Source organism: Enterobacter sp. CC120223-11, assembly GCF_900215375.1.
Taxonomy (GTDB): Bacteria; Pseudomonadota; Gammaproteobacteria; order Enterobacterales; family Enterobacteriaceae; genus Scandinavium.
On the sequence record NZ_OBEF01000003.1, the window covers coordinates 288,357 to 346,027 of the forward strand.

The 57,671-nt window shown below is 52.3% G+C and carries 46 protein-coding genes (2 of these 46 cut by a window edge); 37 read left to right on the forward strand and 9 right to left on the reverse strand.

The features are described 5' to 3' along the window. The 5 genes in view from baeS to CRO87_RS05465 are tightly spaced (at most 2 nt apart) and all read right to left on the reverse strand, a layout consistent with a single transcriptional unit that may run on beyond the window. On the reverse strand, nt 1–634 hold the 5' end (the start) of the coding sequence (gene baeS, locus CRO87_RS05445) for a two-component system sensor histidine kinase BaeS (RefSeq protein WP_097161908.1). Its footprint begins 806 nt before the window's first position; 634 of the gene's 1,440 nt are visible here — the first part of the coding sequence; the start codon lies at nt 632–634; its stop codon lies beyond the left edge, outside the window. Next, nucleotides 631–2,046, reverse strand: a complete 1,416-nt coding sequence (locus tag CRO87_RS05450; RefSeq protein WP_097161909.1) for an MFS transporter — start codon at nt 2,044–2,046, stop codon at nt 631–633. Before CRO87_RS05450 ends, baeS begins: the two co-directional genes overlap by 4 nt. 2 nt (nt 2,047–2,048) lie before the next feature. After that, nucleotides 2,049–5,126 carry a multidrug efflux RND transporter permease subunit MdtC gene (mdtC, locus tag CRO87_RS05455; RefSeq protein ID WP_097161910.1) on the reverse strand — a complete coding sequence of 1,026 codons (3,078 nt, stop codon included), beginning with the start codon at nt 5,124–5,126 and terminating at the stop codon, nt 2,049–2,051. Further along, entirely contained in the window at nt 5,127–8,249 is a 3,123-nt protein-coding gene (locus tag CRO87_RS05460; RefSeq protein ID WP_097161911.1) for an MdtB/MuxB family multidrug efflux RND transporter permease subunit, read from the reverse strand. Beyond that, entirely contained in the window at nt 8,249–9,490 is a 1,242-nt protein-coding gene (locus CRO87_RS05465; protein WP_141398671.1) for an MdtA/MuxA family multidrug efflux RND transporter periplasmic adaptor subunit, read from the reverse strand. Before CRO87_RS05465 ends, CRO87_RS05460 begins: the two co-directional genes overlap by 1 nt. Before the next feature lie 107 nt (nt 9,491–9,597). Between CRO87_RS05465 and CRO87_RS22495 the strand changes: the two genes are divergently transcribed. Together CRO87_RS22495 and CRO87_RS22935 are read left to right on the forward strand one after the other, a co-directional pair. After that, nucleotides 9,598–9,780, forward strand: a complete 183-nt coding sequence (locus CRO87_RS22495; protein ID WP_097161913.1) for a hypothetical protein — start codon at nt 9,598–9,600, stop codon at nt 9,778–9,780. A 46-nt stretch (nt 9,781–9,826) separates the two neighbouring features. Continuing rightward, nucleotides 9,827–9,886, forward strand: a complete 60-nt coding sequence (locus CRO87_RS22935; RefSeq protein WP_112919032.1) for a type I toxin-antitoxin system Ibs family toxin — start codon at nt 9,827–9,829, stop codon at nt 9,884–9,886. 99 nt (nt 9,887–9,985) lie between these two features. Here CRO87_RS22935 and yegD read toward each other — a convergent pair whose 3' ends face one another. Continuing rightward, nucleotides 9,986–11,338, reverse strand: a complete 1,353-nt coding sequence (yegD, locus tag CRO87_RS05475) for a molecular chaperone (RefSeq protein ID WP_097161914.1) — start codon at nt 11,336–11,338, stop codon at nt 9,986–9,988. Between the two features lie 136 nt (nt 11,339–11,474). Here yegD and alkA point away from each other — a divergent pair, with 136 nt between their 5' ends. Next, nucleotides 11,475–12,317, forward strand: a complete 843-nt coding sequence (gene alkA / locus CRO87_RS05480; protein ID WP_097161915.1) for a DNA-3-methyladenine glycosylase 2 — start codon at nt 11,475–11,477, stop codon at nt 12,315–12,317. Here alkA and CRO87_RS05485 read toward each other — a convergent pair. Both CRO87_RS05485 and CRO87_RS05490 read right to left on the reverse strand, forming a co-directional pair. Continuing rightward, nucleotides 12,314–13,561 carry an MFS transporter gene (locus CRO87_RS05485; protein ID WP_097161916.1) on the reverse strand — a complete coding sequence of 416 codons (1,248 nt, stop codon included), beginning with the start codon at nt 13,559–13,561 and terminating at the stop codon, nt 12,314–12,316. The genes alkA and CRO87_RS05485 overlap by 4 nt on opposite strands. 221 nt (nt 13,562–13,782) lie before the next feature. After that, nucleotides 13,783–17,106: a diguanylate cyclase gene (locus CRO87_RS05490; protein WP_097161917.1), complete on the reverse strand. Its 3,324-nt coding sequence runs from the start codon at nt 17,104–17,106 to the stop codon at nt 13,783–13,785. 343 nt (nt 17,107–17,449) lie between these two features. Between CRO87_RS05490 and udk the strand changes: the two genes are divergently transcribed. The 3 genes from udk to asmA all read left to right on the forward strand — a co-directional run bounded on the left by udk (nt 17,450) and on the right by asmA (nt 20,611). Then, a complete protein-coding gene (gene udk, locus CRO87_RS05495; protein ID WP_097161918.1) occupies nt 17,450–18,091 on the forward strand; it encodes a uridine kinase in 642 nt (213 codons plus the stop codon). A gap of 71 nt (nt 18,092–18,162) precedes the next feature. Continuing rightward, a complete protein-coding gene (gene dcd / locus CRO87_RS05500; RefSeq protein ID WP_097161919.1) occupies nt 18,163–18,744 on the forward strand; it encodes a dCTP deaminase in 582 nt (193 codons plus the stop codon). 25 nt (nt 18,745–18,769) lie between these two features. Further along, nucleotides 18,770–20,611 (forward strand): outer membrane assembly protein AsmA, encoded by a 1,842-nt coding sequence (gene asmA, locus CRO87_RS05505; RefSeq protein WP_097161920.1) that lies wholly within the window; start codon nt 18,770–18,772, stop codon nt 20,609–20,611. 49 nt (nt 20,612–20,660) lie between these two features. Here the strand turns inward: asmA and CRO87_RS05510 are convergent, their stop codons facing one another. After that, entirely contained in the window at nt 20,661–22,247 is a 1,587-nt protein-coding gene (locus CRO87_RS05510; protein WP_097161921.1) for a TerC family protein, read from the reverse strand. 665 nt (nt 22,248–22,912) lie between these two features. Here CRO87_RS05510 and CRO87_RS05515 point away from each other — a divergent pair. The 31 genes from CRO87_RS05515 to wecB all read left to right on the forward strand — a co-directional run. Continuing rightward, the gene (locus CRO87_RS05515; protein ID WP_097161922.1) at nt 22,913–24,046 is read left to right on the forward strand and encodes a polysaccharide export protein; all 1,134 of its coding nucleotides are present in this window, start codon (nt 22,913–22,915) and stop codon (nt 24,044–24,046) included. 5 nt (nt 24,047–24,051) lie between these two features. Further along, nucleotides 24,052–24,495, forward strand: a complete 444-nt coding sequence (gene wzb / locus CRO87_RS05520; RefSeq protein WP_097161923.1) for a low molecular weight protein-tyrosine-phosphatase Wzb — start codon at nt 24,052–24,054, stop codon at nt 24,493–24,495. A gap of 2 nt (nt 24,496–24,497) precedes the next feature. After that, nucleotides 24,498–26,660 (forward strand): tyrosine-protein kinase Wzc, encoded by a 2,163-nt coding sequence (wzc, locus tag CRO87_RS05525; RefSeq protein WP_097161924.1) that lies wholly within the window; start codon nt 24,498–24,500, stop codon nt 26,658–26,660. Nucleotides 26,661–26,789: 129 nt separating this feature from the next. Continuing rightward, a complete protein-coding gene (wcaA, locus tag CRO87_RS05530) occupies nt 26,790–27,632 on the forward strand; it encodes a colanic acid biosynthesis glycosyltransferase WcaA (protein WP_097161925.1) in 843 nt (280 codons plus the stop codon). 2 nt (nt 27,633–27,634) lie between these two features. After that, a complete protein-coding gene (wcaB, locus tag CRO87_RS05535) occupies nt 27,635–28,123 on the forward strand; it encodes a colanic acid biosynthesis acetyltransferase WcaB (RefSeq protein ID WP_097161987.1) in 489 nt (162 codons plus the stop codon). Then, complete coding sequence (gene wcaC, locus CRO87_RS05540; RefSeq protein ID WP_097161926.1) at nt 28,120–29,337, forward strand: colanic acid biosynthesis glycosyltransferase WcaC; 1,218 nt, start codon at nt 28,120–28,122, stop codon at nt 29,335–29,337. The genes wcaB and wcaC overlap by 4 nt, the downstream gene beginning before the upstream one ends. After that, nucleotides 29,312–30,532: a colanic acid polymerase WcaD gene (gene wcaD, locus CRO87_RS05545; RefSeq protein ID WP_097161927.1), complete on the forward strand. Its 1,221-nt coding sequence runs from the start codon at nt 29,312–29,314 to the stop codon at nt 30,530–30,532. The genes wcaC and wcaD overlap by 26 nt, the downstream gene beginning before the upstream one ends. A 14-nt stretch (nt 30,533–30,546) precedes the next feature. Then, nucleotides 30,547–31,293 carry a colanic acid biosynthesis glycosyltransferase WcaE gene (gene wcaE, locus CRO87_RS05550; protein WP_097161928.1) on the forward strand — a complete coding sequence of 249 codons (747 nt, stop codon included), beginning with the start codon at nt 30,547–30,549 and terminating at the stop codon, nt 31,291–31,293. A gap of 9 nt (nt 31,294–31,302) precedes the next feature. Further along, nucleotides 31,303–31,860, forward strand: a complete 558-nt coding sequence (gene wcaF / locus CRO87_RS05555) for a colanic acid biosynthesis acetyltransferase WcaF (RefSeq protein ID WP_097161929.1) — start codon at nt 31,303–31,305, stop codon at nt 31,858–31,860. 15 nt (nt 31,861–31,875) lie between these two features. Then, entirely contained in the window at nt 31,876–32,997 is a 1,122-nt protein-coding gene (gmd, locus tag CRO87_RS05560) for a GDP-mannose 4,6-dehydratase (protein ID WP_097161930.1), read from the forward strand. A 3-nt stretch (nt 32,998–33,000) separates the two neighbouring features. Continuing rightward, nucleotides 33,001–33,966: a GDP-L-fucose synthase gene (locus tag CRO87_RS05565; protein WP_097161931.1), complete on the forward strand. Its 966-nt coding sequence runs from the start codon at nt 33,001–33,003 to the stop codon at nt 33,964–33,966. A 2-nt stretch (nt 33,967–33,968) separates the two neighbouring features. Beyond that, nucleotides 33,969–34,448, forward strand: a complete 480-nt coding sequence (locus tag CRO87_RS05570; protein ID WP_097161932.1) for a GDP-mannose mannosyl hydrolase — start codon at nt 33,969–33,971, stop codon at nt 34,446–34,448. Then, the gene (wcaI, locus tag CRO87_RS05575; RefSeq protein WP_097161933.1) at nt 34,445–35,689 is read left to right on the forward strand and encodes a colanic acid biosynthesis fucosyltransferase WcaI; all 1,245 of its coding nucleotides are present in this window, start codon (nt 34,445–34,447) and stop codon (nt 35,687–35,689) included. The genes CRO87_RS05570 and wcaI overlap by 4 nt, the downstream gene beginning before the upstream one ends. Further along, entirely contained in the window at nt 35,686–37,122 is a 1,437-nt protein-coding gene (cpsB, locus tag CRO87_RS05580) for a mannose-1-phosphate guanyltransferase (RefSeq protein ID WP_097161934.1), read from the forward strand. The genes wcaI and cpsB overlap by 4 nt, the downstream gene beginning before the upstream one ends. A 96-nt stretch (nt 37,123–37,218) precedes the next feature. Continuing rightward, nucleotides 37,219–38,589 (forward strand): colanic acid biosynthesis phosphomannomutase CpsG, encoded by a 1,371-nt coding sequence (gene cpsG / locus CRO87_RS05585; RefSeq protein WP_097161935.1) that lies wholly within the window; start codon nt 37,219–37,221, stop codon nt 38,587–38,589. 189 nt (nt 38,590–38,778) lie between these two features. Further along, nucleotides 38,779–40,173, forward strand: coding sequence for an undecaprenyl-phosphate glucose phosphotransferase (gene wcaJ, locus CRO87_RS05590; RefSeq protein ID WP_097161936.1), 1,395 nt, complete (start codon nt 38,779–38,781; stop codon nt 40,171–40,173). 9 nt (nt 40,174–40,182) lie between these two features. Beyond that, nucleotides 40,183–41,661: a colanic acid undecaprenyl disphosphate flippase WzxC gene (gene wzxC / locus CRO87_RS05595; protein ID WP_097161937.1), complete on the forward strand. Its 1,479-nt coding sequence runs from the start codon at nt 40,183–40,185 to the stop codon at nt 41,659–41,661. A 146-nt stretch (nt 41,662–41,807) separates the two neighbouring features. Then, nucleotides 41,808–43,088 (forward strand): colanic acid biosynthesis pyruvyl transferase WcaK, encoded by a 1,281-nt coding sequence (wcaK, locus tag CRO87_RS05600; RefSeq protein ID WP_097161938.1) that lies wholly within the window; start codon nt 41,808–41,810, stop codon nt 43,086–43,088. Beyond that, nucleotides 43,085–44,305: a colanic acid biosynthesis glycosyltransferase WcaL gene (wcaL, locus tag CRO87_RS05605; RefSeq protein ID WP_097161939.1), complete on the forward strand. Its 1,221-nt coding sequence runs from the start codon at nt 43,085–43,087 to the stop codon at nt 44,303–44,305. The genes wcaK and wcaL overlap by 4 nt, the downstream gene beginning before the upstream one ends. 10 nt (nt 44,306–44,315) lie before the next feature. Beyond that, the gene (gene wcaM / locus CRO87_RS05610) at nt 44,316–45,719 is read left to right on the forward strand and encodes a colanic acid biosynthesis protein WcaM (RefSeq protein ID WP_097161940.1); all 1,404 of its coding nucleotides are present in this window, start codon (nt 44,316–44,318) and stop codon (nt 45,717–45,719) included. Between the two features lie 145 nt (nt 45,720–45,864). Beyond that, a complete protein-coding gene (gene galF / locus CRO87_RS05615) occupies nt 45,865–46,758 on the forward strand; it encodes a GalU regulator GalF (RefSeq protein ID WP_097161941.1) in 894 nt (297 codons plus the stop codon). A gap of 310 nt (nt 46,759–47,068) precedes the next feature. After that, entirely contained in the window at nt 47,069–47,464 is a 396-nt protein-coding gene (locus CRO87_RS05620) for an adenylyltransferase/cytidyltransferase family protein (protein ID WP_097161942.1), read from the forward strand. Then, nucleotides 47,461–48,618, forward strand: coding sequence for a CDP-glycerol glycerophosphotransferase family protein (locus tag CRO87_RS05625; protein ID WP_097161943.1), 1,158 nt, complete (start codon nt 47,461–47,463; stop codon nt 48,616–48,618). The genes CRO87_RS05620 and CRO87_RS05625 overlap by 4 nt, the downstream gene beginning before the upstream one ends. 2 nt (nt 48,619–48,620) lie before the next feature. Further along, nucleotides 48,621–49,742 carry a glycosyltransferase family 4 protein gene (locus CRO87_RS05630; RefSeq protein ID WP_097161944.1) on the forward strand — a complete coding sequence of 374 codons (1,122 nt, stop codon included), beginning with the start codon at nt 48,621–48,623 and terminating at the stop codon, nt 49,740–49,742. Continuing rightward, on the forward strand, nt 49,714–50,775 hold the full coding sequence (locus CRO87_RS05635; protein WP_141398672.1) for a glycosyltransferase family 4 protein: 1,062 nt from the start codon (nt 49,714–49,716) through the stop codon (nt 50,773–50,775). Before CRO87_RS05630 ends, CRO87_RS05635 begins: the two co-directional genes overlap by 29 nt. Next, nucleotides 50,762–52,162, forward strand: coding sequence for an oligosaccharide flippase family protein (locus CRO87_RS05640; protein WP_097161946.1), 1,401 nt, complete (start codon nt 50,762–50,764; stop codon nt 52,160–52,162). Before CRO87_RS05635 ends, CRO87_RS05640 begins: the two co-directional genes overlap by 14 nt. Continuing rightward, the gene (locus CRO87_RS05645; RefSeq protein WP_097161947.1) at nt 52,159–53,316 is read left to right on the forward strand and encodes an EpsG family protein; all 1,158 of its coding nucleotides are present in this window, start codon (nt 52,159–52,161) and stop codon (nt 53,314–53,316) included. The genes CRO87_RS05640 and CRO87_RS05645 overlap by 4 nt, the downstream gene beginning before the upstream one ends. Beyond that, nucleotides 53,313–54,416 carry a glycosyltransferase gene (locus tag CRO87_RS05650; RefSeq protein ID WP_097161948.1) on the forward strand — a complete coding sequence of 368 codons (1,104 nt, stop codon included), beginning with the start codon at nt 53,313–53,315 and terminating at the stop codon, nt 54,414–54,416. Before CRO87_RS05645 ends, CRO87_RS05650 begins: the two co-directional genes overlap by 4 nt. Before the next feature lie 26 nt (nt 54,417–54,442). Continuing rightward, entirely contained in the window at nt 54,443–55,477 is a 1,035-nt protein-coding gene (gene fnlA / locus CRO87_RS05655) for a UDP-N-acetylglucosamine 4,6-dehydratase/5-epimerase (protein ID WP_097161988.1), read from the forward strand. A 1-nt stretch (nt 55,478) separates the two neighbouring features. Next, nucleotides 55,479–56,582: an NAD-dependent epimerase/dehydratase family protein gene (locus tag CRO87_RS05660; RefSeq protein WP_097161989.1), complete on the forward strand. Its 1,104-nt coding sequence runs from the start codon at nt 55,479–55,481 to the stop codon at nt 56,580–56,582. After that, nucleotides 56,579–57,671, forward strand: the 5' portion of a protein-coding gene (gene wecB, locus CRO87_RS05665; protein ID WP_097161949.1) for a non-hydrolyzing UDP-N-acetylglucosamine 2-epimerase. It continues 38 nt past the right edge of the window; 1,093 of the gene's 1,131 nt are visible here — the first part of the coding sequence; it begins with the start codon at nt 56,579–56,581; its stop codon lies beyond the right edge, outside the window. Before CRO87_RS05660 ends, wecB begins: the two co-directional genes overlap by 4 nt.

The window sequence follows — 57,671 nt, forward strand, 5'->3', positions numbered from 1 at the left end:
TGCCTTCCACCAAGCGTTTGACTGGCGCCAGAAGGCCGCGGGCGAGCGGGAAGGTGGCGAGTGCGGTCAGTAACGTTGCCAGGGCAACAATCAGCCAGCTGGTGCGCCGCTGCTGGCGGTCGAAATTGATGTCGGTGTTGCGGGTCAGCCTTTCCACAGGGGAGGCGATAACCGCACCCACTTCAATGCCGTTTACAAGGATGCCCCGACGCGTGCCGTCCTTCGGCACCGGCGAGCGTGGGCCTACCAGCACTTTGGCATTCTGATCGACAACCCAGAACTGCGTGCGCCAGCCGTGGGGGGGCATTTCAGGCGGACCGCGACGATCGTCCGGGCCAGGTCCCGGGCCGCGTCTATCATCGGGGCCGTCATGCTCAAACGAGCGCAGGATCTGAAACACAAAGCGGTCGTTGCCGCGCAGGAAGCGCCAGTTGTTATTGTGTGTGGCGTACTGTTCCGCCAGCGCATCGCTTAACAGCTGCAAACGCTGCTCGTTGCCGCGCTTGATGTAGTCGATAAAACCGTGCTCAAAGCTCAGGCGCACCGCCCAGTGCATGCTGATCAGCAGCACGATACAGGTGGTGAGAATGGCGAGAAATAACTTCGCGGTAATGCCGGGGCGCCAGATTTTCACGGCTCGCTCCTTTTGCGTCGGGCAATAATGACGTTTTTGCTGATGTCGTCAGGCACGCGGGCGAAAATTAACGCCGGAAGCGCGATAATCGCCGCCATGCTGAGGTAGGTGTATAAAAAGACCTGATGGGAAACCGCGCTGTCGACGCTGATATGGTGCTGGCCGTACATGCCAAGTAGCAGGCCTGCCACCGTCACGCCGATACTCATCGACAGCTGCATCACCATCGACAGCATGCTGTTGCCGCTGCTGGCGAGGTCGTCCGGAAGATCCTTCAGCGTCAGGGTATTCATTGAGGAGAAGCGGCTGGAGTTGATCATTCCTTGCAGGAACAGCACCAGCGGCAGCAGCCAGTACCAGCCCATCAGCGCCACTGCCATAAACAATAGGCTGACGGCTGCAAGCCCGAGCGTGGCGCAAATCAGCACCCGGCGATAGCCAAAGTGATTCACCACCTGCACTACGATACGCTTCATCCCCATGCTGCCGAGCACCATCGGGACCATCATCAGCCCGGCGTGGAAGGGCGAAAAGCCGAGGCCAATTTGCAGGAAAACCGGCGTCATAAACGGCAACATGCCGCTGCCGATGCGCCCGGCGAAGCTGCCCGCCAGGCCCAGCGAGAAGGTGTGGGTTTTGAACAGATTCAGGCTGAACAGCGCATTCTCATTGCTGCGGGCGTGCCACAGATACCACAGCAGCGCCAGCACGCCCGTTGTGACCAGCCCGGCAAGCATCAGCGGCGAGATCCCAAGCCCTTTCTGGCCATCAAGCGCCAGGGTTAGCGTCGCCATACCCAGCGCCAGTAGCACGAAACCGGAGATATCAAAGCGTCGGGTTTGCAGGGTGTAGTTCGGCATCAGCCACAGGGTGGCGATGGCCCCGACGATACCGACCGGAATGTTAATCAGGAAGATCCAGTGCCAGGAAGCGTACTCCACCAAAATACCGCCGAGTGCAGGGCCAACCAGCGGCCCCACCTGGCCCGGGATCGTGACGAACGTCATCGCTGCCATATATTGCTCGCGCGGCACGATTTTCATCACTGTTAATCTGCCCACGGGCACCATCATTGCGCCGCCCACGCCCTGAACCACGCGGGCCATAATCAGTTCGTTAAGCGTGTTTGCCCCGGCGCAGAACACCGAACCGACGGTGAACAGCACGATGGCGGTGAAAAAGATGTTGCGCACGCCGACCCTGTCCGCCAGCCAGCCGCTGGCGGGCAGCATTACGGCCACCGTCAGCACGTAGGCGACCACCACCATATGCATGTGCAGCGGGCTCTCCCCGAGGCTTTTCGCCATTGAGGGCAGGGCAGTGTTGACGATGGTGGTGTCGAGCGCCTGCATAAAGAAGCCAAACGCCACAATCCACAGTTGCCAGCGCACGCTGGCGGGCAGATCTTCCATAGTTACTCAGCTACCGGTTGATGAGATTTACGCGTAAAGCGCAGCCGCAGACGGTCGAAGAACAGATAAACCACCGGCGTGGTGTACAGCGTCAGCAGCTGGCTCATCACCAGACCGCCGACGATGGTAATTCCCAGCGGCTGGCGCAACTCGGAGCCGTCTCCGCCGGAAAGCACCAGCGGCAAAGCACCAAACAGTGCGGCCAGAGTGGTCATCATGATCGGCCTGAAGCGCAGCAGGCAGGCCTGGAAAATCGCCTCTTCCGGCGCCAGGTTACCGTTGCGCTGCGCATCGAGTGCAAAGTCGACCATCATGATGGCGTTCTTCTTCACGATGCCAATCAGCAGCATGATACCAATCAGTGCGATCAGGCTGAACGGCGCGCCGAACAGCTCCAGTGCCAGCAGCGCGCCGACGCCCGCAGAGGGCAGGGTAGAGAGGATCGTCAGCGGATGAACGTAGCTCTCATACAGCATCCCCAGCACGATATAGACCGTCAGGATCGCCGCAATAATCAGGATAACCTGAGAGTTCATGGTCTGCTGGAACACCTGCGCTGTACCGGCGAAGCTGCCGCGAACGGTCTGCGGCACGCCAAGCTGCGTCATCGTTCTTTCGATGGCATCGCTCGCCTCCGACAGGGATTTGCCCGTCGGTAGGTTGAAGGAGATGGTCGAGGCCGCCGACAAGCCCTGATGGTTAACGGAGAGCGGCGCGTTAGCCGGCTGCCATTTCGCAAAGTAAGAGAGCGGAATGGTTTTTCCTTCGCTGTTAATCACAAACATCTGATTAAGGGCGCTGATGTCCTGGGTATAAACCGGGTCGACTTCCATCACCACCTTGTACTGATTCAGCGGCTGGTAAATGGTGGAGATTTGTCGCTGACCGAAGGCGTTGTTCAGCAGGCTGTTGGCATCTTCGACGCTGATACCGAGACGGGACATGGTCTCCCGGTCATATACCAGATCCATTTCCGCACCGTTGTTCTGCTGATCGGAGTTCACATCGGCAAGCTCTGGCAGCTTCGAGAGCGCGGTCGTGATTTTGGGTGCCCATTCACGCAAATCGGCCAGGTTGTCCGACAGCAGCGTGTACTGATAGCCCGCATTGGCCTGCCGTCCGCCAACGCGGATATCCTGCACAGCCATTAAAAACAGGTTCGCTCCGGGCTCTTTGGCGAGTTTTTTACGTAGCCTGTCGATGACCTGCTGCGCCGTTTCATTGCGCTCGTCGCGCGGCTTCAGGGTGATAAACATCATCCCGCTGTTGACGCGTGAACCGCCGGTAAAGCCTGTGACGTTATCCACCGCCTTGTCTTCACGAATGATTTTCATGAAGTCCTGAAGCTTGCCGCGCATTGCCTGGAAAGAGATGCTCTGATCCGCCTGAATATTGCCCATCACCACCCCGGTGTCCTGCTCCGGGAAGAAGGTTTTCGGAATGGAAATATAGAGCCAGACGTTCAGGGCGATGGTGCCGAGCAATACCACGCCTACCAGGCGTGAATGGTTCAGCACCCATTTGAGGGATTTGCCGTAGCCGCGCTGCATTGCAACCAGGACGCGCCCGAAGCCACGGTCCCGCGTTGGCTGATGCTTGCGGGAGGATTTGAGCATCCAGCCGCACATCATCGGCGTGAGCGTGAGCGACACGGCGAGCGAAATGCCGATGGCGACGGAAAGCGTCACCGCAAATTCACGCAGCAGCCTTCCCGGCAGGCCGCCCATCAGCAGCAGTGGCAGGAACACGGCGACCAGCGAAACGCTCATCGACAGCACGGTAAAGCCCACTTCGCGGCTCCCCTGCAGCGCGGCCTGCATCGGTTTCATTCCGGCTTCCACGTGGCGGGAGATGTTTTCCAGCACCACGATGGCATCATCCACCACAAAACCCGTGGCAATGGTTAACGCCATGAGCGACAGGTTATTCAGGCTGAATCCGCAGAGATACATCGCAGCAAAGGTGCCAACCAGCGATACCGGCACGGCCACGGCGGGGATCAACGTTGCGCGACCCGATCGCAGGAACAGGAACACCACCAGAATCACCAGCGCGACTGAAATCACCAGCGTCTGTTCCACTTCTTCAAGCGAGGCGCGGATGGTTGGCGAACGGTCCTGAGCAATTTGCAGGTCGATGGCCGCCGGAATGGTCTCTTTCAGCTCCGGCAGTCGGGCGCGAATGGCGTCCACCGTCTGAATGATGTTGGCTTCCGGTAGCTTGCGGATCATCAGCAAAATGGCCGGTTTGGCGTTGGTCATCCCGGCGTTGCGCACGTCCTGTACGGAATCGGTGACGTTGGCGACGTCGCTCAGGCGCACCGAAGCACCGTTGTTGTAATGGATAATCAACGGCTTGTATTCGGCGGCGGTTTTCAGCTCATCGTTGGTAGCGAGCTGCCAGCGCTGGCTGCTGTCCTCAATCGAGCCCTGCGGGTTGCGGACGTTGGCGTTGCTGATAGCGGTGCGCACCGCGTCCAGCGATACCCCCTGGTTAAACAGCGCCTGGGGATTCAGGTCTACGCGCACTGCGGGCAGGGAACTGCCGCCTACGTCCACATCGCCTACGCCGTCAATCTGCGAAATTGTCTGCGCCAGCTGCGTTGAGGCGTAATCGTACAGCTGGCCCTGGGAGTAGGTGTCCGAGGTCAGCGTCAGGATCATGATTGGCGCATCCGACGGGTTCGCCTTGCGGTAGGTCGGACGGCTGGGCATGCCTGTCGGCAGTAAACTTTGCGCTGCGTTGATGGCCGCCTGTACGTCGCGGGCGGCGCCGTTGATGTCGCGGTCAAAATCAAACTGCAAAATGATGCGCGTGCTGCCGAGCGAACTCATCGAGGTCATTTCATTGACCCCGGCGATGCGGCCGAGCGAGCGCTCAAGCGGCGTGGCAACCGACGAAGCCATGGTTTCCGGCGAAGCACCCGGCAGCGAGGCGCTGATCATAATCACCGGGTAATCCACCTGCGGTAGCGGGGCCACCGGCAGCAGCCGGAAGCCGAGCACGCCGCACAGCGTGATGGCGATCGAAATCAAAATCGTCGCCACAGGGCGGTAAATGAAGAGGGCGTAAAACCTCACTTACGCCTCCTCTTCACGCTGCGGCAGGCGGCTTTTCAGGTAGAGCGAAAGGCGGTCGAACAGCAGGTAGATAACCGGGGTGGTGAACAGCGTCAGCACCTGGCTCACCAACAGACCGCCGACCATGCCAATCCCCAGCGGACGACGCAGCTCCGCGCCGACGCCGGTACTCAGCATCAGGGGCAGTGCGCCGAGCAGGGCGGCAAGCGTGGTCATCAGAATCGGACGGAAGCGCAGCAGGCAGGCCTGATAAATCGCCTCTCGCGGTGGCATGCCCTGTTCACGTTCAGCGGCCAGCGCAAAGTCGATCATCATGATGGCGTTTTTCTTCACGATGCCGATCAGCAGAATGATGCCGATGATGGCGATCACGTCGAGTTCACTGCCCGAAACCCACAGCGCCAGCAACGCGCCCAGGCCTGCGGTCGGCAGGGTGGAGAGAATCGTGATCGGGTGGATAAAGCTCTCATACAGAATGCCAAGCACGATATACATCGCCACCACGGCAGCCAGTACCAGCCAGACGGTGCTGCCCAGTGCGGCCTGGAAGGCCAGTGAGCTGCCCTGAAACTCGGTGCGGATATCCGTCGGGAAATTCAGCGCTTTTTCCGCATCGGTGATGGCCTGAACCGCATCGCCCAGCGATGAATCCTGCGCGACGTTAAAGGAGATGGTCGTCACCGGGAACTGATCGAGATGGTTGATCGACAGCGGCGCAAAGCGCTCTTCCACTTTGGCGATAGCGTTTAGCGGCACAACGCCGCCGCCGCTGCTGGTGATGCGGATGTTGTCCAGTGCCGCAAGCCCCGGCGTTTCGCGGGTGTCATGCTCCAGCACCACACGATACTGGTTTGATTGCGTGTAAATGGTGGAAATCAGGCGCTGGCCGAAGGCGTTATAGAGCGCATTATCGACGTCCGCCATGCTGATGCCAAGGCGGCTGGCGCTGTCGCGATCGACATTCACGTAGGCTGAAAGCCCCTTGTCCTGCCAGTCGCTGCTGACGTCCTCAAGCTGCGGTAGCTTTTGCAATTCCGTCATCAGCTGCGGCACCCAAGCGCTAAGCGCATCCAGCGAGTTGGCCTGCAGGCTGAACTGGTACTGGGTGCGGCTGACGGTGGTGTCGATGGTCAGATCCTGGGTCGGCTGCAGGTAAAGGGCAACGCCCGGAACCCGGTCCACGGCGTGCTGCAGACGACGGATCACTTTTTGCACTCGGTCGTCACGATCGGCGAGTGGCTTAAGGTTGATTTGCAGGCGGGCGCTGTTGAGCGCCGGGTTGGTACCGTCGACGCCGACGTAGGACGTCAGGCTTTCCACTGCCGGATCTTTCAGGATGATGTCCGATACCTGTTCCTGGCGCTGGGCCATGCTGGCAAACGATGCCGACTGCGGTGCCTGTAAGGTGCCCTGAATGATGCCGTTATCCTGAATCGGGAAGAAGCCTTTCGGAATAAAGATCCATAGCATGATCGACAGCGCCAGAGTGCTCAGGGCCACGCCGAGCGTCAGCCACGGGTGATTCAGCACTTTGGTGAGCATACGTCCGTAGGCCGCAATCACGCGTTCGAAAAAGCGCTCGCTGGCGCGGGAAAAACGGTTCTGTTTGCGTAGCGATTCGTGGCTCAGCATGCGCGCGCACATCATTGGCGTCAGCGTTAGCGACACCACGGCGGAGATCAAAATGGCCACCGCGAGGGTGATGGCAAATTCGCGGAATAAGCGTCCGACGATATCGCCCATAAACAGCAGTGGGATAAGCACCGCGATAAGCGAGAAGGTCAGAGAGATAATGGTAAAGCCGATTTCGCCTGCGCCCTTAAGCGCCGCCGCCATCGGCTTTTCACCTTTTTCGATGTAGCGCGAAATGTTCTCGATGACCACGATGGCGTCATCGACCACGAAACCGGTGGCGATGGTCAGCGCCATTAACGTCAGGTTGTTGATAGAGAAATCAAGAAACACCATGACCGCAAAGGTGCCGACGAGCGACAGCGGCACGGCAACGCCGGGGATAATGGTGGCCGGAACGTTGCGCAGGAAGACGTAGATAATCATGACGACAAGCGCAATTGCCAGCATCAGTTCGAACTGGGTATCGCTGACCGAGGCGCGGATATTGTTGGTGCGATCGGAGAGGACTTTCACCTGTACGGATTTTGGCAGGCTGCTGGTCAGCTGCGGCAGCATCTGGCGAATGCTGTCGGCAGTGGCGATGATGTTGGCGCCCGGCTGGCGCTGGACGTTCATGACTATCGCCTGCTGTTTATTGGCCCATGCGCCAAGCCAGCTGTTCTCAGCACCTTGTTCAATGGTGGCCACATCACCGAGGCGCACGGGCGAACCGTTCTGATAAGCGATAATCAGCTTGCGGTATTCGGCGGCGGACTGCATCTGATCGTTGGCGGAGAGCGTGACCGCGCGGGTTGGGCCGTCGAGGCTGCCTTTTGCCGAGTTAACGTTAGCATTGGTGATAGCAGTGCGCACGGTTTCGCTGGTCAGCCCCAGGGCGGCGATTGCCTGAGCATTCAATTTTACACGCACCGCAGGACGCTGACCGCCTGCAAGCGTCACCAGGCCGACGCCGGAAACCTGAGAAATTTTCTGCGCCACGCGCGTTTCCACCATGTCTTCCACCTGTGTCATTGGCAGGGCGGAAGAGGTGACGGCGAGCGTCATGATTGGCGGATCGGCAGGGTTGACCTTGCTGTACACCGGCGGGTTTGGCAGATCGTTCGGCAGCAGGTTGGTTGCGGCGTTGATGGCGGCCTGCACTTCCTGTTCGGCAACGTCCAGCGACAGCTCAAGCTGGAACTGCAGCGTGACGACGGATGCGCCGCCTGCGCTCTGGGACGACATCTGCTTCAGGCCGGACATCTGCCCGAACTGACGCTCGAGCGGGGCGGTAATGGAGGAGGTCACGACATCCGGGCTTGCTCCCGGGTAGAGCGTAATCACCTGAATTGTTGGGTAATCGACCTCAGGCAGCGCGGAAACCGGCAATAAGCGATAGCCGATGATCCCCGCGAGCATAATGGCCACCATCATCAGCGTGGTGGCGACCGGGCGCAGAATAAACAGGCGGGAAGGGCCGCCCGTATTGCCGGGAGGTAAAACTTGCATCAGGAGCGGGCTCCTTTTTTGCCGCTTTGTTCAGCCGTCGGCGTTTCTCCGGCGGTGGCGGAATGGGCTTCAACAACTTCCACTTTGGCCCCTTCGGTCAGACGGTCGATACCGTCGGTCACGACCTTATCGCCTGCCGACAAACCATCGCTGATGACCACTTTCTGACTGTCCTGAATGCCCGGCACCACGATGTGTTTGCTGACTTTATTTTCAGCGTTCAGTACCCAGACGAAGTTGCCTTCGTTACCCATTTGCAGCGCGGCGGTTGGGATCACCACCGCATTTTGTTCGGTATCCACCAGCAGGCGGGCATTGACGAACTGGTTCGGGAATAGCGCATCGTCCATGTTGTTGAAGCGTGCCTTCAGCTTGATGGTGCCGGTAGTGGCGTCGATCTGGTTATCGAGGCTTAACAATGCCCCGTTGCTGAGCTTCTGTTTGTTGGTACGGTCCCAGGCTTCCACCGTCAGGCTCTGGCCTGCTTTCTGGGCTTTAACCACTGTTGCGATGTCGTTTTCGGGCAGGGTGAAAACCAGATCAATGGGATGGGTTTGGGTAAGCACCACAATGCCGGTGGTGTCGCTGGTGGAGATCTGGTTGCCGATATCTACCTGTTTCAGGCCCACACGCCCGTCGATAGGGGCGGTGATGCGCGTCCAGTCGAGCTGCAGCTGTGCACTGGCAACGGCGGCTTCATCGGCTTTCACCGTGCCGAGGCTTTCGGTGACTAACGACTGTTGGGTGTCGAGTTCCTGACGGGAAACGAGGTTGGTTTTCACCAGTTGCTGATAACGCGCGAGATCCCGTCGGGCGTTGGAGAGCGTGGCGTTATCTTTTGCCAGCTGGCCCTGGGCCTGGGCCAGCGCCACTTTGAACTGACTCGGATCGATTTCCGCCAGCAAATCGCCGGCTTTCACCTGCTGACCTTCCTGGAAGTGTAGCGCCAGCAGCTGGCCGTTGACGCGGCTGTGTACCGTGACGGTGTTCGCCGCTGTGATAGTCCCCAGACCGGTTAAATAACGTGGTACGGCTTCGTTGGTTGCTGTAGCCGCCTGAACGGGCGCTAACGCCCCGCTGAAGCGCCCGCCGTGACGACCGCCACTGGCATGCTGCCCTTGAGTTGCGCCAGAGGTGCCTGTGTCAGACGTACTGCTGCTGTGCCAGTAATACACGGCGACGCCAGCGATTACCGCTACGCCCAGTGCGCTCAACCAACGCGATTTTTTGCTGCCTTTCATCGTTATACGTATCTCGTCCTGAAACCTTTCACGGAATGATACTAGTTTAGTAACGGAACACCCCGGAATAATGGAGGAAATATGAAAGACTGTCTGGAAACGTCTGAATGGCTGCTGTTCTGCTTATCGTCGCAGAAGAGAACATCAAAAAATTATCTATAACCAAATCATTCGAGTTGCAGGAAGGCGGCAAGGGAGCTCATCCCCAGGAGCTTACTTCAGTAAGTGACTGGGGTGAGGGAGTGCAGCCAACGCATCTGCAGCTTGAAGGATGCAGGTTAGAGGGCTGAAACGGGAAAGGCCCTTCCGTGAAGGGCCTTGAAAAGGAAAAGGGTTATGATGAGGTTAGTCATCATACTGGTCATTCTCTTAGTCATTAGCTTACCGGCTTACTAAGAGACCAGAGGGGGGAGAAATCCCTCCTCGCCCTTTGTCCTTACGGTAGGTTGAAAAAGCAGCAAAGTCAATCCGCCCAATACGAGGCCGATCGCAAACTCAGGAGAATACCACCTGTGCCCAGCGGGCTAACCCAGCGGTTACCGAGCCAAAATCATCGCCACCAGCAATCTCAATCCCCGGCAGCTGCTGCGCCAGCGCTTTTTTAATCAACGGCGAACGGGCGCTGCCGCCGGTCAAATAAATCACGTCTGGCTTTTCACGACCGTTATCCAGCGCCAGCTGAACCTGCTCAAGAATGCGCGTCAAAGGTTGGTTCAGTGCGTTTTCCAGCCCCAGCTGATTGATATCAGCAGCGAGTTCAGGACTCAGGAACGGCAGCGTGGTGGTGATATCCGTTTTGTCGGAAAGCGCAATTTTGCTCTCTTCGGCGCTGCGCACCAGGCGATAGCTCAGACGCTGCTGCCAGGTTTTCAGCAGCAGACTCACTTTATCCGCCTCACGAGCATCACGAACCAGATCCCGCAGCATACGACCATTCGCCGTGCTGTAAAAATCAGTCTGCGCCGGAACGTCGTTAATGGCGACAGCATTCCACCACGGTAGCACCGGCAGGGCGATACCTTTCTCCGTTTCTCCCCCCATCCCGAGCAGCGGCATCAGGCACTTGAACGCCAGCGCAATGTCCAGGTCGTTCCCGCCCACGCGACAGCCGCTGTGGCCCAGAAGGCTGCTCTGACGCTCGCGTTTGGCGCGCCATTCAGGGCCCATCAACAGCAAAGAACAGTCGGTTGTCCCCCCACCGATATCCACGACCAGTACACGCTTTTCAGACGTTAGCGTCGCTTCGAAATCCAGCCCTGCAGCCACTGGCTCATACTGGAATACCACGTCGGCGAATCCTGCACGCTGTGCGGCGCGCTCAAGAATGCCCTGGGCCTGGTCGTTGGCGTCATCGCCGCCCAGCCCCTGGAAGTTGATCGGGCGACCGATGACCGCCTGAGTAATGCTTTCGCTGAGCTGAGTTTCTGCCTGCTGCTTGATGTGCAGCATCATGGCGCACACCAGATCTTCAAACAGTGCGACCTGCTGAGGCTTCAGCCCGCTGGCGCCGAGGAACGATTTGGGCGACTTAACAAAGTACACCTCTTCCGGGTCGTCGATATACTGCTTCAGCGAGGCAAGACCGAACTGGATGCTGCCGGGCAGAACGTCAATATCCTCTTCGCGATTGAAGCGAATCGCCCGACGCAGCAGGGCTTCCGTCTCATCGCCGGTTGCCGGGACATCGTGCTGACGATAGAGCCACTCGCTCACCGCCTCGCGCGTCGGGGCGCAAAGCATTGAGGGCAGCAGCGTGCTGCCGTTTTCGAGGGTCAAAAGCTGCGGTGTATCACCGCGCATGACGGCAACCGAGCAGTTTGCCGTTCCGTAGTCAAAACCAATAAACACCTTGCGGATTCCCCATGCCAGTGAAGAAAAGGCGACGACTTTAGCGGAATGCGGGGCAGGCGACAAGCCAAAATATGAAAGCAAGGCGAGAAGCGCACAAAGCCGTTATGCTGTAGTAACTTACCGAGGAGAGAAGATGCTGAGTTTAGCGTGGCAGGCCCCCTACGACTGGGAATGGATGTTTGGCTTTCTGGCGGCGCGTACCGTGGAAGGCGTTGAGCGTTTTGAGGGAAATACCTATATCCGCAGCTTCGCGATCGACGGACATCAGGGGCTGATACACGCCACTCCCGATCCAATGACACAGACGCTGCAGATTACCCTCTCGGAAGGGCTTTTGCCCGTAAAGGCACAATGTCTGCAGCGGCTGGAGCAGCTGTTTGATTTACGCTGCGAGCCGCACAAGGTTTCAGCGGCGCTGGGTGAGCTGGCGGCGGCACGTCCGGGTCTTCGGCTGCCGGGGTGCGTTGATCCCTTTGAGCAGGGCGTGCGGGCGATTCTCGGGCAACTGGTGAGCGTAGCGATGGCCGCGAAGCTCACCAGCCGGGTAGCAATGGCTTACGGTACGCCGCTTGATGACGAATCGGGGCTTACCTGCTTCCCTACGCCGCAGCAGTTAGTGCTTGCCGATCCGCTGGCGCTGAAAGCGCTGGGAATGCCGGTCAAGCGCGCCGAAGCACTGATTCATCTGGCTCAGGCGGCGCTCAGTGGCGAACTGCCGTTGTCACCTCCGGAAAACGTTGAGGCGGCAATGAAGGCGCTACAAACTTTCCCCGGCATTGGCCGCTGGACCGCCAACTATTTCGCCCTGCGAGGCTGGCAGGCGAAAGACGTCTTTTTACCAGACGACTATCTGATCAAGCAGCGCTTCCCCGGCATGACGCCCGCACAAATTCGTCGCTATGCGGAGCGCTGGCAGCCCTGGCGCTCCTACGCGCTCCTGCACATCTGGTACAGCGATGGGTTCCGGCCCGCCTAATGCGTATGCTGTTCGCGCGGGTTGCCCTGCGGCTGGTGGCCAGAAATCACTACCCCGCGTGTTTCACGCCCGAAGGCGACAAACACGCAAATCAGGATCGCGACCGTGCCTGCTACTATGGCCATCGCCATGCCGTAGTTGCCGCCGTTGGCTTCGGCAATACGGGCCTGAAGCGTGGCGTTGACCGAGGCCAGTAAATTACCCAGCTGATACACAAAACCTGGCAGAACGGCGCGGGCATTGGCAGGCACCAGCTCATTGAGGTAAGTCGGCACCACGCCCCAGGCTCCCTGCACCATAAACTGCATCAGGAAGGCGCCAAGCCCAATGTTGAATGACCCGGTGGAGAATGCCCAGAGAGGCAGGACAGGCAGTGCCAGAAAGGCGGCAACGATCATCGCCTTTTTACGGCCAATCTTTTCAGATACCGTGCCAAAGAAAATGCCGCCGAGCATCGCCGCAATGTTGTAGCTGATGGCGATCAGGCTAACGGTGTGCGGGTCAAAACCGTGCTGCACTTTCAGGAAGGTCGGATACAGATCCTGTGTGCCGTGGCTAAAGAAGTTAAAGCAGGCCATCAGCAGCACCAGATAAATACACAGCTTCCAGTGGCTGCGCAGAATCGGCAGCAGAGCGGTGCTCTCTTTACGCTCGCGCGCCGCCAGCCACACCGGCGACTCCGGCACTTTGAACCAGATGTACGGCAGCAGGAAAATCGGCAGTGCGCCAATCAGGAACATCCCTCGCCAGCCCACGCTGCTGTAAAAGAGGCCAAAAATGATGGAAGCCAGAAGATAGCCGCAGGGATAGCCCGCCTGAAAGATGCCGGACATCAGCCCGCGTGAGCGGTCAGGGATGGTTTCCATCGCCAGCGATGAGGCTACGCCCCAGATCCCACCCATCGCAATACCATACAGCACGCGGAACAGCAGAAAGGCGGTAAAGGTCGGCGACCATGCCGACAGCAGTTCAAAGATGCTGAAAAACAGAATGTTGAGCATCAGGATTGGGCGGCGGCCAAATTTCTCTGCCATTCGCCCGAACACCAGGGCGCCTATCGGCCGCACGGCCAGGGTCAGCATGATAGCCAGAGAGACTTCGGAAACTGAAGCGTGGAACCAGCTGGCGAGATCGCTTAAAACAAAAACGAGGATGAAAAAGTCGAAGGCGTCGAGCATCCAGCTGGAAAAACTGGCAACGGCGACGTGCTTCTGAGTCGGGCTCCAGTTGAAAAGCGTAGTCATAGTCGGTGTCCTGATAAAGCTGTGCGAAGACAGCGTGGGGCAGGCAGGCGAGGCGCGGTTCACTGCGACGGGTCTGTCACCGGAAGGGTATTTTGTTGTTCTTTTGTATATTACATGTAAAGAAAAAATAGTTAGCAGGTTAATGGTTATATTTTGTAAGCGTTAGCGTCGTAATGAAACGAAGCGCCCGCGATGGATGACGCGGGCGGAAAGGTGGGGTCTTAGTTGATGGCAAAGTAACTGCTGTTGAGCATCAGCTCCAGCGGTTGGCTGGCGGCGATGGTGTCCCCGTAAATAAGATCCACGCCAATACCTGAGAGGGTGTCCATCATCAGCGCCTGGTTGGTCGGCCCGGCAATCGTTTTCATGCCCAGCCGCTGGGCATGACCCTGCACGATAGTCACCATCATTTCATCCATCAGGCTGGCGTGAACGTTGCCGATAATTTCCGGATCCAGCATCACGTAGTCGGCACTGCCGGCGCTGAGATGTTCAAAAAGTCCAGAATCCTGGCCAACCTGGCTGATGATGATTTTGCATCCCGCTTTGCGGAGCTGATTCAACCCGTCCTGCACGCCCGTTTGTAACAGGCAATCGGCGCTAAACACCAGATGCAGCAGGCGGGCGGGCATGCCGCTGTTGCTCAGGCCATCGAGGATTTCATTAAGTAGCACCGGGCCGGTAAGGCCTGCCGCTGACAGGGGAAGGGTGATGCTTATCCCGCGCGCGGCAACAATATGCGCCCAGTTACGGAAGAACTCCTGGTAGATGCGGCGATCGAGGGCGTGGATCAACTCCTGATCCGCCAGCCCTTTGCGGAAGGCCTGCTCTTCAACCATTTCGCCTTCACTGGTCCAAAGACGCAGGGAGAGCAGCCAGAAGCTGCTGCTTTCCGGCACGCGCGGTGAAGCCACGCTGCGGGCCATCAGCACCAGATGGTTGTCACGCACCATATGCCACTGTTCGTCGAGCGACATCATGCTGCGCTGCTGGTGAAGCCTCTCCTGCTGTGGCTCATACACGCTGACAATACCGCGGCCGTTATTTTTTGAGGTATAGCAGGCAATATCCGCCTGGGACATGACTTCTGTGGCCAGGTGGTTACTCTCATCAATCAGGGTGATCCCGGCGCTGGCGCCGATGCGATGTAAACGCCCCTCCCACATAAAGTGGTAATCGTTGATCGCCTGAATGAGGCGCCCGGAAATGTAGCGTGCACTCTCGATATTGCAGTCCGGCAGCAGCAGACCAAATTCATCACCGCCCAGGCGGGCCAGAACATCGCTGGTGCGCAACATGCCGAGCATCATCGAAGACAGCTCACGCAGCAGGGCATCCCCGGCAGCGTGACCGGCCGTGTCATTCACTGCTTTGAAGCGGTCAAGATCGATATACACCAGCGCATGACGCTGATGGGTTTCCTGCACGGTCTGCAACAGGCGTTTCAAGTGATGTTCAAAGCTTACACGGTTTGCCAGATGGGTGAGGGCATCGTGAGATGCGCTGTAGCTCAGCTGGCGCAGCATTTTACGTGACTCCGTGACATCCTGAATAACCAGCACGGATCCGATATTTTGCCCGTCCAGCGTACTGAGTGGGGTAATGCTGTAGTGGATATCGTAGCTGCCACCGTTGCGGCAGTGCAGGACGACATCCTGATCGATGTCGGTGCGCGACGTATCGCCACTGTGAATATTTTCCATCAGCGGGCCGTTGTCGCCAAAAGTGATGCGCAGGACGTGAAGCAGCGGCTGCTTTATCGCTTCTTCCTGGCTCCAGCCGCTCATCTTTTCGGCAACCGGGTTCATAAAGATGACATTCATGTCGACGTCGGTACACAGCACGGCTTCACCGATAGAGTCGAGGGTGATGTGCAGACGCTCTTTTTCCTGGAACAGGGCTTCGTTGAGCTGTTTCACCTCGGTCATGTCGATATTGATACCGAGTAACCGTTCCACTTCACCCTGTTTGTTCAGCACCCGGTTAGCCAGCGAGCGGATATGGCGAATGCCTTCCTTCACCTGAATGCGGAATTCCAGCTTGAACGGCGAGCGGGCGAGGAGGGCATGACGGATCACGCGTTCAGCCTCTTCCCGATCCTCTTCTATCACACAGTGATGCCAAAGTTGCCAGGTTGGCTTGAGGTGAGAGGGGATCTCATAGAGCTCGAACATGCGCTTATCCCATGAGATGAGGTCGGGCTCCAGCTCCCACTCCCAGATACCAATTCCACCCGCTTCGTTAGCGAGAGTAATTCGCTCCATCAGGCGCTTATTCACCCATTCGGTGTGCTTCAGGTCGTTGATATCTTCAATCTGGGCGATGAAATAGAGCGGCGTGCCATCGGCGTGTCTCACCAGCGAAACCGCCAGCAGCGCCCATACGACGTCACCTTTACGCGTGTAGTAGCGCTTTTCCATGGTGTAGGTGTTGATCTCACCGCTCACCAGCTGCTCAAGCTGTGCCAGGTCGTTGCCGAGATCTTCCGGCAAAGTCAGCTGCTGGAAGGTCATGGTGCGCAGCTCATTCTGGGAGTAGCCAAGGAACTTACAGAGCGCCTTGTTGGCCTGTAACCACTGGCCTTCCGTGCCCACCAGTGCCATGCCGATGGCGGAATATTCCATCGCGTTTCTGAAGCGCTCTTCGCTTTCGGTGATGTGCTTGCGTTCGGCGCGGAAGGCGTACATGACCATCGTCATGACGTTGGCGGGCAGCAGCATCATCAGGAACGGAAGCCAGGGCGCGTTGGACATCGCATAAGCCTGCGGCGTCGGCAGCGCGACGGGATGAGTCGCCATCATCAGCGACACCATCATGATGGTAATAAGGAAGATGCTGAAAGCCTCCATGCGCGGCAGGCGCACGGCGCTCCACATCAGCAGCACAATCACGCAGGTAAACGGCCAGGGCAGCCATATCATCGACACGGCGCTCAGGGCAAGGGTCACCGCCAGCGTCAGCAGCGTTTCCAGCAGCAGACGCGGATTACGATGGCGCAGAAGGTAATGATTTTTATAGAGCAGTCCCAAAGGCACCAGGGCTAACGCGCCGATAGATTCTGACAGCACCCAGACGAGGAACGTGTGGATCCCGTTGGCAGCAGGCGCAAACAAGAGTACCAGCACCCCACCCACCAAGGGGGGAATGACCGCGCTGGATACGGCCAGTCGCACCCAGTCAAGCAGGTTTTGCAGCGGGTTATAGGACGGTAAGAATTTGCGCAACAGCAGCGCGCCAAGCGCGGCTTCAACCACATTAATAAAGGTAAAAACAAGGTTAATGGCGCTGAACGGGAACAGCAAGACAGAGGCAAGCACGCTTGATACGGAACAGACGGCAGCGATGGTGGGCCACATTTTTCCGGCATGGCGGTAGAATGCGACCATCATGATCGCCGTAGGGAACCATAACGGCGCAAGGATGGTTCCGAAACGTGTCAATTCGAGCGAGAAAAGCGTAAAGATAAACGTCAGCAGCCCAAGGCTCACCATACGTAACAGAGTATGAGACGGGGTCACCGACGCTCTTTTTTCGGATATCTTCATTTACCGCTTTCCGCCAGGGCTTTCCGGCCGCGACTTTTCACGAGGAATCGGCCTGAATTCATTAGGATTATAAATGGGATCATGCTAGTACAAACAATTTACATTTCCTATGGCATCTGCTCATTATTTAGCAGCATTGAGAGATAAATTCGCAGTTTGCGCAAAAAGTGTCTGAAGCGTTGGAAAAGTGAGCATATTAATTTGCGAATAGTCACTTTTTATCCCGATGCGGGTGGATGTCGTTTTCGACTGGTATCGGAAGACTGAAATACCTATAATTGCCGCGTTTGGCGCTCCGGCGTCACCCTTCTTCTCATCCAGGTTAATCAGGTCGCAAAAACTTATGACTGATAAGTCTCATCAGTGCGTCATTATAGGCATCGCCGGCGCATCGGCTTCGGGTAAAAGTCTCATCTCCAGCACCCTTTATCGCGAATTGCGTGAGCAGGTGGGTGACGAACATATTGGTGTTATCCCCGAAGACAGCTATTACAAAGACCAGAGTCATCTGTCGATGGAAGATCGCGTTAAAACGAATTACGACCACCCAAGCGCGATGGACCACAGCCTGCTGTATCAGCATCTGCAAATGTTAAAACGTGGCGAAGCCATTGAACTGCCGGTCTACAGCTATGTGGAACACACCCGCATGCCGCAGACGGTTCACGTCAAGCCGAAGAAAGTGATTATCCTTGAAGGGATTTTACTGCTGACGGACGCCCGCCTGCGCGAAGAGCTGAACTTTTCGATTTTTGTCGATACGCCGCTGGATATCTGCCTGATGCGCCGCATCAAGCGTGATGTGAATGAACGCGGGCGCTCAATGGATTCCGTGATGGCGCAGTACCAGAAAACGGTGCGGCCGATGTTCCTGCAGTTCATCGAGCCATCCAAACAATATGCCGACATTATCGTGCCGCGTGGCGGGAAAAACCGCATCGCTATTGATATCCTGAAGGCCAAAATCAGTCAGTTTTTTGAATAATTCCCCTGAATTAGGTACTGTGCATCTTGACCCGGCAGACGCCGGGCTTGCTGCATTAAAGGAGATAGCGCATGCGTCTGTGTGATCGAGATATTGAAGCCTGGCTGGATCAAGGCCGACTGGCCATTTCCCCACGCCCTCCGGTGGAGCGCATAAACGGCGCAACGGTGGACGTACGTCTTGGCAATAAATTCCGTACCTTCAGCGGACACACGGCGGCCTTTATCGATCTCAGTGGCCCAAAAGCGGAAGTGAGCGCTGCGCTCGACAAAGTGATGAGCGAAGAGATCGTCCTCAAGGAAGATGAAGCGTTCTATCTCCATCCGGGTGAGCTGGCCCTGGCGGTTACCCTGGAATCCGTGACCATTCCTGCTGATTTAGTGGGCTGGCTTGACGGGCGTTCTTCTCTGGCGCGACTGGGGCTGATGGTCCACGTCACCGCGCATCGCATCGATCCTGGCTGGTCTGGTTGCATCGTGCTTGAGTTCTACAACTCGGGCAAGCTGCCGCTGGCGCTGCGTCCAGGGATGCTGATTGGCGCGCTGAGTTTTGAACCGCTCTCTGGCCCGGCTGCCCGCCCTTATAATCGCCGTGAAGACGCCAAGTACCGTGACCAGCAGGGCGCGGTAGCCAGTCGTATCGATAAAGACTGAGCGTGACGGACGCGCCGGAGACCTCATGAGACGAATTCTGACAACGCTGATGATTTTGCTGGTCGTTATTGTGACCGGCCTGTCAGCGCTGGTGCTGCTGGTGAATCCCAACGATTTTCGTGACTATCTGGTGCGCCAGGTCGCGGATCGTAGCGGCTATCAGCTGCAGTTAGACGGTCCGCTGCGCTGGCACGTCTGGCCGCAGCTCAGCATTTTGTCCGGCAGAATGACTCTGACGGAGCCCGGTGCTGGCGCGCCGCTGGTGAAAGCGGACAATATGCGCCTTGATGTGGCGCTGATCCCGCTTTTATCGCATCAGTTGAAAGTGAACCAGGTGATGCTGAAAGGGGCGGTGATTGAGCTGACCCCGGCAACGGAAGCCGTGAAAAACAGCGCAGCGCCGGTCGCACCTCGCGAGAATACCCTGCCTCAGGCGCCTGATGATCGTGGTTGGTCGTTCGATATCGCCAAACTCAAGGTCTCCGACAGCGTACTGGTATTCCAGCATGAGAGTGACGAGCAGGTTACCGTGCGTGACATTAACCTGCAGATGGTCCAGGACGAGCATTACCAGGCCGACGTCGATTTTTCCGGACGAATTAACCGCGATCAGCGCGATCTTAATCTTTCGTTTAATGCGAAGGTGAACGCCGGGGATTTCCCTCACGTATTGACCGCCAACTTCAGCCAGCTCAACTGGCAGCTGCAGGGGGCCGATCTTCCGGCCCAGGGCATTGCAGGGCAGGCCTCGCTCCAGGCGGAGTGGCAGGAAGATCAAAAGCGTCTGAGCTTCAGTCAGCTCCAGCTTACCGCCAACGACAGCACGCTGGCGGGCAGTGGTAGCGTCACGCTGGACGACAAGCCTCAGTGGCAGCTGGACCTGCACTCCGACAAGCTCAATCTGGACAATCTGCTTTCTCAGGCCAACCCCGTTGCGAACAGTACCGTCAGTCAGCAGAGTCAAACACGTCAGCAACGCCCGGTGATTGCCGACAGCGTGAAACAGCCAGACTACAGCAGTCTGCGAGCCTTCACTGCGGCGCTGAAGCTGCAAGTAGGTCAGATCCTTTGGCGCGGTATGAACTTCACTGACGTCAACGTACAGGCCACGAACAGCTACGGTTTACTGACCCTCTCAGAGCTTCATGGCAAGCTGGATGGCGGCACGCTGTCACTTCCCGGGAGCCTGGATGCACGGCAGGACAAACCACTTTCTGCATTTGAACCGAAGCTCGATAACATCCAAATCGGAACGCTGCTGAAAGCGTTTGATTATGGCATCAACCTGACCGGGAAACTGTCACTCACCGGTGAGTTTGAAGGGGGCAAAATTGATGCTGATAGCTTCCGCCGCAGCTGGCAAGGGCAGGCGAAGCTGTCGCTACTGGATTCCCGTGCCGAAGGACTTAACTTCCAGCAGCTGGTGCAGCAGGCCGTTGAGCGCAGCACCAATGTGAAAGCGAAGGAAAATCTGGATAGCGCTACCCGACTTGACGAATTTACCAGCAGCCTGACGCTGAATAACGGCATCATGTCGCTGAGTGACATGAACGGAAAATCAGCGATGATGGCCCTTGGCGGTCAGGGTTCGCTGGATCTGGTGAAGGAAGAGGGTGATATGCGTTTTAACGTGCGCGTACTCGATGGCTGGCAGGGTGAAAGCAAACTGATTGATACCCTGAAGAATACGGCCATTCCGCTGCGGGTCTACGGTAAATGGGATGCCCTCAACTACAGTCTTCAGGTTGATCAGGTCCTGCGTAAACAGCTGCAAAGTGAAGCCCGCAATCGCCTGAAAGCCTGGGCCGATAAAAACCAGGACAGCCAGTCGGGCAAAGATCTAAAAAAACTGCTCGATAAACTCTGATCTCTTCTTTGCTCACAGCCGTGCGAATCCGCCCGGCTGTGAGCCCGCATCACACTTCGTAAGTGAGCTCATCGTCATCCTGAACGGGCGGAACAATCTGCACGCGCTGAACGCGGTGATTTTCAACCTGCAACGTCTTCAGGGTAAAACCTTCCACCTCAATGGCTTCACCGGCCTCTGGCACGCGCTGAAGATGTTCCATCAGCAGTCCGGCAATGGTGTGATATTCCCGCTTTTCATCGAGCGGTATTGGCACATACTGAACCAGATCTTCCAGCGGCATATGGCCATTGGCGGTCCAGCTGCCGTCGCTATTTTTCTGGATATCATGGCGGGCATCAATCTCCTGCACTTCATTTGGCAGGTTTCCGGCAATGGTTTCCATCACGTCACTCAGGGTAACAATCCCTTCCACAGAACCGAACTCATCCACCACAAAGGCAAAATGCGTCCTCGCATTACGGAACTGCTCCAGTGCGGCCAGCAGCGGCAGCGTTTCAGGGAAGACCAACGGCTGGCGAATCAGCACCCGCAAATTCAGCGCTTCACCCCGCAGTGACTGAGCAAGCAGATCGATGACGTGGACAACACCGAGCAGCTCTTCATCGTTATCACCACCGGTAACGACCAGGCGAGTGTGCTGATTTTTTCCCAGCAGGGCTCGCACTTCCTCTTCCGGTGCGCTGAGATCGATGTGCTCAATGTCATGACGAGAAGTCATGATGCTGCTGACGCTGCGCTGGTTGAGATTCAGCACACGCTCGATCATCCGCCGCTCCTGCAGCTCGAAAACGGGTTCGTCTTTATGGTCGGCAATCAGCGAGGCAGTTTGTGCATCCAGTTCCGCGTCTTCCTTCTGTCCGCTCAACAGGCGCATGACCGCTTCCGTGGTGCGACTGCGCAGGCTCTGGTTAGCAGACAAAAATCGACGTCGGTTGAAGTGAGCCAGCTGATTCAGGGCTTCAATTATCACCGAGAAGCCGATGGCGGCATACAGATACCCTTTCGGAATGTAGAAGCCAAAGCCTTCCGCCACCAGGCTGAAGCCAATCATCAACAGGAAGCTCAGACACAGGATGACGATGGTCGGGTGGCTGTTCACAAAGCGCGTGAGCGCTTTACTGGCGAACAGCATCATGGTGATAGCGATGACGACCGCAGCCATCATGACCAGCAGATGGTCGACCATGCCGACCGCGGTAATCACTGAATCAAGGGAGAATACCGCATCAAGGACCACAATCTGTGCCACAACGGCCCAGAACTTCGCGCCGCGCCGCTGCGTCGGGCCGTCGGAGTCCTTGCCTTCCAGCCGCTCATTGAGCTCAACTGTAGCCTTAAACAGCAGGAACAGACCGCCTCCCAGCATGATCAGGTCTCGCGCGCTGAAGCTCAGATCGCGGATGGAAAACAGGGGACGGGTCAGGGTGACCAGCCAGGAGATGGAGGCCAGCAGCAGCAAGCGCATGACCATCGCCAGAATGAGCCCGGTAATGCGTGCCCGGTTGCGTTCTGCCGGGGGGAGTTTTTCCGCAAGGATCGCGATAAAAACCAGATTATCGATCCCGAGTACCAACTCGATGACGACTAAAGTAATGAGGCCTGCCCAGATTGAGGGATCGGCAATCCATTCCATATGCTGTTTAACACCTTCTGCGTGATGAAAATTGTCACATCAGGATCATGGTTAACGAACAGCAAAATTGCAATATATGCTGAGGATAATCTTAAATTGAATTTATTACGGGAGTGAAATATCCCTTCTTTTTATGTAATTAATAATGCTATTCCACTGGCGCGAATATATTTTGAGCAATGCTGGCGTAGAGGTAATGTCAATATAAAGATAATCCTAAAATGGAACACCCTTTCTTAATATTTATCCTAAAAGCACCTCCATCGGGCATTGTGTTCTTGTCGAATATAAAGCTTGCTGCAACAATCAAACCGCATAAATCAATATTAAAGTCGTGTCCTGTCTCGTTATTAAAAATGTGAGGGCACCTTTACCTGCATGACGCCTTATCTCGCCTGTGCGGCTGGATATGCAGCAGTAGCAAACATAACCCTATGATTACGCAGTAGACTGGTAGCTGAGAGCCTGGGGCGGTAGCGTGCCTGACGGCCAGTGATTAGCCTGGATTTATTCTGTCAACGGCCTGCCTTTGAATAATGCTTTTTAGGAATGATGCCAGTTATATTTCTTTTTTGTTAACGGCATTCTCAATGTAAATGATCGGAACGGGTTCTGATCTTTTATTCGCACAGGATAATTTCTCCGCCGAAAGTGAAAAATAATCAATGATGAAATCCCAACTGAAATTGATGCCATTATTGGTGTCTGCAATCCTGATGAGCGGTTGCACAGTCCTGCCTGGAAGCAATATGTCGACCTTCGGGAAAGACGTGATTAAGCAGCAGGATGCTGATTTTAACATCGACCGAATGGTGAATGTTTATCCGCTGACCCCGCGACTGATTGAACAGTTGCGCCCTCGTCCAAACGTCGCGCAGCCCAACATGTCGCTGGATCAGGAGTTAAGCAATTACCAGTATCGTGTCGGCCCGGGTGACGTACTGAGCGTCACCGTCTGGGACCATCCTGAGTTAACCACCCCGGCGGGGCAGTATCGCAGCTCAAGCGACACGGGCAACTGGGTTCAGCCCGACGGCTCAATTTTCTATCCCTATATCGGACGTGTGCAGGTTGCCGGCAAATCGCTTGCCGAAATCCGCGACATGATTACCGGACGACTTGCCACTTATATCACCGACCCGCAGGTGGACGTGAACGTGGCGGCATTCCGCTCGCAGAAAGCCTACGTCTCGGGCCAGGTCAATAAGTCAGGTCAGCAGGCGATCACTAACGTGCCGCTGACCGTGCTGGATGCCATCAACAATGCAGGCGGCATGACTGACCTTGCAGACTGGCGCAACGTGGTCCTGACGCACAACGGCAAGGAAGAGCGTATTTCCCTGCAGGCGCTGATGCAAAACGGCGACCTCAGTCAGAACCGTTTGCTCTACCCGGGTGACATTCTCTTCGTTCCGCGCAACGACGACCTGAAAGTCTTCGTGATGGGTGAAGTGAAAAAACAGAGCACCCTCAAAATGGACTTCAGCGGTATGACGCTGACCGAGGCGCTGGGTCAGGCGGAAGGTATCGACATGACGGCTTCCAATGCCAGCGGCATCTTCGTGATCCGTCCGCTGAAAAGCGACAAGAGCGGCAAGATTGCGAATGTCTATCAGCTGGATATGTCCGATGCCACCTCTCTGGTGATGGCGACCAACTTCACGCTGCAACCGTACGACGTGGTGTACGTCACTACCGCGCCGGTGACCCGCTGGAACCGCCTGATCAACCAACTGTTGCCGACCATCAGTGGCGTTCGCTACATGACGGATACGGCTAAAGATATCCACACCTGGTAACCCTTATGTTCAACAAAATTTTGGTGGTCTGCGTCGGCAATATCTGCCGCTCCCCAACGGCGGAGCGGCTGCTGAAACATCATCTGCCTTCGCTGGACGTTGAATCCGCGGGCTTAGGCGCGCTGGTGGGGAAGGGGGCTGATGAGAGCGCCGCAAGCGTGGCGGCTGCGCACCAGATTTCCCTGGACGGGCACTGTGCCCGTCAACTCTCCAGCAAGATGTGCCGCGAGTACGATCTCATTCTGACCATGGAAAAAAGCCACATTGCCCGGCTGTGCGAACTCGCCCCGGAAATGCGCGGCAAAGTGATGCTTTTTGGTCACTGGGACAACGAGCGTGAGATCCCTGACCCTTATCGCAAGAGTCGTGATGCATTCGAAGCGGTTTACCACTTACTCGATCAGTCCGCCAGCCAATGGGCGCAGGCGCTGAAAGTACAGCAGGGATAACAATGACAGATAACGTAAAACAGGCGCACCCGCAGGCATCGGGGAGTGATGAAATTGATATTGGCCGCCTGGTCGGCACGGTTGTGGAGGCCAAATGGTGGGTATTGGGTATTACCGCTCTGTTTGCCGCCGCCGCGGTGATTTACACGCTGTTTGCCACGCCTATCTACAGTGCTGACGCGCTGGTCCAGATTGAGCAGGACACCAGCAGCTCACTGATGCAGAACTTAAATTCCGCGTTGAGCAACAAGCCACCCGCCTCTGATGCTGAGATCCAGCTGATTCAGTCGCGCATGGTACTGGGCAAAACGGTGGACGATCTGAATCTCGATATTGCGGTCACCAAAAACACCCTGCCGATACTTGGCGCAGGCTGGGAGCGTTTGATGGGGCGTGGGAACGAAAGCGTCAGCGTCGAGACGTTTACCGTCCCGGCTGGCATGCATGATCAGGTGTTCACGCTCGAAGTGCTTGGGCAGAACCGCTATCAGCTGACCAGCGACGGCGGATTCAGCGCGAGCGGTGAAGTGGGGCAGCCGCTCACTAAGTCGGGCGTTACGCTGCTGGTCAGCGCTATTCACGCAGAAGAGGGTGGAAAGTTCACCGTCACGAAATACTCCACGCTTGGGATGATCAACACCCTGCAAAACAGCCTGACGGTGACGGAAAACGGCAAAGATACCGGCGTCCTGAGCCTGACCTATACGGGCGAAGACAAAGATCAGATCCGCGAAATCCTGAACAGCATTGCGCAGAACTACCTGGCGCAGAACGTGGAGCGTAAATCGGAAGAAGCCTCCCGTAGTCTGCAGTTCCTGGCTAAGCAGCTGCCGGAAGTGCGCAGCCACCTCGATGAGGCGGAAAACAAGCTCAATGCCTATCGTCAGCAAAAAGATTCAGTGGATATGTCGCTCGAGGCGAAATCCGTCCTCGATTCGGTGGTGAACATTGATGCCCAGTTGAACCAGCTGACCTTCAGTGAAGCGGAGATTTCCAAGCTTTACACCAAAAAGCACCCGGCCTACCGCACGCTGCTGGAAAAACGCCGCACGCTGGAAGAAGAGAAGGCCAACCTGAACAAACGCATTACCGCAATGCCCGAAACTCAGCAGGAAATCGTGCGTCTGACGCGTGATGTTGAGTCCGGTCAGCAGGTTTACATGCAGCTGCTGAATAAACAGCAGGAACTGAAGATTCAGGAAGCGAGTACCGTGGGTGACGTGCGCATCGTTGATTCAGCTATCACCCAGCCAGGCGTGCTGAAGCCGAAGAAGGCACTGATTATTCTCGGCGGCATTATTCTTGGCCTGATGCTCTCCATCCTTGGCGTGCTGCTGCGTTCGCTGTTTAACCGCGGCATTGAAAGCCCGCAGGTGCTGGAAGATAACGGCATTAACGTTTATGCCAGCATCCCACTTTCTGAATGGCAGAAGCAGCGCGATCAGGTCAAAACAGTCAAGGGCGTTAAGCGCTTCAAGCAGAGCCAGCTGCTGGCGGTAGGCAATCCGACGGATCTTGCTATCGAAGCGGTGCGAAGCCTGCGTACCAGCCTGCACTTCGCCATGATGCAGGCCAGCAACAACGTGCTGATGATGACCGGGGTCAGCCCGTCTATCGGTAAAACCTTCGTCTGTGCCAACCTCGCGGCGGTGATAAGCCAGACCGGCAAGCGCGTGCTGTTAATAGACTGCGATATGCGTAAAGGCTACACCCATGAACTGCTGGGTACGACCAACGATAACGGTCTGTCCGACGTGCTGGTCGGCAAGACGGATATCGCAGGCTGTGCGAAACGCACCTCAATTACCAACTTCGATCTGGTTACGCGCGGGCAGGTGCCGCCGAATCCGTCTGAGCTGTTGATGAGTGACCGCTTTAGTGAGCTGCTGAACTGGGCGAGCAAAAACTATGACCTGGTGCTGATCGATACGCCGCCAATCCTGGCGGTCACCGATGCCGGCATTATCGGTCGCCATGCGGGTACCACGCTGATGGTGGCCCGATACGCGGTCAACACCCTGAAGGAAGTGGAAACCAGCCTCAGCCGCTTTGAGCAAAACGGCATTCAGGTGAAGGGGGTGGTCCTCAACTCCATCTTCCGCAGAGCCACCAGCTATCAGGACTACGGCTACTACGAGTACGAATACAAGTCTGACAGCAAATAACGATCCGTTTATACCCCCTCTCCCTAACCCTCTCCCGAAGGGAGAGGGAACCGACCAGGCTGATTTTCTCCCTCTCCTTTCGGGAGAGGGCCGGGGAGAGGGGATGTCTCAGCCTTTCTGGGGAACACAATGACAAAACAACACCCTTTGATTTCCATTTATATGCCAACCTGGAACCGGCAGCAGCTGGCCATTCGCGCCATTAAATCTGTGCTGCGCCAGGATTACCCGCACTGGGAAATGATCATTGTCGACGACTGCTCCTCATCTTTTGAACAACTGGAGCAATTTGTGGCTGGACTCAACGACACACGCGTCAGCTATGTGCGCAACGACTTTAACTCCGGCGCTTGCGCGGTCCGCAATCAGGCGATTTTGCAGGCCAGGGGGCAGTTCATCACCGGCATTGACGATGATGATGAGTGGACGCCGAACCGCCTGTCGGTTTTCCTCGAACATAAACACCAGCTGACGACACATGCTTTTCTGTACGCCAACGACTACGTCTGCGAAGGGGAAGTGTACTCCCAGCCTGCAAGTCTGCCGCTGTACCCGAAGTCACCGTTCTCCCGCAAGCTGTTCTTCAAGCGCAACATTATCGGCAATCAGGTATTCAGCTGGGCGTGGCGTTTCAAAGAGAGCCTGTTCGATACCGAACTGAAGGCGGCGCAGGACTACGACATCTTCCTGCGCATGGTCACCGAGTACGGTGAACCCTGGAAGGTGGAAGAGGCGACGCAGATCCTGCACATCAATCACGGTGAAATGCAGATCACATCGTCGCCGAAAAAGTTCTCTGGTTACTTCCACTTCTACCGCAAGCACAAAGACAAATTCGACCGGGCGAGCAAGAAATATCAGCTCTTTACGCTCTATCAGATTCGCAACAAGCGCATGAACTGGCGCACGCTGCTGACGTTGCTCTCCGTGCGCAACGGTAAACGCCTGGCCGACGGGCTGCGGGGGAAATGATGCTGCTTGAAGATTTACGCGCAAACAGCTGGAGCCTGCGCCCATGCTGCATGGTGACGGCATACCGCATCGCTCACTTCTGTTCGGTATGGCGCAAGAAAAGCGTCATCAACAATCTCTGGGCGGCACCTGTCCTGCTGATGTACCGCTTTATCACCGAATGCCTGTTTGGCTACGAAATTCAGGCCGCCGCCACCATTGGTCGCCGCTTCACCATTCACCACGGTTACGCCGTGGTCATCAACAAGTTTGTGGTGGCGGGGGATGACTTCACCGTTCGCCACGGCGTAACGATTGGCAACCGCGGCCCGGACAGCCTGGCCTGCCCGAAGATTGGTAACGGCGTGGAGCTCGGTGCCAACGTGGTGATCATTGGTGATATCACCATTGGCAACAACGTCACCGTTGGTGCAGGGAGTGTCGTGTTGGACAGCGTGCCGGACAACGCACTGGTGGTTGGTGAAAAAGCGCGGGTAAAGGTCATTAAATGAATATTCTGCAATTTAACGTCCGTCTCGCGGAAGGCGGGGCGGCAGGCGTGGCGCTCGATTTGCATCAGCGCGCGCTGCAACAGGGTTTACCTTCCCGCTTTGTCTACGGTTATGGCAAAGGCGGCAAGAAAAGCGTCAGCCACAACGATTACCCGAACGTCATCAAGCAGACGTCGCGCGCCACGTCGATGGCCAATCTCGCGCTGTTTCGCCTGTTTAACCGCGACGTGTTCGGCAACCTGAACAATCTGTACCGCACAGTCAGCCGCACCGCCGGGCCCGTAGTGCTGCATTTCCATGTGATGCACAGCTACTGGCTGAATCTGGAAGACGTGGTGGATTTTTGCCATCGGCTGATGACGAACAAGCAGGACGTAAGACTGGTCTGGACTCTGCACGATCACTGGAGCGTCACCGGACGCTGCGCGTTTCTCGACGGCTGCGAAGCGTGGAAAAGCGGCTGCGGCAAATGCCCGACCCTGAGCAACTACCCGCCGGTAAAAATTGATCGTGCGAGCCAGCTGGTCGGCAGTAAGCGCCAGTTGTTCCGCGAAATGCTCGACATGGGCTGTCAGTTTATCTCCCCGAGCCAGCACGTTGCCGACGCGTTTAACCGCCTGTACGGGGAAGGGCACTGTCAGATCATCAACAACGGCATTGACGTAGCGACCGAGGCGATTCTCTCCGAGCTGACTCCATTGAGCGAAACCGGCAGCAAACCGAAAATTGCGGTTGTCGCCCATGATTTGCGCTATGACGGTAAAACCAATCAGCAGCTGGTGCGCGACATGATGGCGCTTGGCGATGCGGTTGAGATCCACACCTTCGGCAAGTTTTCGCCGTTTGAGGGCAGCAACGTCATAAATCACGGCTTTCTGACCAACAAGCGTCAGCTGATGAGCGAACTTAATCAGCTGGATGCGCTGCTGTTCACCTCCCGGGTGGATAACTACCCGCTGATTCTGTGCGAAGCGCTCTCCATCGGCGTGCCGGTGATCGCCACACCAAGTGAGGCCGCTCAGGAGGTGCTGGAGAAATCCGGCGGGCGTACCGTCACGGAGCAGGAAGTGCTGGCGTTGGTGACGCAGCCGAAAGCGCAGATTGCTGAGGCCATTTTTGGCACCACGCTTGAGGCGTTTCGCGCACAAAGCCGCCAGGCCTACAGTGGACAACAGATGCTGGAGGAGTATGTCTCGTTCTATCAGAATCTGTAGCTATCTGCTGCTGCCGCTGATTTACCTGCTGGTTAACGTCAAAATTGCCCAGCTTGGCGAAAGTTTCCCGATAACCATTGTGACCTTTCTGCCGGTGCTGTTGCTGCTCTACGTTGAGCGCATCAACCTGAAAAAGCTGATGATTGCGCTGGGGGCGGGCTTCGGACTGACCCTCTTTAACTACGTTTTCGGCCAGTCGCTGGATGCCAGCAAGTACGTCACTTCGACCATGCTGTTCGTCTATATCGTTATCATCATCGGCATGGTGTGGAGTATCCGCTTCAAAACGGTTTCGCCGCACAACCACCGCAAAATTTTGCGTTTCTTCTATGTGGTGGTCGGGCTGGTGGTGACGCTGGCGGCGCTGGAGATGGCGCAGATTATCCTCAGCGGCGGCAGCAGCCTGATGGAGATTATTTCGAAATATCTGATTTACTCCAACAGCTATGTACTGAACTTTATCAAGTTCGGCGGCAAGCGAACCACGGCGCTTTATTTCGAACCGGCCTTCTTCGCTCTGGCACTAATCTCAATTTGGCTCAGCATCAAACAGTTCGGTATCAAAACCCCTAAGACCGATGCTATGATTCTGGCAGGCATCGTTCTCTCAGGATCGTTTTCCGGGGTAATGACCTTTATCCTGTTTTATTTGCTGGAGTGGGCCTTCCAGTATCTGAATAAGGAAGCGATCAGCAAAAAGCTGCCGCTGGCGATTATTTCTCTGGCCGTATTTTTAGTGGGTATTGTGTTTGCCTTTCCGTATATATCGGAGCGCCTTGGCGATCTCGGAACGGAAGGTTCGTCATCGTATTATCGTATTATCGGTCCGCTGGTGATGGTCGGTTATTCACTGACCCATATTGATGGCGTGGTACGTTTTGGTTCACTTTACGAATATGTTGCATCATTCGGAATCTTTAACGGTGCGGACGTCGGTAAAACCATAGACAATGGCCTGTATCTGCTGATTATTTATTTCTCCTGGTTCGCCGTGTTACTGACGGCCTGGTATATGTCGAAAGTAGGCCGAATGATGATCAGTGCATTTGGCAATAACCAAAACTTTCGCGTTCAGCTTTATCTGTTTTTCCCGGTGTCGCTGTTCTTTACCGGGTCAATATTTAGCCCGGAATATGCATTTTTAATTGTGTGTCCTTTTATTCTGCGTAAAGCGCTGAAGCTCACGGACAGCTAATAAGGAGTCGGAAGATGTTGCTGAGTGTGATTACCGTTGCATTTCGAAATTATGAAGGCGTGGTGAAAACCTGGGCGTCACTGGCTCATTTGACGCGCGAACCGGGCATGGAGTTCGAGTGGATCGTGGTTGATGGCGGCTCCGCCGATGGCACCGCCGAGTTTCTTGAAAAACTCAATGGTGACTGCGGGTTACGCTATGTCAGTGAAAAGGATAGCGGCATCTACGACGCCATGAACAAAGGCATTGCGATGGCAAAGGGCAAGTTCGCCATCTTCCTTAACTCCGGCGATGTGTTCCATGAGGATATCGCACAGAGCGTGCGTCAGCTTCGTGATAAAAACGATAGCGCTATGTATATCGGTGACGCACTTCTCGATTTTGGTGATGGTCACAAAATACGCCGCAGTGCGAAGCCCGGCTGGTATATCTATCACAGCCTGCCGGCCAGTCATCAGGCTATTTTCTTCCCGGTAAGTGGCCTGCAGCGTTATCCGTATGATTTAGCCTATCGGGTTTCATCTGATTATGCGCTGGCGGCACGAATGTATAAAGCAGGTTATGACTTCAAACGGATTAAAGGCCTGGTGTCGGAATTTTCAATGGGTGGGGTGTCAACTTCTAATAATCTGGAATTATGCCGTGATGCGAAAAATGTGCAGCGCCAGATATTAAAAGTGCCAGGCTTTTTGGCAGAACTGTCCCATTTATTACGTCTGCGCACCACAGGAAAAGCCAAGGCCTTATATAACAAAGTATAAGGAAGCGTGATGCAGGATTTAAGCGGTTTCTCTGTGCCGAAAGGTTTTCGCGGCGCGGGCGGTATCAAAGTGCAATTGTGGTGGGCGGTGCAGGCAACCTTATTTGCCTGGTCTCCACAAATATTGTACCGCTGGCGAGCATTCTTATTACGATGCTTCGGTGCAAAAATAGGAAAAAACGTAGTCATTCGTCCCTCGGTGAAAATTACCTATCCGTGGAAATTAACCCTCGGTGATAACGCCTGGGTAGGCGATGACGCAGTGTTATATACGCTTGGCGAAATCACTATCGGTGCAAATTCGGTAGTGTCACAGAAGTGTTATTTGTGTACCGGCAGTCACGATTATCAGAGCGCGCATTTTGATATTAACGCGACGCCGATTGTGATTGGCGAAAAATGCTGGCTGGCAACGGATGTCTTTGTGGCTCCCGGCGTGACGATTGGTGATGGCACCGTCGTCGGCGCGCGCAGCAGCGTTTTTAAATCGCTACCGGCAAACGTGATTTGCCGTGGCAACCCCGCAGTGGTGACGCGCGAACGCGTTGAAACTATTCACTCCCTGTAAGTAGAGGAAAAAAACATGTCAAAAGTCGCACTCATCACCGGCGTTACCGGGCAGGACGGTTCTTATCTGGCCGAACTGCTGCTGGAAAAAGGCTATGAAGTTCACGGCATCAAGCGTCGTGCATCATCTTTCAACACCGAGCGCGTCGATCACATCTATCAGGATCCGCACGCGGCCAACCCAAAATTCCACCTGCACTACGGTGACCTGACGGATACCTCCAACCTGACCCGTATCCTGCAGGAAGTGCAGCCTGACGAGGTGTACAACCTCGGTGCGATGAGCCACGTGGCCGTCTCCTTCGAATCGCCGGAATACACCGCCGACGTGGATGCTATCGGCACACTGCGCCTGCTGGAAGCCATTCGCTTCCTCGGTCTTGAGAAGAAAACCCGCTTCTATCAGGCATCCACCTCTGAGCTGTACGGTCTGGTGCAGGAAATCCCTCAGAAAGAAACCACGCCGTTCTACCCGCGCTCTCCTTATGCCGTGGCGAAAATGTACGCTTACTGGATCACCGTGAACTACCGCGAATCCTACGGCATGTACGCCTGTAACGGCATTCTGTTCAACCACGAATCTCCACGTCGCGGTGAAACCTTCGTGACCCGCAAAATCACCCGTGCGATTGCCAACATTGCACAGGGCCTGGAGAAGAAGCTGCACCTCGGCAACATGGACTCCCTGCGCGACTGGGGCCATGCCAAAGACTACGTGAAAATGCAGTGGATGATGCTGCAGCAGGAAAAACCAGAAGACTTCGTTATTGCCACCGGCGTGCAGTACTCCGTGCGTCAGTTCGTTGAAATGGCGGCGGCTCAGCTGGGCATCAAGTTGCGCTTTGAAGGCACCGGCGTGGACGAGAAGGGCATTGTTGTGTCCGTAACCGGTCACGATGCCCCAGGCGTGAAGCCGGGTGATGTGATTGTTGAAGTTGACCCGCGCTACTTCCGTCCTGCGGAAGTGGAAACCCTGCTCGGCGACCCGACCAAAGCGCACGAGAAGCTGGGCTGGAAACCGGAAACCACCCTGCAGGAAATGGTCTCCGAAATGGTCGCCAAAGACCTCGAAGCGGCGAAGAAACACTCCCTGCTTAAGGCTCACGGCTACGAGGTAGCCATCGCGCTGGAGTCCTGATTAATGACTAAGCAACGTATTTTTGTCGCGGGTCACCGCGGCATGGTGGGCTCGGCCATTGTCCGTCAGCTGGAACAGCGCGGTGACGTGGAGCTGGTGCTGCGCACCCGTGATGAGCTGAACCTGCTGGACAGCAAAGCGGTCAATGACTTCTTCGCCGAACAGCGCATCGATCAGGTGTATCTGGCGGCGGCGAAGGTCGGTGGGATCGTGGCGAACAACACCTTCCCGGCCGATTTCATCTACGAGAACATGATGATCGAGAGCAACATTATTCACGCGGCGCACATGCACAACGTGAACAAGCTGCTGTTCCTCGGCTCATCCTGCATTTACCCGAAGTTGGCAAAGCAGCCCATTCCGGAAAGCGAACTGTTGCAGGGGACTCTGGAAGCCACCAACGAACCCTATGCGATTGCCAAAATCGCCGGGATCAAGCTGTGCGAGTCCTACAACCGCCAGCATGGCCGCGACTACCGTTCGGTGATGCCAACCAATCTGTATGGGCCGCATGACAACTTCCACCCGAGCAACTCGCACGTGATCCCGGCGCTGCTGCGCCGCTTCCACGAAGCGACCCAGGAAAATGCTGCGGACGTAGTGGTGTGGGGCAGCGGCACGCCGATGCGTGAATTTCTTCACGTTGACGACATGGCGGCGGCCAGCATTCACGTAATGGAGCTCGACAGTGAGGTGTGGCAGGAAAACACCGAGCCGATGCTGTCGCACATCAACGTCGGTACCGGCGTCGACTGCACTATTCGCGAACTGGCGCAAACCATCGCCAAAGTGGTGGGCTATAAGGGGCGCGTGGTGTTTGACGCCAGCAAACCTGACGGCACGCCGCGCAAGCTGCTGGACGTTTCACGTCTGCATCAGCTGGGCTGGTATCACGAGGTGACGCTGGAAGCGGGGCTTGCCAGCACGTACCAGTGGTTCCTTGAAAACCAGCACCGTTTCCGGGGGTAATGATGTTTCTGAAGCCAGAAGATTTTGCCACCGTGGTGCGTTCCACGCCGCTCATCTCCATCGATTTGATTGTCGAGAACGCCCAGGGCGAATTTCTGCTCGGGAAACGCAAAAACCGTCCGGCACAGGGCTACTGGTTCGTGCCGGGCGGGCGAGTGCAGAAAGATGAGCGTCTCGACGACGCCTTTGCTCGTCTGACCAAAGCAGAACTGGGTATCGGTCTGCCAAAGTCGGCGGGCGAGTTTTACGGCGTCTGGCAGCACTTCTACGACGACAGCTTTGCCGGCACGGACTTCAGCACCCATTACGTGGTGCTGGGTTTTCGCCTGAAGGTGGAGGCCAGCACGCTGGCGCTGCCTGACGATCAGCACAACGACTACCGCTGGCTGAGCAAAGAAGCGCTGCTGGCGGCGGACAACGTGCATGCTAACAGCCGCGCCTACTTTCACGATGAAAAAAGCACGGAGGCACCGCTTCTGTGAAAATTTTAGTGTACGGCATCAATTATTCCCCGGAGCTTACGGGCATCGGCAAATACACCGGTGAAATGGTGGAGTGGATGGCGGAGCAGGGGCATGAAGTCCGGGTGATTACCGCGCCGCCTTACTACCCGGAATGGAAAGTGGGTGAGCGTTATTCCTCCTGGCGCTACCGCCGTGAAGAGGGCGCAGCCACCGTGTGGCGCTGCCCGCTGTATGTGCCAAAACAGCCTTCGACGCTGAAGCGTCTGATCCACCTCGGCAGCTTTGCGCTCAGCAGCTTTTTCCCGCTGATGGCGCAGCGCCGCTGGAAGCCGGACCGCATTATCGGCGTGGTGCCGACGCTGTTCTGCACCCCGGGCATGCGCCTGCTGGCGAAACTCTCCGGCGCCCGCACGCTGCTGCACATTCAGGACTATGAAGTCGACGCGATGCTCGGCCTCGGCATGGCAGGAAAAGGCAAGGGCGGCAGCGTGGCGAAACTCGCCAGTCGCTTTGAACGCAGCGGCCTGCACGGCGTCGATAACGTCTCCACCATCTCGCGCTCGATGATGAACAAAGCGCAGGAGAAAGGGGTGGCGACGGACAAACTGATTTTCTTCCCGAACTGGTCGGAAGTGGCGCGTTTTCGTGACGTGAACCCGACGCAGGTCGTGGTGCTGCGCGAGCAGCTCGGTCTGCCCGCAGACCACAAAATTGTGCTCTATTCCGGCAACATCGGTGAAAAGCAGGGGCTGGAAAGCGTCGTGGCGGCCGCAGAGCAGTTGCAGGATAAGCCCTGGCTGTTCGTGATTGTTGGCCAGGGCGGCGGCAAAGCGCGACTGGAAAAACTGGTCGCCGAAAAGGCCCTGAGCAACGTGCGTTTCTTCCCGCTGCAGTCGTACGAAGCGCTGCCTGCGCTGCTGAAAATGGCGGACTGCCACCTGGTCATCCAGAAGCGCGGCGCGGCGGACGCGGTGCTGCCGTCCAAGCTGACCAACATTCTGGCGGTGGGCGGCAATGCGGTGATCACCGCTGAAGCGGAAACCGAACTCGGCCAGCTGTGCCTTACGCACCCAGGTATTGCGGTTTGCGTGGAGCCTGAGTCGGTACCGGCACTGGTGGAAGGTATTGAACGCTCGCTTGCCATGCCGCAGCACAATGCGATTGCCGGCGACTACGCCGAACGCACGCTCGAAAAGTCGAACGTGCTGACACACTTTATTCATGCAATTTCGTCCAAAGACGTCGGGGTTACGTTATGAGTCAGACTCAACTCTTTCCGGTAGTGATGGCCGGGGGCTCCGGCAGCCGCTTGTGGCCGCTCTCCCGCGTGCTGTATCCAAAACAGTTCTTGTGCCTGAAGGGCGACCTGACCATGCTGCAGGCGACCATCAACCGCCTGAACGGCGTGGAGTGCGAAAGCCCGGTGGTCATCTGCAATGAGCAGCACCGCTTTATCGTTGCCGAGCAGCTGCGCAAGCTGAATAAGCTCACCGAAAACATCATTCTTGAGCCTGCGGGCCGCAACACTGCGCCCGCGATTGCACTGGCGGCGCTGGCAGCGCTGCGCAGCAGCCCGGACCGTGACCCACTGATGCTGGTACTGGCCGCCGATCACGTGATTCAGGATGAAGAGGCATTCCGTAGCGCAGTGCGTGACGCGGTGCCTTATGCCGAAAGCGGCAAACTGGTGACCTTCGGGATCGTGCCGAACCTGCCGGAAACCGGCTACGGCTACATTCGCCGCGGTGATGTTAGCCCGGGTGAAAAGGACTCTGTGGCGTTCAGCGTGGCGCAGTTTGTTGAAAAACCCGATCTTGAGACGGCGCAGGCTTATGTCTCCGGCGGTGAATATTACTGGAACAGCGGCATGTTCCTGTTCCGCGCCGGGCGCTATCTGGAAGAGCTTGGCAAATTCCGCCCGGACATCCTGCAGGCCTGTGAACAGGCAATGAGCGTGGTCGATCCGGATCTCGATTTCATTCGCGTCGACGAAGCGGCCTTCCTCGCCTGTCCGGAAGAGTCCATCGACTACGCGGTAATGGAGCGTACGGCGGATGCGGTTGTCGTGCCAATGGATGCGGGCTGGAGCGACGTGGGTTCGTGGTCTTCGCTGTGGGAAATCAGCAATCACACCTCCGAGGGCAACGTGCACCACGGCGATGTCATCAGCCATAAAACGGAGAACAGCTACGTTTACGCTGAATCCGGGCTGGTGACCACCGTCGGCGTGAAAGATTTGGTTGTCGTTCAGACCAAAGACGCCGTGCTGATAGCCGACCGCAACGCGGTGCAGGATGTGAAAAAAGTGGTGGAGAAGATCAAAGCCGATGGCCGCCACGAGCACCACATTCACCGCGAAGTTTACCGCCCGTGGGGCAAATACGACTCCATCGACTCCGGCGAACGCTATCAGGTGAAGCGCATCACCGTGAAGCCAGGGGAAGGACTGTCAGTGCAGATGCATCACCATCGCGCGGAGCATTGGATCATCGTCGCGGGCACCGCAAAGGTGACCATCAACGAGGAAGTGAAGTTACTTGGCGAAAATGAGTCCATCTACATTCCGCTGGGTGCGACGCACTGCCTGGAAAACCCCGGCAAGATCCCGCTCGACCTGATTGAGGTCCGCTCCGGGTCGTACCTCGAAGAGGACGATATCGTGCGTTTCCAGGATCGTTACGGTCGGATGTAGGCCCGCTAAGCAAAGCGCCACCGGGCAATAAATTCCACATCAATGAATAAGGCCCATTTGGGTCAGGGCTGACTGCTGCCTGAAAAAGGGTAAATGATGACAAAATTAACCTGTTTTAAAGCCTACGACATTCGCGGCAAGCTCGGTGAAGAGCTTAATGAAGATATCGCCTGGCGCATTGGCCGTGCCTACGGCGAATACCTGAAACCAAAAACCATCGTGCTGGGCGGCGACGTTCGCTTGACCAGTGAATCCCTGAAAATGGCGCTGGCAAAAGGCCTGCGCGATGCGGGCGTGGACGTGCTGGATATCGGCCTGTCCGGCACCGAAGAGATCTACTTCGCGACCTTCCACCTTGGCGTGGACGGCGGCATTGAAGTGACCGCCAGCCACAACCCGATGGATTACAACGGCATGAAGCTGGTACGCAAGGGCGCGCGTCCGATCAGCGGCGATACCGGCCTGCGTGACGTGCAGCGCCTGGCGGAAGCCAACGACTTCCCGCCCGTTATTGAATCGCAGCGCGGCAGCTACCAGAAGATTGATCTGCGCAAACCCTATATCGACCACCTGCTGGGTTACATCGACACCGCGAACCTGAAGCCGCTGAAGCTGGTGATTAACTCCGGCAACGGCGCAGCAGGCCCGGTGATTGATGCGCTGGAGGCGCGCTTTAAGGCGCTGAACCTGCCGGTGACCTTCGTCAAAGTGCACAACACGCCTGACGGCAACTTCCCGAACGGTATTCCTAACCCGCTGCTGCCTGAATGCCGCGCCGATACCCGCAATGCGGTGATTGAACACAAGGCCGATATGGGCATCGCCTTTGACGGTGATTTCGACCGCTGCTTCCTGTTCGATGAAACCGGCCAGTTTATTGAGGGCTATTACATCGTCGGCCTGCTGGCGGAAGCCTTCCTCGAAAAACAGCCGGGCGAGCGCATCATTCACGATCCGCGCCTCTCCTGGAACACCGTCGACGTGGTAGAAGCGGCGGGCGGCACGCCGGTGATGTCGAAAACCGGCCACGCGTTTATCAAAGAGCGTATGCGCCAGGAAGACGCCATCTACGGCGGCGAGATGAGCGCCCATCACTATTTCCGTGATTTTGCCTACTGCGACAGCGGAATGATTCCGTGGTTATTGGTGACCGAGCTGCTGTGCCTGAAGGGCAAAACGCTGGGCGAACTGGTGTGTGACCGCATGGCTGCCTTCCCGGCAAGCGGGGAAATCAACAGCAAGCTGGCAGAGCCGGTGAGTGCGATTGCCCGCGTGGAGCAGCATTTCTCTCAGCACGCGCTGGAGATCGACCGCACTGACGGCATCAGCCTGGCGTTTGCCGACTGGCGCTTCAACCTGCGTTCGTCGAACACCGAGCCGGTTGTGCGCCTGAACGTGGAATCGCGCGGGGATGCGTCGCTGATGGAAGCCCGGACGAAGGACATTCTGGCTCTTTTAAATCAGTAACTCACAGCCCCTCACCCCGACCCTCTCCCCAGAGGGGCGAGGGGGAAGGTCAAGACCGGGATGTGCTCCGGCTCGCTTTTTCAACTGACATGACGAGTGAGAAAGCCTGATGCCTGTTCCGATCTGTCCCCTCTCCCCTTAGGGGAGAGGGTTAGGGTGAGGGGAATAATATCAACAACAGGAACAACGATGACGACTCTAAGAAAGCGCGAGCGGGCCAAAACGAATGCATCGTTAATCTCAATGGTGCAGCGGTTCTCCGACATTGCCATTATGTTTGGCGGGCTGTGGGTGGTCTGCAAAGGGACTGAACTGCCGTTTTCCTATCTGCATCTGCTGATGGCGCTGATCGCCCTGGTGGTCTTTCAGATGATCGGCGGCATGACCGATTTTTACCGTTCCTGGCGCGGCGTGCGCATGACAACGGAACTGCTGCTGCTCCTGCAAAACTGGACGCTGGCGCTTATCCTTTGCGCGGGCCTGCTGGCCTTTAACGATGACTTCAACAACAGCTTTGGCATCTGGCTTGCCTGGTATCTGCTCAGCACCTGCGGCATGGTGGCCTGCCGCTCATTTATTCGTTTCGGCGTGGGCTGGCTGCGTAACCGTGGCTACAACATTCGTCAGGTGGCCGTGGCCGGTGATATGCCCGCCGGGCAACTGCTGCTCGACAGCTTCCGCAATCAGCCCTGGCTCGGTTTTGAGGTGGTTGGCAGCTATCACGATGCCAGACCCGGCGGCGTGAATAACGACTGGGCAGGGAACTACGATCAGCTCCTCGAAGACGCGCGCGCAGGCAAAATTCACAACGTCTATATCGCGCTGGCTATGCAGGAAGAAGCGCGCATGAAAACGCTGGTGCGCGAGCTGGCGGACACCACCTGCTCGGTGATTCTGATCCCGGACGTCTTTACCTTCAATATTCTGCATTCCCGCGTCGATGAAGTGAACGGCGTGCCGGTGGTGCCCCTTTACGACACACCGCTTTCCGGCCTGAACCGCGTGCTGAAGCGCGTGGAAGATATCGTGCTGGCATCGATGATTTTGCTGCTGATCTCTCCGGCGCTGGCCTGTATAGCGATGGCGGTGAAGCTCACTTCGCCGGGCCCGGTTATCTTCCGCCAGACCCGCTACGGCATGGACGGCAAGCCTATCAAGGTATGGAAATTCCGTTCGATGCGGGTGATGGAAAACGATGCTGTTGTCACTCAGGCCACGCAAAACGACCCACGCGTGACACCGGTGGGGAATTTCCTGCGCCGTACCTCTCTGGACGAGCTGCCGCAGTTTATCAACGTGCTGACCGGCGGGATGTCCATCGTTGGCCCACGCCCGCACGCGGTGGCGCATAACGAAGAGTATCGTCAGCTGATTGAAGGCTACATGCTGCGCCATAAGGTGAAACCGGGCATCACCGGCTGGGCACAAATCAACGGCTGGCGCGGGGAAACCGACACCCTCGAGAAGATGGAAAAACGCATCGAGTTCGACCTCGAGTACATCCGCGAGTGGAGCCTGTGGTTCGATATCCGCATTGTTTTTCTGACTATTTTCAAAGGCTTTGTCAACAAAGCAGCGTATTGAGGTAGCGACATGAGCCTGAGAGAAAAAACCATCAGCGGGGCGAAGTGGTCGGCGATGGCCACCGTCGTCATCATCGGCCTCGGGCTGGTACAGATGACGGTGCTGGCGCGCATTATCGACAACCACCAGTTTGGCCTGCTGACCGTGTCACTGGTGATCATCGCCCTGGCCGACACGCTGTCAGATTTTGGCATCGCCAATTCAATTATCCAGCGCAAGGAAATTAGCCATCTCGAACTGACCACGCTGTACTGGCTGAACGTCGGGCTTGGCATTGTGGTGTTTGTGCTGGTCTTCAGCCTGAGCGGCGTGATTGCCGACGTGCTGCATAACCCTGATCTGGCCCCGCTGATGCGCACGCTGTCGGTTGCTTTTGTGGTGATCCCACACGGGCAGCAATTCCGCGCGCTGATGCAAAAAGAGCTGGAATTCAACAAGATCGGCATGATTGAAACCTCGGCCGTGCTGGCGGGTTTCACCTTTACCGTGGTGAGCGCGCATTTCTGGCCGCTGGCCATGACTGCCATTCTGGGCTACCTGGTGAACAGCGCCGTGCGCACGCTGCTGTTCGGCTGGTTCGGGCGTCGGATTTATCGTCCGGGGCTGCATTTTTCGCTGGCGTCCGTGTCGTCGAACCTGCGCTTTGGCGCGTGGCTCACGGCGGACAGCATCATCAATTACGTGAACACCAACCTTTCGACGCTGGTGCTGGCGCGCATTCTCGGCGCAAGCGTGGCAGGCGGCTATAACCTCGCTTACAACGTCGCCGTTGTGCCGCCAATGAAACTCAACCCGATTATCACCCGCGTGCTGTTCCCGGCGTTCGCCAAGATTCAGGACGATACCGCGAAGCTGCGCGTGAACTTTTACAAGCTGCTCTCCGTTGTGGGCATTATTAACTTCCCGGTGCTGCTAGGCCTGATGGTGGTCAGCAACAACGTGGTACCGCTGGTGTTTGGCGAGAAGTGGGTGAGCATCATTCCGATCCTGCAATTGCTGTGCGTGGTGGGCCTGCTGCGCTCGGTCGGCAACCCGATTGGCTCTTTGCTGATGGCCAAGGCGCGGGTGGATATCAGCTTCAAATTCAACGTGTTCAAAACCTGCCTGTTTATTCCGGCGATTATCGTCGGCGGGCATATGGCTGGCGCGCTGGGCGTGACGCTCGGCTTCCTGCTGGTGCAGGTCATCAACACCGTGCTGAGCTACTTCGTGATGATTAAACCTGTGCTCGGCTCCAGCTACCGCGAATACATCCTGAGCCTGTGGCTGCCGTTTTACCTGTCGCTGCCGACGCTTGCGGTGAGCTACGGCCTGGGCGTGGCGCTGAACGGCGCGCTGCCACTGCCGTTGTTGCTGGTCACGCAGATTGGCTCAGGCGGGCTGGCATTCGCGTTGATGATTGTGCTCTCACGCCACCCGCTGGTGGTGGAGATGAAGCGCCAGTTTTGCCGTACTGAAAAAATGAAAATGCTGCTTCGTGCAGGTTAATGCATTCTGCCCCTCACCCTAACCCTCTCCCCAAAGGGGAGAGGGAACTGTCCGGCGCCGCATTTAACCTGCAGCCCGGAACGTCTTCTCTCCCTCGCCCCTTTGGGGAGAGGGCGGGGTGAGGGGAATATTTGATGAGGTCACATATGAAATTACTGATTCTTGGCAACCATACCTGCGGCAACCGTGGCGACAGCGCCATTTTACGCGGCCTGCTGGATGCCATTCACGCGCTCAATCCTGACGCAGAAGTGGACGTGATGAGCCGTTACCCGGTCAGCTCCTCCTGGCTGCTGAACCGCCCGGTGATGGGTGACCCGCTCTACACCCAGATGAAGCAGCACAACAGCGCGGCGGGCGTGATGGGGCGGGTGAAAAAGATTCTGCGCCGCCGTTATCAGCATCAGGTGCTGCTCTCGCGCGTGACCGACAACGGTAAGCTGCGCAATATCGCGATTGCGCAGGGTTTTACCGATTTTGTCCGCCTGCTGGGCAACTATGACGCGATTATCCAGGTCGGTGGATCGTTCTTTGTCGATCTCTACGGTGCGCCGCAGTTTGAACACGCACTCTGCACCTTTATGGCGAAAAAACCGCTGTACATGATTGGCCACAGCGTCGGGCCGTTCCAGGATCCGCAGTTCAACCAGCTGGCTAACTACGTTTTTGGCCATTGCGATGCGCTGATCCTGCGTGAGTCTGTGAGCCTGAACTTGATGGAGCGCAGCGACATCACCACCGCCAAAGTGGAACAGGGCGTGGACACGGCCTGGCTGGTGGACCATCACGACGAGTCATTCACCGCCAGCTATGCCGTCGAACACTGGCTGAAGAAAATTGGCCAGCAGAAAACGGTCGCCGTCACGCTGCGTGAGCTTGCACCGTTTGATAAACGCCTCGGCACCACTCAGCAGGCCTACGAAGAGGCTTTCGGCGGCGTGGTCAATCGCATCATCGACGCGGGTTATCAGGTGATTGCGCTTTCCACCTGCACCGGTATCGACAGCTACAACAAAGATGACCGCATGGTGGCGCTGAACCTGCAAAAGCATATCAGCGACCCGGCGAAGTACCATGTGGTGATGGACGAACTCAACGATCTGGAAATGGGCAAAATTCTCGGTGCCTGTGACCTGACCGTGGGCACGCGCCTGCATTCGGCGATCATTTCGATGAACTTCGACACGCCCGCCATTGCCATTAACTATGAGCACAAATCTGCCGGGATCATGCAGCAGCTGGGCATGCCGGAAATGGCGATGGACATTCGTCATCTGCTGGACGGCAGTCTTGGCGCAATGGTGGCGGATACGCTCGGCCAGCTTCCAGCCATCAACGAACGTCTGCGTATTGCGGTGAAAGCCGAGCGCGCGAATGGCATGCAGATGGTCAAATCCGTGCTGGACCGCATCGGGGAGGGGAAATGAAGGTCGGTTTCTTCCTGTTAAAATTTCCGCTGTCGTCTGAAACCTTTGTCTTAAACCAGATCGTGGCGTTCATTGAGATGGGCTATGAGGTTGAGATCGTTTCGCTGCTGAAGGGGGACATGACTAACACCCATGAGGCCTTCACGCGTTATAACCTCGCGCAGAAAACCCGCTGGCTGCAGGATGAGCCAATGGGAAAACTGGCAAAGTTGCGTTATCGCGCGCTGAGTACTCTGAAAGGCCTGCATCGCCCGTCGACGTGGCAGGCGCTCAATGCCAGTCGGTACGGCCACGAAGCACGTCATCTGATCCTCTCCTCCATTGTGGCGCATAATCCACGGCCTTTGAGTGCCGATGTGTTTATCGCTCACTTCGGCCCGGCGGGTGTCACCGCCGCAAAGCTGCGCGAGCTTGGCGTGATTCGCGGCAAAATTGCCACCGTGTTTCACGGCATCGACATCTCCAGCCGGGAAGTGCTCAGCCATTACACCCCGGAATACCAGCAGCTGTTCCGTCGTGGCGATGTCATGCTGCCGATAAGCGATCTGTGGGCCGGACGCCTGCGAACGATGGGTTGCCCGGCGGAGAAGATTGTGGTGTCGCGCATGGGGGTCAACATGGAACGTTTTGCGCTGCGGCCGCTGAAAACGCCGGATCAGACTCTGCAAATCATCTCCGTCGCGCGCCTGACCGAGAAGAAAGGGCTGCACGTGGCGATTGAAGCCTGCCGTCAGCTGAAATCACGTGGCGTACGTTTCCGCTATCGCATTCTCGGCATTGGCCCGTGGGAGCGACGTCTGCGCACGCTTATCGAGCAGTATCAGCTGGATGATGTGATTGAGATGCCGGGCTTCAAGCCAAGCCATGAGGTCAAAGCGATGCTCGACGACGCCGACGTGTTCCTGCTGCCATCCGTTACAGGGACCGATGGCGATATGGAAGGGATCCCGGTCGCGCTGATGGAAGCGATGGCGGTGGGTATTCCCGTTGTTTCGACGGTTCACAGCGGCATTCCGGAACTGATTGACGCCGGGGAGTCCGGCTGGCTGGTGCCGGAGAACGATGCCGCAGCGTTGGCCGACAGGCTTCAGGCGTTTAGCGCATTTGACCAGCAGACGCTACAGCCTGTGGTTGATAAAGCCCGGGCAAAAGTCGAAGCCGAATTCAATCAGCAGGCGATCAACACCCGCTTAGCCGGCCTGCTGCAAACGCTGTAAACGAGGTTGCATGACCGATAAAACGTACTCCCTTTCTCGCCGCACCTTTCTCAGGGCCAGCTCCGCGCTGGCCGCCATCCCCCTCATCAATGGCCCCGTCGCGCTGGCGGCCGGGCGCAACGATGCCGCCGATATTCGCCATTACAATCATGGCAATGACTGGATCCGCGCTTTTAATGATGCCTTCAAAGACTATGATGTGGTTGAAGTGCCCAAAGGCGTGGTCTGTGAAAATATCAACACCGGCATCATTATTCCCCCAGGCAAGACATTAAAAGTGGCTGGCGCGCTGAAAGGCAACGGGCGCGGACGATTCGCTATGCAGGACGGCTGCAAAATCATCGGCAGCGGCGGCAGCCTGAACAATATCTGTCTGGACGTGCGCGGTTCCGACTGCGTGATTCAGGGAGTAACTCTCAGCGGCTACGGGCCCGTCGCGCAGATTTATATCGGTGGCAAAGAGAAGCGCACCATGCGCAATCTGCTTATCGACAACATCGTGGTGACTGAGGCCAACTACGGCATCCTGCGCCAGGGATTCCACAATCAGTTTGACGGCGTGAAGATAACCAATGGCCGCTTCACGCAGCTGCAGGGCGACGCGATCGAATGGAACGTGGCCATCAACGATAAAAATATTCTGATTTCTGACCACGTTATCGACAACATCAACTGCACCAACGGCAAAACCAACTGGGGCATTGGTATTGGGCTTGCGGGCAGCACGTATGACAACGGCTACCCCGAAGACCAGGCGGTAAAGAACTTCGTCGTCGCCAACATTACCGGCAGCAATTGCCGCCAACTGGTGCATGTGGAAAACGGCAAACACTTTACTATTCGTAATGTAAAAGCCCGCAATATCACCCCTGAGTTCAGTAAAAAGGCGGGGATTGATAACGCGACGGTAGCTATTTATGGCTGTGATAATTTCATTATTGATAATGTCAGTATGGTTAATAGCGCCGGGATGCTGATTGGCTACGGCGTGATTAAGGGGAATTATCTCTCAATTCCGCAAAATTTCCGTCTCAATGACGTTCAGATGGATAACACGGCACTGCCGTACAAGCTGCGCGGTATCCAGATATCTTCTGGGAATGCGCAGTCTTTTGTCTCGATAACCAATCTCGATTTGCAACATGCCTCGCTGGAGATGCACAACAAACCGCAGCATCTCTTTATGCGCAATATCAATGTGATGCAAACTGCCGACCGCGGCCCGGCGCTGTCGATGCAGTTTGATCTGCGTAAGGACGTGCGCGGCAAATTTATGGCGAAAGAAGATACGCTGCTGTCGCTGGCGAACATCAGGGCCGTGAATGAAAAGGGGCAGCGCTCGGTCGATATCGACCGTGTGGATCAGCAGGTAGTGAATGCGAGCGGGTTAAATTTTCGGCTGTCGGGGCGTTAAATCCGACAATTCCTGGAAAGCCCCGATAACTCTCGGATTAACCCTGACGTTTTATCAAATTTTGCCAGGTATCATCAAAAAAACATGCTGGATTAAACGTCCTTACTGGCTATAATTCCTCAACCATTCATAGGTGGACATGATAATGATTAATTTGAAAGCAGTTATTCCGGTAGCCGGTCTCGGGATGCATATGCTTCCTGCCACCAAGGCCATTCCAAAAGAAATGCTGCCGATCGTCGACAAACCAATGATTCAGTACATCGTCGACGAAATTGTTGCTGCAGGGATCAAAGAAATCGTCCTGGTGACTCACGCTTCCAAAAATGCCGTGGAGAACCACTTCGACACCTCTTATGAACTTGAGTCACTGCTGGAGCAGCGCGTAAAACGCCAGCTGCTGGCAGAAGTGCAGGCTATCTGCCCACCTGGCGTGACCATCATGAACGTACGTCAGGCGCAGCCTCTGGGCCTGGGCCACTCCATCCTCTGCGCGCGCCCGATTGTTGGCGACAACCCGTTCGTGGTTGTGCTGCCGGATATCATTCTGGATAACGCCACGGCCGATCCGCTGCGCTATAATCTTGCTGCGATGGTTGCCCGGTTCAATGAAACGGGACGTAGCCAGGTGCTGGCGAAGCATATGGATGGCGACCTGAGCGAATACTCCATCATCAAGACCAAAGAGCCACTAGATAACGAAGGCAAAGTTAGCCGTATCGTTGAGTTCGTTGAAAAGCCAGATCAGCCGCAAACTTTGAATTCAGATCTGATGGCGGTAGGTCGCTACGTGCTTTCCGGTGATATCTGGGCCGAACTTGAGAAAACCGAGCCAGGTGCCTGGGGACGCGTACAGCTGACCGACGCCATTGCTGAACTAGCCAAGAAACAGTCTGTTGATGCAATGCTAATGACTGGCGAAAGCTACGACTGCGGTAAGAAAATGGGTTACATGCAGGCGTTCGTTCAGTATGGCTTACGCAACCTGAAAGAAGGCGCTAAGTTCCGGGAAAGCATCAAGAAGCTGCTGGTCGACTAGTTTGTGAGGCACAACGTGCCTGATAAAACGGCAGGGGCGTCATGGTGCGATAAACGCGCACTTGTGGCTCCTTTGCCGTTTTTTGTTTTTAAAATCAACGAATAAGAACTCCTTCTGCCTTTTATTTTTGTGTCCGAAAAGTGGGATTTACCCTTGTTTTGAGTCCTGATTCGGACGACAATATTGGATTACATTTTTCTGCTATCAGTCCTCTTTTAGGCTGATGAGGTGGCAGGGAGTCAGACTTTACGTGCAGTGCACTGGTAGCTGTTGAGCCAGGGGCGGTAGCGTTCAACTTTTGGATAATTTGATGAAGCGTATAATTACATTTGGTACCTTTGATGTGTTCCATGTTGGTCACGTAAACATTCTCGAGAGAGCTGCACAATTTGGCGATTATCTGATTGTAGGGGTGAGCTCTGATGCGCTCAACTTTAGCAAAAAAGGTCGGTATCCAGTTTATTCGCAAAACGATCGCTGTAAAATTATTAGTTCTTTGAGCTTTGTTGATGAAGTTTTCATTGAAGAATCACTGGAATTAAAAAAAGAATATATTACACAACACAATGCCGATATTCTTATAATGGGTGATGATTGGGCTGGCCGATTCGATTGGGTAAGTGATGTCTGTGAAGTAAAATATCTTCCGAGAACTCCTTCTATATCTACAACAGAAATAATTGAAGTAGTGAAAAGTATAAAATGAATAAAAAATTCAAAAAGTCAATATTTAAAGTCATTTCATTTGTTAGTTTCTGCATCCCAAAAAATAAGAAAAGAATTTTTTTCAAAAGTAAACCTGATTATTCAGGAAATGCAAAGGCAATGAGTGATTATATTGAAAAAAACAATCCAGAGTATGAGTTAATATGGTCGGTTTCAGATGTCGTTAAAATTGGAACAAGCTCAAAAATAAAACTAATTAACAGTAAAACTCTCAAAGAACTCTACTATTATTTCACTAGCTCAATCATTATGACTACGCATAATGAAATGGTTGGGGCTGTAGCAAAAAATCAATCATACATAAGTCTTTGGCATGGAATGCCAATGAAAAAAATTTGCTACTTAGGTGAGTATGATTACAAGGGTATGATTGATTATCCAGCAACAAGAATTGCGACTTCTGAAATAATGCGCTCCATTATTTCTGCAAGCTTTCATGAAAAAGCAAACAACGTCATGATAACAGGACAACCTCGAAACGATTATCTGTTTGAACCTATATCGTTAGGAGAAATTGGAATTTCTCATGCCGAAGGTAAGAAAATAGTAATGTATATCCCAACATTCAGGCAAAATAACGAAGATGAAAGATATTCAGATGGCGAAAAAATAAAAAATAACAATTTTTTCCGTGTGGAGGATTTTGATATTGAAGCGTTAGATTATTATCTTGATAATAATAATATTCACCTGGTTTTAAAACTTCACCCGTACGAAGAATCTTCATTAGGTGTCAAAGGTGAAATTACTAATAATATTACTATTATCGATACGGAAAATCTAAACAAAAAAAATATTGACGTCAATCAAATAATTCCATGGGCGGACTGTTTGATAACTGATTACTCTTCTGTATATTTTGATTTTTTATTACTAAATAAACCAATTGTTTTCCTAGTGCCAGACCTTCCGCAATATAGAGCAGCACGTGGAGGATTTACTCTTGAGCCGTTCGAGTATTGGACTCCAGGTCAAAAAACAATGACTCAGAGGGATTTAATACAAGCGCTTACAGATGTTTTTGATGGCTCCGACGATAAATATTCTGGCCAAAGGAAAGTAATTAATGACCTCATTAACCACCATCAAGATTCCGCGAGCTGTTCGCGGGTAATGAATTTAATCGAGAAATAATAATGACAATTTACTTTTTCTTGGGCGATATAAGCTCTAAGGGTGGAATCGAGAGAGTAACTATTACGCTTGCAAATGCATTGTCAAAAAAATTTAATGTCAGCATAGTAAGCTTATATAAGAGCAATAGTGAGATAGCATTTGAAATAAATAATAATGTCAATGTTATTATTCTAAGTAATCAATTTGAAAAAAGTATGTATAATCGAAGCCCCGGAGGTAAGGGGATTATTTTCGATTTTAAGTATATTTTTAGTAAACTAGATGTTCTCAAAAAAAGATGTAATGGAATTAATAGTGAAGATATAATTGTGTCATGTGATATTAAAATGACATTATTGCTTTATTTTTTCTGTAAAAAAAATCGTGCGCGACTTTTAGCAATAGAACATTTTGAACATGATATTGGCAATGGGATTTTAAAACGGTTAAGAAAAATCATATACACCCGTATTGATGCTGTTGTAAGTTTAACATCGGAAGATAAGCACAAATATCTTGTATGGCTGGATGCTAAGAAACACTGGGTAATTCCTAATATTGTAGTAACAAATAAAAAAGAACTAACTTTCTCAGATACTGAAAAAGAGAATACGGTCTTGGCAGTTGGTCGTTTGACGCATCAAAAAGGTTTTGATTTGCTGATAAAATCATGGAGCCTAATTGAGAACGACGGTTGGATATTGAAAATAGTTGGTGACGGTGAAGAGTTTGATAACTTGCAAAAACAGGTTTCTCAATTGAATGCAACCAATATTGAATTGATTCCGTTCCAAAAAAACATACATGAGCTTTATGCTAAGTCAAAAATTTTTGTGCTTTCTTCAAGGTTCGAAGGCTTAGGTATGGTTTTACTAGAGGCACTTACCTACGCATTACCATGTATAAGTTTTGATTGTCCTGCTGGACCTAAAACAATTTTATCTAACGGAAGTGGACTACTAGTTCCAACTGGTAACGTAGATTTATTAGGTACAACAATATCGAAGCTAATTAATGATCATGAGCTGAGAAAGTCGCTAAGCTTAAAATCAGCTAAAGTACTTGTTAATTTCAGTGAAGATAAAATAGTAAAGCAGTGGAGCGAAATGATCTGTGAAACTAAAAAACAAACCTTATTATGATTTTGTTTTCATAACCAACGTACCTGCATTTTACAAAGTTAATCTTTTTAATGAATTGTCTAAAACAGTTAAATTAAAAGTAATATTTATTTCAAATAAATCAGAAATAAGAAATTCAGATTTCTATTCTTATGATATTAATTTTGATTATATTACAATTAATCATAGTTCCTATGAAACCAGAAATAAAGCCAAGACTTTTTTTAGGCTTTTTCAGGAGACTATATTTCTCAACTATAAGTATTTGGTTTTTTCAGGCTGGGAAACTAAGGAAGCATCGCTGCTTTCATTTCTAACTCCAAAATTAAAAAATGCGATAGTTATTGAAAGTAGTATTCTTGAAACAAATGTTGATAGCATCAAATTTTGGATCAAAAAAGTACTACTTTCTAGAATTTCAGTCGCTTTTCCATCTGGCTTTCTCCAAAGAAAGATTCTTACTGAAGCTGGTTTCAACGGCGAAATTCATATAACCCATGGTGTAGGAATTAGTAACTACCAATCACAATTTGAAGTAGATAAGTATAAACGTGATGAAATGGTTTTTTTGTATGTAGGTAGAATATCACAAGAAAAAAACATAGCTTTCTTGGTTAACACCTTTAAAGATATAAATGCTAAATTATTAATTGTTGGTGATGGTGATTTGCGAAAAAATATCGAATCTTCCGCCTCAGAAAACGTGTATTTCCTTGGCTATGTTGAAAATAAAAAATTAAAAGAAATTTATTCAAATAGTGACTGTTTTATTCTACCCTCACTTTCAGAACCATGGGGCTTAGTCATTGAAGAGGCATTAACATTTGGACTTCCTGTGATAGTAAGCGATATGGTTGGTTGCCACTTTGATTTGGTTACTGATAAAAATGGCATCGTCTATGAGGTAAATAGTTATGATGCATTAAAAAACGCAATTCAAAATATTTCCTTTAATATAGAAAAGTACAAGCAGGGTGCGAAATTATATCAACCTGAAAAAATTGCGGAATTACAGATTGAATCTTATTGTGGTGCATTAAATGTCAAGGAATAAAACATTCTCCGACTTTTTGAAATACTTTTCCGGAGACCTGGTTGTTAAAGGATTTATGTTCCTATCTTTACCTCTGTTATCAAGGGTTATGAATCCTGATGATTACGGTAAGATGGCATTGATTAATGCAGCCGTGATGATCGTGTATGTGTTTATAAGTTTAAATTTACAAAACGCTGTAATAAATAGATACATGAAAACGTCAGAACATTTTGATGTATATTACAGCTCTGTGTTGATAGGTATGTTCTTCATACAATTATTCTTCATAGCACTTTGTCCGTTTTATGCGCCTTATGCTGCTGAATTGCTAAGCATTTCAATATTGGACTTTTATTGGGTCATGGCAATTTGTATATTATTAAGCTACATATATTCCTACACAAGTTATTTGCAAGGTGCCAGATTAAGTAGCGAATTCGTAAAGCTAAATATAATAAGTAAGCTGTCTGAAGTAGCTTTAATTTTTGTTTTTGCACTAATCATTGCTAATGACAAGTATTTGTCAAAAATTTATGCGCAATTGCTAGTCAGTTGCGTGGTCTTATTATTTGTTTTGTTTAAAATTAAAAAAATAATATCATTCAAATTCGATGTTAGATATTTCAAAGTTGCGCTAACATTTAGTGTCCCGTTGATTTTGCATGTATTATCTAACTCATTGCTTTCACAGGCAGATAGATTAATTATTGCAAAGCTGATGGGTAATTACGAAGCAGGAATTTACTCGTTTGCTTACAATCTAGGTATGTGCGTAATAGTAATTGTTATGGCATGGAATTCATCATGGCAACCAAAATTCTATGCGTTGATGAATGAGGGGAAATCAGCCCAGATAAGAAATGCCGTCAAATCGAGTTCTATTATTATTGCTGTTTTAAGCGCATTGGTAATTCTCTTTTCCCGCGAAGCAGTTATGCTTTTGGCTAACTATAATTACTATAGCGGCGCAAAAATTGTACCTATTGTCGTTATAGCGAACGCTTTAGTTCATATATATTTAAGCTATGCGAATTTTAACTTTTACAAAGCAAAAACTTTCTTTATTTCTATAGGTACCTTATTAGCAATGTTAATTAACATTGCACTCAATTATTGCCTCATTCCAAAATATGGAATTCAAGGGGCAGCTTGGGCTACAGTGACAAGTTATCTGTGCCTGGCAATATTTCAATTCGTTATTTCGAAAAAGTCAGGCAATTCAATTATTGACATCAGATTCTTAATATATTTCATTGTTTTTCTAATGATGATTTATCTAATGACAGATTTTTTTGATTCATTAAATTTATATCTTGCCTTAATCTACAAAACATTTATTTCAATAGCCATGATTCTGTTACTTATCTATACTAAAACATTAAATTCACTTAAGATGGCAATATGAATTTCAGTATATATAGTGTTTATCTGTTTGCTACAATTTTACTGATATTAATAGATGTCAATAGTAGAAATGTACAAACCAAAAAAATAATTTTTGTTTTTGTCTTTTTAGCATTGGTTTTATTTATTGGATTCAGATATGAGATTGGTTTAGATTGGGTTTTTTACTCTCATCTTTATGAAGGACAGACATTCTCGTTAGCTATTGAGCCTGGATTCATGTTGCTAGCGAGTGTTTTCTCTACTTTCGCAAGTTATTGGGTGTTTCAATCGTTTATAACTGCATTTACTATCATTTCGCTAAGTTCATTCTGTAAAAACTTCACGCGAAATTATTGTGCATGTATTTTGATTTTTTTTGTTTATCAATTTGGACTAAATTCTGAGGCGCTTCGACAGCTTATAGCGCTAGCTATTGTTTTAATTGCTTATACAAAGTATCTTTTTGGAAGCAAGCGCTCAAGCTATGTGATGGTTTTTATAGCTTCTACTTTTCATATATCAGCAATGATATGTATCTTGCCTTTACTTCTATTAAACCGAAGAAGTTTTGGAGTATTGCGGACTTTTACAAGTATTGGATTGATATTAAGTATTCTAGGCATTTACCCAATACAATCAATTTTGACAATTCTTCAATCCTTCTCTGGAAATGGTTACATCAGTAAAATACTATGGTATGGAAGTGAAAATAATATTGGATCAATTTTTACAGTAAGTCTTCTATTTAAAATAGCAGTTACTATATTCTTTGAGATCAGATTTAAAAATCATTTAACCAACCTCACAGAGTTAGAACTCCTAAAAATAAAACTTTTAAGAGTGTCTCTTTATTTATTAGTCCTTATAGATATCTATCTTGGCCAATATGGAACAATAAGCACTCGATTAAATGTGTATATGATACCGTCCCTGGTAATTGCAATAGTTTTAATCTTAGAGCAGTTCAAGGTTGGTATAAGTAAATTATTAGTAACTCTATTGTTTTTGATTTACTTCTTTTTTAATTTTCAGAATTTTACGAGTAATTATTATTTCGAAAATTTTTATCTTCCTTATCGAAATTATCTTGAAAAGATATTCGGTTATGAACAAAAAAATAATAAAGAGGCTGAAGTGGAATTTTATCTGAATAACAAAGATGTCTTACAATGAATTTACTAATTAATGCATCAAATCTTTATGTAGGTGGTGGAGTTCAAGTTGCAGTATCTCTAATCCAGGAGTTAGTATTTAATGGTGTAGAGTTTAAAGCGGCAATTTCACCAAAGGTGCATGAGCAGCTTAATGAAACTGAGCTGAAGAAATGCATTTTGATAGAAAAATCGCCTTCAGGAATATTTAATTTTAAAATAAGACGTTTACTTGATGATATAGTCAAAGAAAATCAAATTGACAAAGTTCTTACTATTTTTGGCCCTAGTTACTGGTCTCCAAAAAATGTTAAACATATTGTTGGCTATGCTCTTCCTTGGCTAATCTATGACATTAGTAAAATATATCCTGAGCTATCTGTAAGAGAGAAAATAAAATTTCAAATTTTGCGGGTAATTCAACCTTATTTTTATAAAAAAAATGCTGATGTCATAATCACTGAAACTGAAGATGTGAATCTTCGGGTAAGGCATTTGCTTGGTTACCCTGACGAAAATGTTGTTACAATATCCAATACATTGAATAAGAAAATGACTGATGCTGATATTTGTGATAGCTCGTTAAGTCAGTTTTTTCCAGTGAAAAAGGAAGAGGATATATATCTTCTGACAATATCACATAATTATCCTCATAAAAATCTAAAAGTTATAAAATCTCTTTTGAATAAACTACCTGAAAATTACAAATTTATATTGACTGTTAATCATGATTTTCTTTTAGATATTCCTCCCGAGATGCATCATCGGGTATTTTGTATCGGATTCGCAAGGCTAAACCAGTGTGCATATTTATATGAATATTGTGATGCGGTTTTTTTACCAACTGTATTAGAATGTTTTAGCGCCAGCTATCTTGAGAGTATGTACTTTAATAAATTTATATTGACATCAGATCTACCATTTGCTCGGACAATATGTGGTGATTCTGCAGCATATTTCAATCCATATAATGAAAATGATATTGCATTAGTAATCCAATCGGTTTTTAGTGATGTCAAAGTTCGAGTGATTTTACTGGAAAAAATGAGAAAACAACTATCCTTATATCCTACACCGAATGAACGGGCTCGCCAATACATTGCCCAACTTGATAAATTATGATGCAGCAATCATTTCGAGGTCTAAACATGTTTTCAAATAAAATATTACTAATCACTGGTGGAACTGGTTCGTTTGGTAACGCAGTTTTAAATCGCTTTCTTGATACCGATATTAAAGAAATTCGTATATTTTCCCGCGATGAGAAAAAGCAGGATGATATGCGCAAGAAATATAATAATCCTAAACTCAAGTTCTATATCGGTGATGTTCGAGACTATTCAAGTGTATTGAATGCGTCGAGAGGGGTTGATTTTATTTACCATGCCGCCGCACTCAAGCAAGTCCCATCTTGCGAATTCCATCCAATGGAAGCAGTTAAAACCAATGTGTTGGGTACTGAAAATGTGCTCGAGGCAGCAATTGCAAATGAAGTGAGCAGGATTGTTTGCCTAAGTACAGATAAGGCTGTTTATCCTATCAATGCAATGGGTATCTCCAAAGCAATGATGGAGAAGGTGATTGTTGCCAAGTCTCGCAACGTTGACCCGAGTAAGACAGTTATTTGTGCAACGCGTTATGGTAACGTCATGGCATCGCGAGGATCTGTTATTCCACTGTTTGTGGATCTGATTCGTAGTGAGAAACCTATTACTATAACTGACCCAAATATGACACGATTTATGATGACGTTAGAAGACGCTGTCGATCTTGTGCTGTATGCGTTTACGCATGGTGATAACGGTGACATTTTTGTTCAGAAGGCCCCAGCAGCGACTATCGAAACATTAGCTATCGCTCTGAAAGAGCTTTTGGATGTACCTGCGCATCCTATCAATGTCATTGGTACCAGACACGGCGAAAAGTTGTATGAAGCTCTGTTAAGCCGTGAGGAGATGGTTGCTGCTGTAGATATGGGGGATTACTATCGTGTGCCACCAGATTTGCGTGATCTTAACTACGGTAAATATGTAGAGCAGGGTGATAAGCGAATCTCAGAGGTTGAAGATTATAACTCTCACAATACTGAACGTCTTGATGTTGAAGGGATGAAGAAGTTATTACTCAAGCTTCCTTTCGTTAATGCTTTACGCGCAGGCCAGCCTTACGATTTGGATGCATGATATGAAAATTCTGGTAACTGGAGCAGAAGGATTTATAGGTCGTAACCTTTGCTTGCGATTAGAAGAATTAGGTCGTCATGACATAATTAAAATTGACCGTTCAAGTACCGAAAGCGAACTGAAAGCTGCAGTTACATCTGCAGATTTTATCTATCATCTTGCCGGGGTGAATAGGCCAATTAGTGACGAAGAGTTTGGCGCTGGTAATCATCTGTTGACTCAACGCATTGTTGATATTTTAAAGGAATGTAATCTCCAGACCCCAATAATGTTAAGTTCTTCTATTCAGGCTACTTTCAATAATAGTTACGGCCTTAGCAAGGCTGCTGCAGAAGATGCTGTTTTGAATTATGCTAATTCAAATCAGGCACAGCATTATATTTATCGTTTTCCTAATGTATTTGGGAAATGGTGTAGGCCAAATTACAATTCTTTTGTTGCTACTTTTTGCAACAATATCGCTTCAGGTTTAAATGTTGTTATCAATGATACTAATGCACCAGTTACGCTTGTTTATATTGATGATGTTTGTTCTGAATTAATTGATTTGATTGATGGAAAAGAAAGTGGGTATCGGACAATATCTATTCAATACCAGACTACAGTTGGTGAAGTAGCTAATATTCTCCATTCTTTTAAAGATAGTCGCGATAACTTGACTACCCCGCAAGTTGGTACAGGCCTTGTCAGGGCTCTTTATTCAACATATCTGAGCTATTTGAAACCAGAACAGTTTGGCTATTCCATTCCTTCATACAGCGATCAGCGTGGCACTTTTTGTGAGATGCTGAAAACTAAGGACTCAGGACAATTTTCATTTTTCACTGCCCATCCAGGTATCACTCGGGGAGGTCATTACCATCACTCGAAAAATGAAAAGTTTTTGGTGATTCAAGGAGATGCTACGTTCAAGTTTGAACATGTAGTTACCGGTGAAAGATATGAGCTAAAGGTTAGTTCTGGTGAACATAAAGTTGTTGAGACTGTTCCCGGATGGACTCACGATATAACTAATACCGGAACAAATGAGCTGATTGTAATGCTTTGGGCAAATGAAATTTTTGATAAAAATGCACCGGATACTATAGCGAGATCTTTAGCATGAAGAAATTAAAAGTAATGTCTGTTGTCGGTACCCGTCCTGAAATTATTCGCTTGTCGCGTGTTTTGGCAAAACTTGATCAGCATTGCGAACATATTATTGTCCATACAGGACAGAACTATGACTTCGAGTTGAATGAAGTTTTTTTTAACGACCTAGGCGTTAGAAAACCAGATTATTTTTTAAGTGCTGCGGGTAAGAACGCAGCGACTACCATCGGACAAGTAATCATTAAGGTTGATGAAGTTCTTGAAGAAGTTAAGCCTGATGCGATGCTAGTCTTAGGTGACACCAACTCTTGCATTTCAGCCTTGCCAGCAAAACGTCGTAAAATTCCTATTTTCCATATGGAAGCTGGTAATCGCTGTTTTGACCAACGCGTTCCAGAGGAAACCAACCGTCGAATCGTAGATCATACAGCAGATGTTAATCTAACCTACAGCACAATTGCACGTGATTATTTATTGAGCGAGGGGCTACCGGCTGATCGTGTCATAAAAACTGGCAGCCCAATGTATGAAGTTCTTTCTCATTATATGGATCAAATTGATAGTTCTGATGTGGTTGAACGTTTAGGACTTGAGAAAAATAATTTTTTTGTTGTCAGCGCACACCGTGAAGAAAATGTAGATTCACCTAAACAGTTAGAAAAATTAGCATTGATTCTTAACACTATTTCGGAGAAGTATGATGTCCCTGTGATTATTTCTACTCATCCAAGAACCCGTAACAGAATTGAGGCTGCTGGTATTGTTTTTCATAAAAACATACAACTACTTAAGCCTTTAGGTTTCCATGATTATAATAATTTGCAGAAAAACTCAAAGGCCGTTTTATCCGATAGCGGTACCATCACTGAAGAATCATCAATCATGAACTTCCCCGCGATTAATATTCGTGAAGCCCATGAAAGACCCGAGGGTTTTGAAGAGGCTTCAGTTATGATGGTTGGGCTGGAAGTTGAACGCGTATTGCAGGCTTTATCAATTCTTGAGATTCAACCACGTGGCACTGAACGTTTGCTACGCCAGGTTGCTGATTACAGCATGCCAAACGTCTCTGATAAAGTGGTGAGAATTATCCATTCTTATA

Coding starts and splice junctions, on each gene's coding strand:
- CRO87_RS05450 (WP_097161909.1), bottom strand. CDS start 2,046: ATGGAAGATCTGCCCGCCAGCGTGCGCTGGCAACTGTGGATTGTGGCG.
- CRO87_RS05460 (WP_097161911.1), bottom strand. CDS start 8,249: ATGCAAGTTTTACCTCCCGGCAATACGGGCGGCCCTTCCCGCCTGTTT.
- CRO87_RS05465 (WP_141398671.1), bottom strand. CDS start 9,490: ATGAAAGGCAGCAAAAAATCGCGTTGGTTGAGCGCACTGGGCGTAGCG.
- CRO87_RS22495 (WP_097161913.1), top strand. CDS start 9,598: ATGGCTGCTGTTCTGCTTATCGTCGCAGAAGAGAACATCAAAAAATTA.
- alkA (WP_097161915.1), top strand. CDS start 11,475: ATGCTGAGTTTAGCGTGGCAGGCCCCCTACGACTGGGAATGGATGTTT.
- CRO87_RS05485 (WP_097161916.1), bottom strand. CDS start 13,561: ATGACTACGCTTTTCAACTGGAGCCCGACTCAGAAGCACGTCGCCGTT.
- CRO87_RS05490 (WP_097161917.1), bottom strand. CDS start 17,106: ATGAAGATATCCGAAAAAAGAGCGTCGGTGACCCCGTCTCATACTCTG.
- udk (WP_097161918.1), top strand. CDS start 17,450: ATGACTGATAAGTCTCATCAGTGCGTCATTATAGGCATCGCCGGCGCA.
- dcd (WP_097161919.1), top strand. CDS start 18,163: ATGCGTCTGTGTGATCGAGATATTGAAGCCTGGCTGGATCAAGGCCGA.
- asmA (WP_097161920.1), top strand. CDS start 18,770: ATGAGACGAATTCTGACAACGCTGATGATTTTGCTGGTCGTTATTGTG.
- CRO87_RS05510 (WP_097161921.1), bottom strand. CDS start 22,247: ATGGAATGGATTGCCGATCCCTCAATCTGGGCAGGCCTCATTACTTTA.
- CRO87_RS05515 (WP_097161922.1), top strand. CDS start 22,913: ATGATGAAATCCCAACTGAAATTGATGCCATTATTGGTGTCTGCAATC.
- wzb (WP_097161923.1), top strand. CDS start 24,052: ATGTTCAACAAAATTTTGGTGGTCTGCGTCGGCAATATCTGCCGCTCC.
- wzc (WP_097161924.1), top strand. CDS start 24,498: ATGACAGATAACGTAAAACAGGCGCACCCGCAGGCATCGGGGAGTGAT.
- wcaA (WP_097161925.1), top strand. CDS start 26,790: ATGACAAAACAACACCCTTTGATTTCCATTTATATGCCAACCTGGAAC.
- wcaC (WP_097161926.1), top strand. CDS start 28,120: ATGAATATTCTGCAATTTAACGTCCGTCTCGCGGAAGGCGGGGCGGCA.
- wcaD (WP_097161927.1), top strand. CDS start 29,312: ATGTCTCGTTCTATCAGAATCTGTAGCTATCTGCTGCTGCCGCTGATT.
- wcaE (WP_097161928.1), top strand. CDS start 30,547: ATGTTGCTGAGTGTGATTACCGTTGCATTTCGAAATTATGAAGGCGTG.
- wcaF (WP_097161929.1), top strand. CDS start 31,303: ATGCAGGATTTAAGCGGTTTCTCTGTGCCGAAAGGTTTTCGCGGCGCG.
- gmd (WP_097161930.1), top strand. CDS start 31,876: ATGTCAAAAGTCGCACTCATCACCGGCGTTACCGGGCAGGACGGTTCT.
- CRO87_RS05565 (WP_097161931.1), top strand. CDS start 33,001: ATGACTAAGCAACGTATTTTTGTCGCGGGTCACCGCGGCATGGTGGGC.
- CRO87_RS05570 (WP_097161932.1), top strand. CDS start 33,969: ATGTTTCTGAAGCCAGAAGATTTTGCCACCGTGGTGCGTTCCACGCCG.
- cpsB (WP_097161934.1), top strand. CDS start 35,686: ATGAGTCAGACTCAACTCTTTCCGGTAGTGATGGCCGGGGGCTCCGGC.
- cpsG (WP_097161935.1), top strand. CDS start 37,219: ATGACAAAATTAACCTGTTTTAAAGCCTACGACATTCGCGGCAAGCTC.
- wcaJ (WP_097161936.1), top strand. CDS start 38,779: ATGACGACTCTAAGAAAGCGCGAGCGGGCCAAAACGAATGCATCGTTA.
- wzxC (WP_097161937.1), top strand. CDS start 40,183: ATGAGCCTGAGAGAAAAAACCATCAGCGGGGCGAAGTGGTCGGCGATG.
- wcaK (WP_097161938.1), top strand. CDS start 41,808: ATGAAATTACTGATTCTTGGCAACCATACCTGCGGCAACCGTGGCGAC.
- wcaL (WP_097161939.1), top strand. CDS start 43,085: ATGAAGGTCGGTTTCTTCCTGTTAAAATTTCCGCTGTCGTCTGAAACC.
- wcaM (WP_097161940.1), top strand. CDS start 44,316: ATGACCGATAAAACGTACTCCCTTTCTCGCCGCACCTTTCTCAGGGCC.
- galF (WP_097161941.1), top strand. CDS start 45,865: ATGATTAATTTGAAAGCAGTTATTCCGGTAGCCGGTCTCGGGATGCAT.
- CRO87_RS05620 (WP_097161942.1), top strand. CDS start 47,069: ATGAAGCGTATAATTACATTTGGTACCTTTGATGTGTTCCATGTTGGT.
- CRO87_RS05625 (WP_097161943.1), top strand. CDS start 47,461: ATGAATAAAAAATTCAAAAAGTCAATATTTAAAGTCATTTCATTTGTT.
- CRO87_RS05630 (WP_097161944.1), top strand. CDS start 48,621: ATGACAATTTACTTTTTCTTGGGCGATATAAGCTCTAAGGGTGGAATC.
- CRO87_RS05640 (WP_097161946.1), top strand. CDS start 50,762: ATGTCAAGGAATAAAACATTCTCCGACTTTTTGAAATACTTTTCCGGA.
- CRO87_RS05645 (WP_097161947.1), top strand. CDS start 52,159: ATGAATTTCAGTATATATAGTGTTTATCTGTTTGCTACAATTTTACTG.
- CRO87_RS05650 (WP_097161948.1), top strand. CDS start 53,313: ATGAATTTACTAATTAATGCATCAAATCTTTATGTAGGTGGTGGAGTT.
- fnlA (WP_097161988.1), top strand. CDS start 54,443: ATGTTTTCAAATAAAATATTACTAATCACTGGTGGAACTGGTTCGTTT.
- CRO87_RS05660 (WP_097161989.1), top strand. CDS start 55,479: ATGAAAATTCTGGTAACTGGAGCAGAAGGATTTATAGGTCGTAACCTT.